Source organism: Microcoleus sp. K5-D4 (assembly GCF_036704575.1).
GTDB lineage: Bacteria > Cyanobacteriota > Cyanobacteriia > Cyanobacteriales > Microcoleaceae > Microcoleus.
This window is the reverse complement of record NZ_JAUBSD010000058.1, coordinates 1-44,226: the sequence shown is the minus strand read 5'-3', so window position 1 is coordinate 44,226 and position 44,226 is coordinate 1. Positions and strand designations below refer to the sequence as shown.

At 45.0% G+C, this 44,226-nt stretch carries 36 protein-coding genes and 1 tRNA gene; 17 read left to right on the top strand and 20 right to left on the bottom strand.

The window, feature by feature from the left end; all coding sequences use genetic code 11:
- Positions 1-258: 258 nt before the first annotated feature.
- Positions 259-531 carry a hypothetical protein gene (locus QUA77_RS18385; protein ID WP_333451633.1) on the bottom strand — a complete coding sequence of 91 codons (273 nt, stop codon included), beginning with the start codon at positions 529-531 and terminating at the stop codon, positions 259-261.
- Positions 532-748: 217 nt separating this feature from the next.
- Here QUA77_RS18385 and QUA77_RS18380 point away from each other — a divergent pair, with 217 nt between their 5' ends.
- The 3 genes from QUA77_RS18380 (at position 749) to QUA77_RS18370 (ending at position 4,285) form a co-directional block, all read left to right on the top strand.
- On the top strand, positions 749-3,499 hold the full coding sequence (locus tag QUA77_RS18380) for a DUF3854 domain-containing protein (RefSeq protein WP_333451631.1): 2,751 nt from the start codon (positions 749-751) through the stop codon (positions 3,497-3,499).
- A gap of 139 nt (positions 3,500-3,638) precedes the next feature.
- The gene (locus QUA77_RS18375) at positions 3,639-3,968 is read left to right on the top strand and encodes a hypothetical protein (protein WP_333451629.1); all 330 of its coding nucleotides are present in this window, start codon (positions 3,639-3,641) and stop codon (positions 3,966-3,968) included.
- Positions 3,969-4,000: 32 nt separating this feature from the next.
- Positions 4,001-4,285, top strand: coding sequence for a flagellar alpha dynein (locus QUA77_RS18370; RefSeq protein WP_333451628.1), 285 nt, complete (start codon positions 4,001-4,003; stop codon positions 4,283-4,285).
- A 66-nt stretch (positions 4,286-4,351) separates the two neighbouring features.
- Here QUA77_RS18370 and QUA77_RS18365 read toward each other — a convergent pair.
- Positions 4,352-4,424 (bottom strand) — tRNA-Arg (locus QUA77_RS18365).
- A 367-nt stretch (positions 4,425-4,791) separates the two neighbouring features.
- Between QUA77_RS18365 and QUA77_RS18360 the strand changes: the two genes are divergently transcribed.
- From QUA77_RS18360 to QUA77_RS18345, 4 genes are all read left to right on the top strand, one after another.
- The gene (locus QUA77_RS18360; protein WP_333451626.1) at positions 4,792-7,659 is read left to right on the top strand and encodes an ATP-binding protein; all 2,868 of its coding nucleotides are present in this window, start codon (positions 4,792-4,794) and stop codon (positions 7,657-7,659) included.
- On the top strand, positions 7,652-9,088 hold the full coding sequence (locus QUA77_RS18355) for a response regulator (RefSeq protein ID WP_333451624.1): 1,437 nt from the start codon (positions 7,652-7,654) through the stop codon (positions 9,086-9,088). The genes QUA77_RS18360 and QUA77_RS18355 overlap by 8 nt, the downstream gene beginning before the upstream one ends.
- A 127-nt stretch (positions 9,089-9,215) precedes the next feature.
- Positions 9,216-9,611 carry a response regulator gene (locus QUA77_RS18350; protein WP_333034683.1) on the top strand — a complete coding sequence of 132 codons (396 nt, stop codon included), beginning with the start codon at positions 9,216-9,218 and terminating at the stop codon, positions 9,609-9,611.
- Positions 9,608-12,214: a PAS domain S-box protein gene (locus QUA77_RS18345; RefSeq protein WP_333451622.1), complete on the top strand. Its 2,607-nt coding sequence runs from the start codon at positions 9,608-9,610 to the stop codon at positions 12,212-12,214. The genes QUA77_RS18350 and QUA77_RS18345 overlap by 4 nt, the downstream gene beginning before the upstream one ends.
- 104 nt (positions 12,215-12,318) lie before the next feature.
- On the opposite strand, the gene QUA77_RS18340 is transcribed toward QUA77_RS18345, so the two are convergent.
- The 6 genes from QUA77_RS18340 to tkt form a co-directional block, all read right to left on the bottom strand.
- On the bottom strand, positions 12,319-13,407 hold the full coding sequence (locus QUA77_RS18340) for a response regulator (RefSeq protein WP_333034685.1): 1,089 nt from the start codon (positions 13,405-13,407) through the stop codon (positions 12,319-12,321).
- A gap of 124 nt (positions 13,408-13,531) precedes the next feature.
- Positions 13,532-15,034: an ATP-binding protein gene (locus tag QUA77_RS18335; protein WP_333034687.1), complete on the bottom strand. Its 1,503-nt coding sequence runs from the start codon at positions 15,032-15,034 to the stop codon at positions 13,532-13,534.
- A gap of 91 nt (positions 15,035-15,125) precedes the next feature.
- The gene (locus QUA77_RS18330) at positions 15,126-15,278 is read right to left on the bottom strand and encodes a hypothetical protein (RefSeq protein ID WP_333034688.1); all 153 of its coding nucleotides are present in this window, start codon (positions 15,276-15,278) and stop codon (positions 15,126-15,128) included.
- A gap of 306 nt (positions 15,279-15,584) precedes the next feature.
- The gene (locus QUA77_RS18325; protein WP_333034689.1) at positions 15,585-16,031 is read right to left on the bottom strand and encodes a response regulator; all 447 of its coding nucleotides are present in this window, start codon (positions 16,029-16,031) and stop codon (positions 15,585-15,587) included.
- 48 nt (positions 16,032-16,079) lie between these two features.
- Positions 16,080-18,878: a PAS domain S-box protein gene (locus QUA77_RS18320; RefSeq protein ID WP_333451619.1), complete on the bottom strand. Its 2,799-nt coding sequence runs from the start codon at positions 18,876-18,878 to the stop codon at positions 16,080-16,082.
- A 488-nt stretch (positions 18,879-19,366) separates the two neighbouring features.
- On the bottom strand, positions 19,367-21,382 hold the full coding sequence (tkt, locus tag QUA77_RS18315; RefSeq protein WP_333034692.1) for a transketolase: 2,016 nt from the start codon (positions 21,380-21,382) through the stop codon (positions 19,367-19,369).
- A 34-nt stretch (positions 21,383-21,416) separates the two neighbouring features.
- Between tkt and QUA77_RS18310 the strand changes: the two genes are divergently transcribed.
- Complete coding sequence (locus QUA77_RS18310) at positions 21,417-21,554, top strand: hypothetical protein (RefSeq protein ID WP_333110366.1); 138 nt, start codon at positions 21,417-21,419, stop codon at positions 21,552-21,554.
- Positions 21,555-21,863: 309 nt separating this feature from the next.
- Complete coding sequence (gene lysS / locus QUA77_RS18305; RefSeq protein WP_333034696.1) at positions 21,864-23,417, top strand: lysine--tRNA ligase; 1,554 nt, start codon at positions 21,864-21,866, stop codon at positions 23,415-23,417.
- Between the two features lie 112 nt (positions 23,418-23,529).
- On the opposite strand, the gene QUA77_RS18300 is transcribed toward lysS, so the two are convergent.
- The 5 genes from QUA77_RS18300 to QUA77_RS18280 all read right to left on the bottom strand — a co-directional run bounded on the left by QUA77_RS18300 (position 23,530) and on the right by QUA77_RS18280 (position 28,245).
- Positions 23,530-24,129 (bottom strand): TerD family protein, encoded by a 600-nt coding sequence (locus QUA77_RS18300; protein WP_333034698.1) that lies wholly within the window; start codon positions 24,127-24,129, stop codon positions 23,530-23,532.
- Positions 24,130-24,210: 81 nt separating this feature from the next.
- Complete coding sequence (locus QUA77_RS18295) at positions 24,211-25,665, bottom strand: TerD family protein (protein ID WP_333034701.1); 1,455 nt, start codon at positions 25,663-25,665, stop codon at positions 24,211-24,213.
- Positions 25,666-25,761: 96 nt separating this feature from the next.
- The gene (locus QUA77_RS18290) at positions 25,762-26,334 is read right to left on the bottom strand and encodes a TerD family protein (protein WP_333034702.1); all 573 of its coding nucleotides are present in this window, start codon (positions 26,332-26,334) and stop codon (positions 25,762-25,764) included.
- Between the two features lie 54 nt (positions 26,335-26,388).
- Positions 26,389-26,922, bottom strand: coding sequence for a peptide deformylase (gene def / locus QUA77_RS18285; protein ID WP_333062798.1), 534 nt, complete (start codon positions 26,920-26,922; stop codon positions 26,389-26,391).
- Positions 26,923-26,997: 75 nt separating this feature from the next.
- Positions 26,998-28,245 carry an HhoA/HhoB/HtrA family serine endopeptidase gene (locus QUA77_RS18280; RefSeq protein ID WP_333034705.1) on the bottom strand — a complete coding sequence of 416 codons (1,248 nt, stop codon included), beginning with the start codon at positions 28,243-28,245 and terminating at the stop codon, positions 26,998-27,000.
- Between the two features lie 206 nt (positions 28,246-28,451).
- Here QUA77_RS18280 and dnaA point away from each other — a divergent pair, with 206 nt between their 5' ends.
- The gene (gene dnaA, locus QUA77_RS18275; RefSeq protein WP_333062794.1) at positions 28,452-29,825 is read left to right on the top strand and encodes a chromosomal replication initiator protein DnaA; all 1,374 of its coding nucleotides are present in this window, start codon (positions 28,452-28,454) and stop codon (positions 29,823-29,825) included.
- 65 nt (positions 29,826-29,890) lie between these two features.
- On the opposite strand, the gene QUA77_RS18270 is transcribed toward dnaA, so the two are convergent.
- From QUA77_RS18270 to QUA77_RS18255, 4 genes are all read right to left on the bottom strand, one after another.
- Entirely contained in the window at positions 29,891-30,178 is a 288-nt protein-coding gene (locus tag QUA77_RS18270) for a hypothetical protein (RefSeq protein WP_333034708.1), read from the bottom strand.
- Between the two features lie 77 nt (positions 30,179-30,255).
- Positions 30,256-30,663: a biopolymer transporter ExbD gene (locus QUA77_RS18265; RefSeq protein ID WP_333451616.1), complete on the bottom strand. Its 408-nt coding sequence runs from the start codon at positions 30,661-30,663 to the stop codon at positions 30,256-30,258.
- Complete coding sequence (locus QUA77_RS18260) at positions 30,641-31,309, bottom strand: MotA/TolQ/ExbB proton channel family protein (protein ID WP_333451615.1); 669 nt, start codon at positions 31,307-31,309, stop codon at positions 30,641-30,643. Before QUA77_RS18260 ends, QUA77_RS18265 begins: the two co-directional genes overlap by 23 nt.
- Before the next feature lie 395 nt (positions 31,310-31,704).
- Positions 31,705-31,860: a hypothetical protein gene (locus QUA77_RS18255; protein ID WP_333451613.1), complete on the bottom strand. Its 156-nt coding sequence runs from the start codon at positions 31,858-31,860 to the stop codon at positions 31,705-31,707.
- Positions 31,861-32,221: 361 nt separating this feature from the next.
- Between QUA77_RS18255 and dnaN the strand changes: the two genes are divergently transcribed.
- Positions 32,222-33,361: a DNA polymerase III subunit beta gene (gene dnaN, locus QUA77_RS18250; RefSeq protein WP_333034715.1), complete on the top strand. Its 1,140-nt coding sequence runs from the start codon at positions 32,222-32,224 to the stop codon at positions 33,359-33,361.
- A gap of 216 nt (positions 33,362-33,577) precedes the next feature.
- Here the strand turns inward: dnaN and QUA77_RS18245 are convergent, their stop codons facing one another.
- Both QUA77_RS18245 and QUA77_RS18240 read right to left on the bottom strand, forming a co-directional pair.
- The gene (locus QUA77_RS18245; protein ID WP_333451611.1) at positions 33,578-35,017 is read right to left on the bottom strand and encodes a HAMP domain-containing sensor histidine kinase; all 1,440 of its coding nucleotides are present in this window, start codon (positions 35,015-35,017) and stop codon (positions 33,578-33,580) included.
- Between the two features lie 477 nt (positions 35,018-35,494).
- Positions 35,495-35,632, bottom strand: coding sequence for a hypothetical protein (locus QUA77_RS18240; protein ID WP_333451609.1), 138 nt, complete (start codon positions 35,630-35,632; stop codon positions 35,495-35,497).
- 371 nt (positions 35,633-36,003) lie between these two features.
- On the opposite strand from QUA77_RS18240, the gene QUA77_RS18235 reads away from it, so the two are divergent.
- From QUA77_RS18235 to QUA77_RS18215, 6 genes are all read left to right on the top strand, one after another.
- Positions 36,004-37,083, top strand: a complete 1,080-nt coding sequence (locus QUA77_RS18235) for a permease (RefSeq protein WP_333451608.1) — start codon at positions 36,004-36,006, stop codon at positions 37,081-37,083.
- A gap of 153 nt (positions 37,084-37,236) precedes the next feature.
- Positions 37,237-38,025, top strand: coding sequence for a TIGR03943 family putative permease subunit (locus QUA77_RS18230; RefSeq protein ID WP_333034719.1), 789 nt, complete (start codon positions 37,237-37,239; stop codon positions 38,023-38,025).
- Between the two features lie 182 nt (positions 38,026-38,207).
- Positions 38,208-39,584: an oligosaccharide flippase family protein gene (locus tag QUA77_RS18225; protein WP_333034722.1), complete on the top strand. Its 1,377-nt coding sequence runs from the start codon at positions 38,208-38,210 to the stop codon at positions 39,582-39,584.
- Positions 39,585-40,184: 600 nt separating this feature from the next.
- The gene (locus QUA77_RS29370; RefSeq protein WP_445302087.1) at positions 40,185-40,472 is read left to right on the top strand and encodes a transposase family protein; all 288 of its coding nucleotides are present in this window, start codon (positions 40,185-40,187) and stop codon (positions 40,470-40,472) included.
- 374 nt (positions 40,473-40,846) lie between these two features.
- Positions 40,847-42,412: a hypothetical protein gene (locus QUA77_RS18220; RefSeq protein ID WP_333451605.1), complete on the top strand. Its 1,566-nt coding sequence runs from the start codon at positions 40,847-40,849 to the stop codon at positions 42,410-42,412.
- Between the two features lie 263 nt (positions 42,413-42,675).
- Positions 42,676-43,242 (top strand): hypothetical protein, encoded by a 567-nt coding sequence (locus QUA77_RS18215; RefSeq protein WP_333034726.1) that lies wholly within the window; start codon positions 42,676-42,678, stop codon positions 43,240-43,242.
- Between the two features lie 212 nt (positions 43,243-43,454).
- Here the strand turns inward: QUA77_RS18215 and tnpC are convergent.
- Positions 43,455-44,226 (bottom strand): IS66 family transposase (gene tnpC / locus QUA77_RS18210; RefSeq protein ID WP_333451603.1); only part of this gene is annotated, 772 nt, incomplete at its 5' end.

Below are 44,226 nucleotides of genomic sequence, written 5' to 3'. Positions count from 1 at the left end.
TTATCATTATTACCAATTATATTTATTCACAAAGAGGTATTGACAAAATCTACTCCTGTCTAACTTGTTACCAATGGGGGCTGGCAGATTTTTCGAGACAACAAATTCATTTACCGCGACGGGCAATTTATCGCGCTAATAGATGGGGGGCATTGTCCGAAGGAATTTGACGCACATCAATCAGCCCAAGATTACATCAACAACATTTTGAGGTATCGGGAATGATAAAGGCGATCGCCCTGGGCAATTCTTTTCTGCTTACGGCGATTGCTTCCAGCCTCCTGTGCTGGCTGGCAAAGAGCGTGGACTTGTGCAAACCTGTACGGGGTTGATGCGTATACCGACTGCTTGTCTGCTGCACATCAACAGTGTGGCTTTGGCGAACCCTATAGGGTTGTCGGTCATCTTCACTCCATCTTTCGAGCCTGCCAAACAGCTATCTCTCGCCCCCTTGTTATAATCAGTGCAAGCGTTCCTCCCAAATGGAATCCACGGTTTGTGACTAACGGGGGGAGTAAGAGGGGCGCTCATGGCAAGGGATGGAGAGAGAAGTCACTGATAGCCCACGTCTCCCGGCCTCAAATACTTTCACCTATTCTCCAGTGGCAATCAAGGATAGGCGACTCAAGCCAGTCGCCTATATCATCCAATGGCTTAAACTCATACACACAGCAAAAAACCGCTCCCTTTTAAGTTTGGCGACCTAGAAGAACGGCTTTGCTGACTTACCCAAAAGGCAAATACAATCATGTCTCATGATCATAACCCGACTAACGGGCAATTTTCAAGCATTTCTAAATCTCTTCTGAGCAAGCATCTCGCCGAATGGCGCGAAGGTTCATGCGTAAACGAAGCGATCGCCTCCCTCAACATCGAATCGCTAACCGCCAAAGAACTCAACGAGCGCATCCGTCCAAAAGAACCTATCAAGACGGGGGGCTGGTGGTGTCGCGGCGTCCTTTGGCAAACTGGTGAACGGGCCGGCAACTGGTACGGACAAGGCAAGCCAGACAAGCCACATCAGCCAGAAGGTTCCAAACCGCGCAAGTACCTCACAGGTAGCGGCATGGAACCCGACGCCATATTCCTTGCCATGCCTGATAAGGATTATTGGGCAAAGGTTCACGCTGACAAATCGATTCCCCGTCACTGGACTGAGGGAACCAAGAAAGCTGGGGCTGGGTTGAGTATTGGGCTTGCAACCATTGCCCTAACAGGCGTATGGAACTGGGGCAAAGATGGGGAACTAGCACCCTTTGTGAAGGAGTGGGCAGAACTCGGAACCGTCCACTACATAGACTTTGACTCCGACTATGCGGCTAACCCATCTTGCCGTGCAGCCATTTTGAAGTTTGGCCGCTTGTTGGTTGAGTGTGGCTGCGAGGTACACATCACTGTTTGGGATACCCAGTTTAAAGGAATGGATGATTTCATCAAAGCTAAGGGCGGTGACACCTTCAAAGAGGCTGTAGCGAGCGCACAAACCCTAGACAAGTGGGAGAAACATCTTAAGAAAGGCGATCGCAAAATTGAGGCTTCAACCTCTAATAATTCTTCTACTTCTCACCCGCGCACGCGAGAACAAGTAGTATGCCAGCAGTATGACAGTAGTGCAGACGACCACATCCCAGACACTGCACCGACTCCAGAACAAAACTATGTACTGAAAGCTGTCGATGCGCTGTACTCAGGCACGCCTTGGGCATCCATAGCAGGACAGCTTTTTGAGTTCACCGGAACTCATTACGAGCTGCGACCGGAAGCTACCGAAAAGCGTCGCATTCTTGATTGGCTGAGCACTTACTCTGAATTTGTGAAGGGGAAATACCGCTGCAACCGTGCCAACTCTGCCAGTGTTAATGAGGTCTACACTTATATCCTTTTACGCGAGGCTGTAGACCCCAACATCATCAACCCTGATGGGTTGAACACTACTAAAGGGGTCGTAAAAATCAACCCTGATGGCTCTCACTCACTTGTGCCACATGACCCTAAGCAGGTCTATACCTACGTTGGTTGCAAGTATGACTCTGACATTGACGCGACGGATTGCGATCGCCTTTTGGAATGTTTGGAGCCGTCACAACGTGAGGTATTCCTGAGAACTGCTGCTGCTGCGTTGAACTTGAGGCTTGTGCGCTCGAAGTTGACGGGGCGGGGCGTTAAAGGCTTGCTGTGCTACGGCGAGGGTTCCAACGGCAAGGATACGCTGCGAGCTGTGTTGGCCGCTGTGTTTGGGCGGGGGATGACTGGCAAGTCGCTGTCAGACTTCAAGTCTTACGATAATGGCCGCAAGTTCTCGCTGGCTGGAATTGAAGGAAGCATCTGTAATTGGGCTTCTGAAAATACCGCAAAAGTAGGCTTAGACGACCTTCAGAGCCTTAAGCAGTTTATTACCGGAGACATCCTTGATATTGAGCGCAAGGGCAAGGACGGCTATGAATACAAGCCTGCGGCCATCTTTTTTGCCAACTGCAACAAACTACCGTCTATCACCGGGGGAACGGCTGCAATTGATGACCGCTACGGCATTTTGAGTTTCAAGAAAACTTACAAGCTTAACGCTGACCCGTCTCAGGGTGAATTGGAAGCTGACCCACGTTTCAAGGATGATGAGAACTTCATCCTTGAACGGATTGCACCGGCGATGCTCAACAAGATGTTGGAGCGGTTGCCACTGCTGCTGAAAGAGGGGATTGACTACAAAGCAACCCGTGAGGCGATGCGGGAAGCTCAGGAAGAAAGCCGACACCTTTGGCAGTTTGCGCGCGAGGTTGGTTTGGAGGTTCAGTCTGGCGGTCGCGTCTGGGTTAAAGATTTGTGGGAGCAATTGCAAGCTTGGTATGAGGATGCAGGGATTCTAGAGAGAGAGACTAGCGGCATCAAAGAGAAGCTGATTTGGAATGAACTTCCTAGCAAGTATGACGCTCCTGTAAAAGCTATAAACCAGTTGGGGTCAAGGTTTAGCGAGATTTTCCCTAAGCTTCAAGTATGTCGCTATTGCGAACGAGATGACATGGAGCGGAGGAACCAAAGATATCTGCTTGGAATTGGATTTGTGCAAACTTCCGCAAAAACTGTGGAGCCATTGGAGCCAGTAGACAGAGTAAGGGATACTGTGGAGCCAACTGCGGAGCCAAAAAATACTGGCTCCGCAGTTGGCTACCCAAAAACCCTTATACAGAGCGCTGGCTCCAATGGCTCCGCAATTTCCTCACCTTATGCGGAACTTTGCAATTTACTCTCTCAACTCACTGCTGATGAGCGGCAAAAAATAGCAGATTTACTCACTGGCATTCCTTGTTCTGACCCTATCAAAGCTTTCAGAGTCGGAGACAAGGTGGCTGGCAACAAGCCAGAGGACTCTAGCTACAACTGGCACGGTCGCATCGTTGAGATTACCACGAGCATCAGTTGCAAGGTTGACTGGCAAGAGCGCGAGGGCAAGAAGGGCGGACGGGTAATCTCAATGCTCTTCTGTAACCTGCGGAAAATTTAGCCGCTGCCTGACAATTGACGGCTCAATCTCATCCCCCTTAACTGGGGGATTTTTGTGTCTACAATCCCTGTAGACAATTTGTTGACAGTGTAGACAATCATCGGTTAGTGTAGACAAATACTGTATACAGGTGTCTACAATGAGTCAAAGTCAAGTCGTATCGTTCAGAGCTTCCGGTCACTTCCTCAACTGGATAGAAGCTCAAAGACTAGAGGGTGAGTCGGTAAGTCAAGCTGCACAACGCATTCTCAAGGAAGCCTCAGGCACGTCTACATCGCTGTCTACAGTGTCTACAACTAGCGGCGATATTGTGTCTACACCGTCTACAGATTTGTCTACACGAAGCAATGATAGCGTCGTGTCTACAGACATTGTAGACATTGTAGACAAGGCTGTAAGTTCAAGTCTTGACCCCGTGATGGAGCGTATGGCCGCCATTGAGGAACGGCTGGGAAAATTGAGTGCCTGAGTGACGGCAACGATGAATCACTCAGGCAGGAATTGAAAGCGGCCAACAAGCAACTTACAGAATGGGACGCAGAACTGAATCAGTTACACGAGCGCAACGGCGATTTAGGACTGAAGGTGCAGATGCTGGAGCAAGAACTCAAGGAAGCGCGGCGCGATCGGGAAGCAAATAAAAACTCAGCTCCGACCGTCGCAGAATTTCCAGAGCCAGCCGACTTACTCAACCAGTTAAAAGCGCGGCGCAAAAAGTCCGGCGCAAACTTGGCAGATATGGAGGTGGTTTTGGAGATACTGGGAACCGACAGGAGCGAAATTTGAGCGGAAAGTAGGACGATCTGTAATATGATTAACCTGAAACCCTTACTCCGCAAAAGACATAGAAAATGAGCACGGAGGGATTTGAACCCCCGACCCTCAGGACCGGAACCTGATGCTCTATCCACTGAGCTACGTGCCCTCGACTGTTTACAGTATAACACGTCTTGCGGAAAATGGCGAGTGCCGATCGCAAATTTCCTGGCCTGCCTCCAAACCGCTTGACCCATGCGGGTTAAACTCGCCCGCGCGATGATCAAATATCAGGCTGTTCTCGAAGCCAGAGACTGCAACTTTTACCTAAATGGTAACAATAATACGACAAGGGGTAAAATAATAGACTTTAATCGAGCAAACATTAGGTTCACATTCGATCGGGGTCGAGCATCTACCACAGCTAAAATAACCCGCATCAATTCGCCCTAGCTAATCGGCAGTAAATGATGCTGCAGTTAAGACAGGTTGTGCAAATACGGTTCTAGACTAAGTTCACCAAACCTCTCAATCTTATGGTTTCTAAAATTTTAGACAAATTACCGCTGCGAACTGTTCTCATAGTTCCATTTGTACTGCAAATCGTGGGAGCCGTGGGACTCGTAGGATATCTGTCTTTTAGAAACGGACAAAAAGCAGTTAATAACCTTGCCAGTCAGTTAATGAGCGAGGTCACTTTGCGTGTCGAGCAAAACCTGCAAGTTTACCTGACAACTCCCCATCAAATCAATCAAACCAAGCTGGATGCTGTCAAACTCGGGTTGTTAAATATGGAAAACTTATCAGCTTGGGAGAAATATCTTTGGCGGCAAGTACAATTATATCCCTATATCAATTTTACCTCGGTTGGCAACAATAGGGGAGATTATAGATCCGGTGAACAACTGTCTAACGGCTCCCGAACGATGAATGTGATAGAAAAATCTACTGGGTTAAATTTTAATTCTTACAATACGAACGCTCTCGGCGATCGCACTACAGTTACCACCCTTGTCAAAAACTATGATAATCGGCAACATCCTGCGTACCAAAAAGCCGTAAAAGTCGGCAAAGCTACTTGGAGCTCGGTTTTTGTTTCGTTGCTAGAACCGACATTACTGATCAGCGCTATCCAACCCGTATACAGCGACAAAAATCAGCTAGAAGGAGTTTTATTTACTGCCTTGCGTCTCGACCATCTTGGGAGATTTCTCAACAATCTCAAAGTTGGCAAATCAGGTCAAACATTTATTATAGATCGCCAGGGTACTTTATTAGCAACTTCCACAACCGAAAAACCGTTTCGCACTAAAGGTAATGACAGACAATTGTTTAAAGTAGAAGAAAGCAGCAACCCTTTCACTCAAGCGACAGCTAAATATTTGAATGCAAAATTTAAAAAATTAGACCAAATTAAAAAATCAGAGTTATTGAGCTTTGAAATAGATGACAAGCGACAATTTTTAAAAGTCTTGCCGTTCCAAGACGGCAAAAGTTTAGACTGGGTAATTGTGGTAGTTGTTCCCGAAGCAGATTTCACCAAAGAAATCGATGCCAATACCCGCACAGCGGTTTTGCTTTGTTTCGCAGCTTTAGGAGTAGCTGTGGTGATTGGCATTCTGACTTCTCAGTGGGTGACAAATCCTATTTTGAGCTTAAATACAGCAGCAAAAAATATTGCTAAAGGTGAATGGGATCAAACAGTAGAAAGCGAACGCTCAGACGAATTGGGGGAATTAGCCAAGTCATTTAACAGCATGGCTCAACAACTGCAACAATCTTTTGAAACTTTAGAACAGCGAGTGCAAGAGCGGACGGCCGAATTGGCGGTAGCTAAAGACAAAGCGGAAGTAGCGAACCAAGCTAAAAGTACCTTTCTTGCTAATATGAGCCACGAATTGCGATCGCCTCTCAATGCAATTATCGGCTTTTCCCAACTGATGACTCGCAGCCAAACTCTATCTCCAGAGCATCAAGAAAATATTAGCATAATTAGGCTCAGCGGAGAACACCTCCTTACCCTGATTAATAACGTGCTGGATTTATCTAAAATTGAATCAGGTCGCACCACCCTCAATCCCCATAAAATAGACCTCTATCGCCTGCTCAATGACTTGGAAGATATGTTTCAACTCAAAGCAGATGACAAGCACTTGCAGTTATTTTTTGACCGCAGTCCCGATGTCCCACAATACATAGAAGCTGACGAGTTAAAGTTGAGGCAAATCTTAATTAATCTGCTCAATAACTCTCTTAAATTTACCGAAGATGGCGGTGTATCTGTCAGAGTTAGCAAGCATCTGTTAGGCATAAATCAGCAGGACAAAGGGGGGAAAGTTGATAATCCTGAAAGATCAAAGAATACAGAAATTACCCCAAGTAATGGTCTTAAGATATCTCAAGTTAGTCAGTCGGAAAATCAGATTTTTGTTCCCCAAAATGACGAGGCAGCTTCTACCTCTTCCTTCTTCCTTCATTTTGAAGTCGAGGATACTGGTTCTGGTATTGCTACCAATGAATTAGACGATATTTTTGAACCTTTCGTGCAAACCAAGACAGGCAAAGATTCGCAAGAAGGTACTGGCTTAGGATTGCCCATCAGTCGCAAATTTGTGGAATTAATGGGCGGCGAAATGAGCGTCTGTTCTGCTGTTGGTAAGGGAACTAATTTTAAGTTTGACATTCAAGTTATTGCGGTCGATGCGGCTGATATTGAAAGCGCCAAACCGACGCGCAATGTTATTGCCCTGGCACCCAACCAACACACCTATCGAATTTTGATAGTAGACGACAAACCGCTAAATCGCCAATTGTTGATTAAAATCCTCCATCCTCTGGGTTTTGAACTAAAAGAAGCTAATAACGGCCAAGAAGCTATTGAGATTTGGGATAGTTGGGAACCGCATCTAATGTGGATGGACATGAGAATGCCTGTGATGGACGGCTACGAAGCTACGAAATACATTAAAAGCACTATTAAAGGTCAAGCTACTGCGATTATTGCGCTGACAGCGAGCGTTTTGGAGGAAGAACGGGCAGTTATTTTATCGGCGGGTTGCGATGCTTTTATGCGAAAACCTTTCCGGGAAGCCGATATTTTTGATTCTATGCACAAACATATCGGAGTGCGCTATATTTATGAAGATCCGGGTCAAACTAATTTATCGGCAATCAAAGAGAGCGATCGCGCTATGAGTGCGGCTGATTTCGTAAAATTGCCGGATTCACTGGTAGCTGATTTAAAGCTAGCAATACTAAATGCAGATATGGATTTAATTGATACTTTGATAGAGCAAATTCGATTAAAGGATGCAGTAACGGCAAGTGCGATCGCAACTTGTATAGAAAATTTTGAGTACGACAAAGTTTTAAAGTTAATATCTCAAACACTATCACATGAATAACGACCTTCCTAGGACCGATCGCGGTAATATTTTAGTAGTTGACGACACCCCAGCTAATTTGCGACTGCTAGCCGGAATTTTGAATGGCAAGGGCTATAAAGTCCGCCCCGTACCTAGCGGCGAGTTAGCGCTTTCGGCGGCCAAAGGTATGCCTCCCGATTTAATTTTGCTGGATATTATGATGCCCGAAATGAATGGGTATGAAGTTTGCCAAAAGATCAAAGCTGATGAACGAACTTGCGACATCCCCGTAATTTTTATTAGTGCCATTAATGACGTACTTGATAAGGTCAAAGCCTTTGCGGTGGGCGGGGTAGATTATATTACTAAGCCCTTTCAGGTGGAAGAGGTTCTCGTGAGGGTAGAAACCCATTTAGCAATATGCCAGTTGCGAAAAAAACTCCAACAGAAAAACAATGAACTTACAGTTACTTTAGACCAACTGCAAGCTACTCAGAATCAATTAGTGCAATCGGAAAAAATGGCAGCATTAGGGCAACTGATTGCGGGTATTGCTCACGAAATTAATACGCCGTTGGGGGCGATTCGATCGTCTATTGGAAATATTACCAGCTTTTTGGATAACAATCTCGAAAGTTTGCCAGTTTTTTTTAAACAACTGTCAGCAGAGCGGCAGCAAGATTTCTTGCGTTTGATGTACATTTCAAGTCAACAAAATTACTCTTTATCTACTAGAGAAAAACGGGTATTGAAAAAAGGCGTGAAGCAGCAACTCGAGTCGGAAGGCATTGACAATTCTGACAGCCTTGCTAGCATTTTAGTCAATATCGGATTGCAAGGAAATCTGCAAGAATTCTTGTCGTTGCTCAAAGATCCTGACAGCGAAAATATTATAAAAACAGCCTACGACTTTGCTAGCATTCACAGAAGCGCTCGAACGATTGCTACCGCTACTGATCGCGCTGCAAAAGTGGTCTTTGCTCTGAAAAATTATGCGCGTTACGATGTAAATGGGGAAAAAATACAAGTGAATATTACGGCTGGAATTGAAACGGTATTAACTCTTTATCAAAACCAAATCAAGCCGGGTGTGGAAGTTGTCAGAAACTATCAAGATAAATTGCCTGTGGTACTGTGTTATCCAGACGAACTTAATCAAGTTTGGACAAATTTAATTCACAATGCCTTACAAGCGATGGACAATCAAGGAACTTTAACAATTGACGCGGTACAGCAAGATACCAGCGTCCTGGTAAAAATTACTGACAGCGGTAAGGGGATTCAACCGGAGATTATTCCGAAAATTTTTGAGCCGTTTTTTACTACTAAACCTGCGGGAGAAGGCAGCGGGTTGGGATTGGATATTGTCAAAAAAATAATTGAAAAACATCAGGGTAAAATTGAGGTCGAGTCGGCACCCGGTAATACAGCATTTACAGTTTCTTTGCCGATTAATTTAACTGAGTAGGTAAAGCGTTGCAGACTGAAGTCGGGGGCTAAAAATTTGCAGTCTACCCGCGCGGAATGTAGAATTTGGAAAATGGTGTGCTTACCCATCGGGCTTCACCCTGCCAAACTAAAGAAGGAAACTAGCGATGTGTAAATCAGCAATTTTGTGTGTGGACGATGAAGTAGCGGTGTTGGAAAGTCTGGAAATTGAACTGCAACAGGCTTTTAACGGTAAATATCTTTGGGAATTTGCTGAAAGTGCTGCCGAAGCCCTAGAGATTATTGAAGAGCTATCTGAAGCAGAGGTTAAGATTCTAGTGATTGTCTCTGATTGGTTGATGCCCGGAATGAAAGGAGATGAGTTGCTGATTAAAATTCATCAAAAATATCCGCAAATTGTGACAGTGCTGCTGACGGGACAAGCAGACAAAGAAGCCATCGAACGAACACAAACTCAAGCAAATCTTCATGCTTTCATAGAAAAACCTTGGCAAAATCAAGAACTAATTGAAGCGATTAAGTCTGGTCTAGAAAATTTATGAAAAAACCAGTCATTATTTGTGTCGATGATGAGCAGACTATACTCGATAGTCTGGAAATAGACCTGCTAAAAGCCTTTGAAGATAAATATTTAATTGAAACGGCTCAAAGCGGCGAAGAAGCTTTAGAGTTGCTGTCAGAACTTTTAGCAGAACAGTATGAAGTTCCTGTAGTTATTTCCGATCATATCATGCCTAATATGAAAGGAGACGAACTATTAAGGAGCGTTCATCCTATCTCGCCGAACACTCTCAAGATTATGTTGACGGGGCAGGCAGATTTGGATGCGGTAGCTAATGCTATTAACTATGCTAAATTGTACCGATACATACCTAAACCTTGGCAATGTGATGACTTAAAATTAACTGTTACTGAGGCAATATACCGATATTTTCAAGATAAACAATTAGCTGAAAAACAAAGACAACTTCAGGAAATGAATCAGGAGTTGGCTCAATTAAATCGCAAGCAGGCAATGCTGATTGCCCAACTCCACGAAAACGAAAGTCGGTTGACGCAATACCTGGAAGCTATGCCATTGGGTGTGTGTGTACTTGATGCAAATGGGCAATCTTTCTACGCTAATCAGAAGGCGCGGGATGTATTTGGCAAAGGGGCTGTGCCGCATATTAATTCAGAGCCAAAAGCAGCCATTTATCAATTCTATAAAGCCGGAACTAATCAAAGATGCCCCGTCGAAGAATTGCCAATTATGCGGGCGCTTCGGGGTGAAAATGTGCGGACTGAGGGTGTAGAAATTCGTACAGCTAATAAGATTATTCCTGTAGAAAGTTGGGCAACTCCAATTTATGATTCTACAGGCGAAATTTCCTATGCCATTATTGCTTTTAGTGACATAACTGAACGCAAGGAAGCTGAAGCGGCGCTAATTCAAGCTGAAGAGAAGTATCGCGGGATATTTGAAAATGCTCTAGAAGGTATTTTTCAGACGACGCCGGACGGACAGTTTATCAGTGCGAATCCTGCTCTGGCGGAAATTTACGGCTACGATTCCGCGTCAGAATTAATAGAAAGTATTAATGATATTCAGCAGCAATTGTACGTGGAACCGAACCGCCGTCAAGAGTTTCTGGCGCTGATGAAACAGCACGGTACTCTGTGTGAGTTTGAGTCTCAGGTTTACTGTCGAGATGGCAGAATTATCTGGGTTTCTGAGTATGCGCGCACAGTTTATGATGCTAACGGTGAAGTGCTTTACTATCAGGGTTTTGCTAAGGATATTAGTTTGCAAAGACAGGTGGAAGTGGAACGAATCCGGTTTACTAATGATTTAGAAAAAGCTTTGGCAGCCGAAGAAAAGTTAAATGAGGCACTGTCAGAAAACGAAAGCCGATTGACTCAATTCCTGGAAGCGATGCCTGTGGGAATATTTGTTGTGGATGGTAATGGTAAACCTTTTTACATGAATTCTTGGGGCGAAAGGATACTAGCCCAAGGTTTAATTTTTGATGGGGATACTAACCAATTTCCTGAAGCTTATCATTTTTACGACGCTGGAACTAATCAATTGTACCCGAGGGATAGCCAACCGATTGTTCGGGCGTTGCGGGGAGAATTTGTGCGTATGGACGATCTAGAAATTCGTGGGTCGGATCGGATTGTGCCGATCGAGGTTTGGGCGAGTCCAATCTACGACGAACGGAAAAACATAGTTTACGCGATCGCCGCTTTTCAAGATATCACGGAACGTCTAGAGGTAGAAACCGAGCGCCGCCAATTCACAGACGATTTGGAAAAAGCTTTAGCAGCGGAAGAAAAATTAACAGATGCTTACGGGCGGTTTGTACCGCACGAATTTCTCCACTTTCTGGGATATGAAAGTATTCTGGAAGTGAAATTAGGCGATCAGGTGCAGAAAGAAATGTCCGTGCTGTTTTCAGATATTCGCGATTTCACTTCTCTTTCTGAAACGATGAATCCCGAAGAAAATTTTCAATTTATTAATGCTTATTTGTCGCGGATGGAACCGGCAATTACTGGGAATTTGGGTTTTATTGATAAATACATTGGCGATGCGATTATGGCGCTGTTTGATGGCAGTGCGGACGATGCTGTGAAAGCTGGAATTGCTATGCTACAACAGCTTAACGAGTATAATATTAGTCGCAATCGACCCGATCGCCCGCCGCTGCAAATTGGCATTGGCATCAATACGGGTTCTTTGATGTTAGGCACGGTGGGGGGCCAAAGTCGGATGGACAGCACGGTGATCAGCGATGCGGTAAACTTAGCCTCCCGCGTGGAAAGTTTGACGAAAGAGTATGGAGTTTCGATGTTAATTACTCACAATACTTTTATACACTTGAACGATATTTATGATTTGAGGTTGATCGATCGCGTATCAGTTAAAGGCAAATCGCGAACTGTAACAGTTTATGAAGTATTTGCGGCCGATCCGCCAGAGTTACGACAGAAAAAGTTAGAGACAAAGACAATCTTTGAGCAAGCTTTGGTACTCTACAATAGTGACAAGTGTGGCGAAGCTATAAGATTGTTTTCGGCCTGTTTGGAAATCAATCCTAATGATAAGGTAGCTCAAATTTATATGCAGCGGTGTCTGAAAGGAGCGATCGCTCCTGCATAATACCATTTGAGAGTGGAGATTTGAGAATTGGGAATGACTTATGCCATAAGGGTTGGGATTTTGCCTACAGTTGTATTCTTTTTGGAAACTGGTATAATCATTGTTTAGACAGGCAGAGAAACGCAAACTATTGTTTCTTGCTGCGGTACACTTTCTATTTTAAATTCTCCTCCGTGCAATTCTACAAGGCGTTGAACAATAGCCAGACCTAATCCCAAACCTGCTTGTTGATAAAGTTTGCGATCGAACTGCCTGTAAGCTTCTAGCTGTGCAATCTGATCGGTAGTCATGCCGCGGCCTTGGTCTTTGACAGACAGAATAAAAGTCTTATCTTTCACTAAAGTGCTTAATAAAACTGGCGTTCCTTCTAAAGAAAATTTGAAGGCATTGTCCAACAGTTCTTCAACAATTTTTGCGAGTCTGACAGAATCAATAGCTACCGACGAATCTTGCAAGTTTAATTGTAAATCGTCGGTTCTATTCGCGTGTTTTGCTTGCTGCCGCGCTTTTTGACTCAGCAAAGATTTTACACAGCTAAATTCGCTGTTTCGCATCTCCTTCAGCAGTTCGGGATTTGTGGCTGCTATCTCCAGTTCTGCATACAGCAAAAAGTTCTGAATCAGTCGATACAAGCGATGACCGGAAGTTTGAATTTGACCGATCATCTCTAAGATATCTGATTCCTCTAATACCTTATATTCTGACAGAATCAGCTCAGAAAAACCCAGAATTGCATTCAAAGGAGTCCGCAACTCGTGGGGCAGCGACATACTAATATTAGTGCGTAATTCGTCTAGCGTCTTTTGAGATTGTCGGCTAATTGTTTTTTGTTTTTCAAGTCTAATAGCAATGGCATTTAGCAGTTCTTGCGGCGTACACGGCTTAGTAATGTAATCGTCAGCTCCCAGTTCCATGCCCGTGCGAACGTCAACTTTATCGGCTTTGGCTGTGAGGAAAATAAACGGAATTGTGGCAGTCAAGGGTTCGGAGCGCAAAGCTTTGATAACGCCGTGACCGTCTACTTCCGGCATCATCATGTCGCACAAAATTAAATCCGGGATTTGTTCGATCGCCAATTTGATGCCGACTTTGCCGTTAATCGCTCCTATTCCTTCAAAATTCTCGGCTTCTAGCAACTCTAAAATATTCTCTCTAATCGCTTCTTCGTCTTCTATTACCAAAATCTTAACCACGGTGATAGCTCCTTTTAGTCAGTAGTTTGTTGGAAAATTCTGGGTTCCTAAACTTAATAAGTTTGTTTGTTTGGCGCTTAATTAATCGTTAAATAGCGGATATGTATAGTTGATAATTCAGTTGTTATTGACTCGGAGGGCAAATTAGAGGCAAGGTAATAGTGAAAGTTGTGCCTTTTCCTTCTTGACTGTCGATCGCAAGTTGGCCGCCGTGAAGTTCCACAGCCCTCTTCACAATTGCTAAACCGAGACCTGTTCCCGAAATAGTGCCGACATTTGGAGCTCGGTAAAAAGTTTCTAATATCCGCTCTCGATCGGCTTGGGGAATACCGATGCCCTGGTCTTGAACTTGGAAAACAGCTTCTTTGTTTTGACAGTTGAGGTGCAAGGAAACTGTACTGCCGGCGGGGGAATATTTGATGGCATTTGAGAGGACATTTCCCAAGATTTGCTGCAGCAGTTTTTCATCCATTTGAGCCTCGCAGTTGTCGCCTTCATATTGAAAGGCGATCGGGTGTTGGTTGCTGTCGTTGAGCTGCTGCTCTTCTACCAGTTGACGGCAAAATTTTTCAAGGTTTAAGGAAACCGGTTGAAACTGCAAGGTATTGGCTTCGATTTTGCCAATTACGAGGATATCTTCTAATAACTCTGTCATGCGTTTAATTGCTAATTGAATCCGCACAAAATGAGTAGATTTTTTATCTTGGGGCCACTGAGAACTGTAATCTTGCAGCAATCCAGCGGAAAATTGGATGGTTGTCAAAGGTGTGCGAAACTCGTGGGAAACCATTGTGACAAATTTAGCTCGCAGTTGTGAAAGTTCCTTTTCTCGTGCGAGGGCTTTGAGAATTTCCGCTTCTGCTCGTTTGCGATCGCTAATGTCACGGGCTTCCGCAATCAGCAGCAAAACTTGTCCTGTTTCATTTTTAACAGGTTTCAGTGAGAAATCAACTGTCATAATTTGGCCACTTTTGCCTAACAAGTCGATTTCGCTGCGGAAAAACTCGCCGCGACTTGCTTGGCCGATCGCGCATTGCAATTGTTCGGAAACCTGTGGCGACTGGGCCCAAATCGCCATATCCCAAATCGGGCGGCCCACAATACCCTCCGATCGCAATCCGGCAAAATCGAGGGCTGTCTCGTTCACTTCCAGCACAATTCCTTCGGGAGTCAGCAGCTTGGTTAGCTGAAACGATGAGTCAAAAATCGCCCGAAAGCGGCGCTCGCTTTCCCGCAGCATTTGAAATGTTTGAGAACGTTCGATCGCATAGCGGATCGTCCGCACTAATAATTGAGTAGTAATTTGACCTTTAACAATATAGTCTTGAGCTCCCAAGCGAACTGATTCTAGGGCGATCGCCTCATCGTCCAAGCCTGTCATTACCACCATTGGCACATCAGGAGCAACTTCTCGCAGGCGAGTTAGCGTTTCCAAACCGCGGCTGTCGGGCAAAGAAAGGTCGAGCAAAACTACATCAAAGGGTTGTTTGCACAGTTGTGCGATCGCCTCATGGAGGAACTCAACAGACACCAGTTCCCACTCGACGCCCACAGATACTTCTAACAGTTCTGCAAGCAAATCAGCATCAGCCGGATTGTCTTCTACTAACAGAATTTTAATCCACATAGCTTAGACGTTTTTGACTGTAAAAATTTTACTCTACCCATCTTAGGTTAAACTTTTTGGCTTTCCCTTGCCATTTTCAACTTGAAAATTATTATTTGGGAACTGTCACCACAACCAGCCACCAATCCTTAATCCATCTCACCAGCTTAGCGACTTGACTAAAATCCATAAGCTTAGCGATGTAGCACCGGGCTGACAGGGCATAAAACTTGACCATCTCTTCATCGGCTGCTGAGGTTGTCATAATTACCACCGGAATCATTTTTAACTTGAGGACTGAGTTAATTTATATCAATATGTACAACCATTTTTTTTAGGCAAAATCAAGTTAAGCAGAATTAAATTAGACCGAGAAGGTGAACCGAAAAGCCTGCTTTATTCAATAAATTTATTGCTTATAGCATATTTTATACTATTTGCCAAGTGTTAAAAAGTGGCTTGTCGCCAGCTTTTATAAAGTTTATTCAGCATCGCTGAGCGTATCATCCACCAGCCGAATTTCCATAGGTTGAAAACTTTTATAGCGTGCATAAGCAAAGCATCTGTTCGTTTAATTTAGAGGAAGTTTGACGACTGCCAGCCAGAATTCCTCAATTAACCTGACTACTTTAGTAAATTCTACGAAGTCTACTGGTTTTGTTATGTAACAGTTGGCGTGGAGGGAGTATGACTTAAAAATATCTTCTGGAGCTGCTGAAGTGCTGAGAATCACTACAGGAATTAATTTTAACTTTGGATCAGTTTTAATTTCTTCTAGCACTTCTATACCGCTTTTTTTCGGTAGATGCAAATCGAGCAAAATCAAATCGGGACGAGGTACCCTGAGATAGGGTTCTTTTTGGCGCAAAAACTTGATTGCTTCGACTCCATCCTCCACAAAATGCAAGTTATTCAATATTTTACCCTGACTGAGGACTTCTATTGCCAAATCGGCATCGCTGGGAGAATCCTCAATCAGCAGAATCTCTATAGGTCTAACAGTGCTTCGATCGCTCATAACCGGCGTATCCTTTAAAGTATAAAAACAAAATTGAACTTTGAGGCTTCAGATACTAATTATAGGAATAGTGAAGTAAAAATTCGCTCCTTTTCCCTCCTGAGATTCCACCCATATCCGACCGCCGTGGCGTTCAACAATGCGCTTGCACATCGCCAAACCTATACCAGTACCGGAATATTGGCGGCGGGAGTGCAGGCGCGCAAAAATGATAAAAATGCGATCGGCATACTGCGGATCGATGCCAATGCCGTTATCGCGGACACTGAACACCCATTCGCTCTCTTGCCTGCAGGCAGCGATATGAATCAACGGGATATCTTGGCGACAAAATTTGATGCTGTTGGCGAGCAAATTTTGGAATAATTGCACCAGTTGAAATTCATCCGCCATCACGGTTGGCATCGCGTCGCAGGTGATTACAGCTTTTGTTTCCGCGATCGCAATTTGCAAATTGCACATAGCTTGCTTAACCACAGCGTTGCAGTCCGCCTGCTCAAACTCCTGACCCCTCGTTCCCAGGCGCGAATACGCCAACAAATCGTTAATTAACTGCTGCATTCTGGTGGCGCCATCGACAATATAATGAATATACTTATCTGCGCGATCGTCCAAATTTCCTTGATAGCGCTGGGCAAGCAATTGAGTGTAACTGGTAACGGCTCGGAGCGGTTCTTGCAAATCGTGGGAAGCCACATAAGCAAATTGTTCTAATTCCTCGTTGGAACGCTTCAAATCTTCTGTAAGTTGCAGCATTTGGTGCTCTGCTTCTTTGCGGCCTGTAATGTTGTAAACCAAGGCGCAACAAGACAGCAAATTCCCCTGGGAGTCCATGACGGGACTGGTAGACATATCAGTCCAAATATCTTTGCCGTCCTTGGTTTTGAATTTAAATTCGTGTTGTTCACCAATACCTTGCTTGCGCCGCTCGATATTTTCAATAGCTTGTGGTTTGTCCCGTTCGTCCATGAAATCAAAAAGCGACCGCCCGAACATTTCTAATTCACTATAACCTAGCATTCGCGCCATTGCGTGGTTTACGTAAGTCGTGAGGCTATTTCTGTCAATTACCCAAATACCTTCTTCTGCTAATTCAACTATTTGCCTGTACTTGAATTCGCTTTCTAGCAAAGCAGTTTCAGTTAGTTTCCGCTCAGTAATATCTTTCATAAAACAGTGGTGACCGTTAAATATCCCTTGTGCGTCGCAAGCTTTTACCATCGTTAATTGCTTATAAAAAAACGAGCGATTTTTTCGGACTCCTCTAGCTTCAACTTCTACTTTGCCAGAAATTAGCATTTCCTGATAAGCTGAGAGCATCATCTCAACATCGCCCGGATGTACGGTGCTCTGCCATTCCATGCCAAGCATTTGTTCCGGTTCGTAACCGCATTTATGAGCGTAAGCTCGGTTAACCTTCACGTAGCGCCCCTCAATATCCAGTCGCGAAATGCCTTCCACCGCATTTTGCATGGCACTGGTTAGGTCACGCAGCTCTTTTTCAGCTTGTTTGCGATCGCTAATATCCTGACCGATACCCAAAAAACCGTTAATATTTCCGCTACTATCAAATAAGGCAGTCACCGAAAGCAGTACCGGAAACCGCGAACCATCTTTGCGAATGTAAGTCCATTCATTTTCGTCCGCGATTTCCCGGCACGGCAAGGCAAATAATACTTGAATTCCCGGCTCTATTTTCACTCCCAATTCTTGAGAAAGAACTTCAGCTCTTTGAGCGACCTCCAGAGGATCGTGAATTATTGCTAGCGTTACTTTCCCGACTACTTCTTCTAGCGAATAACCTAAGAGTTCCTCTGCCGCCCGATTAAATGTTTTAATTGTACCGTCGGGATCTGTAGAAATAATTGTGTAGTTAGCGCTATTAAGAATTGCATTTTGCAGTTGCGTCAATTCCAACAAAGTGAGTGCAATTTTTTCGCGGTAAGCTATTTCTTTTTGCAATTGGTGGTTAGAAATTTCGATTTGAGCAGTGCGCTCAGCAACTCGATGCTCCAGAGTTTCATTGAGCCGTCGATTTTCCTCTTCTATCTGCTTGCGTTCTGTAATATCAGTAATAGTACACACATAACTTTTAACCTCCCCATTTTCTCCGATTTTACCGACAGATTGACCGAATACCCAACTGATTTGAGTGTGATGAATGCCTTGAAAGCGGTACTCAGATTTAAACGGCAATTTCTCCTGCGCGGCGCTATACCATTCAGAAAAAACCCGATCGCGGTCGTCTGGGTGAATGCCTTGCAACCACCCTTTGCCCAAAGCTTCATCACAGGTTATTCCCGAAATTTGACACCAGCGCTCGTTGACATACAAGCAATCTCCTCCAGCATCTGCATAAAATATTCCTACCGGCGAAGCTTCAGTTAAAGTTTGATAGCGAGCTTCCGTTTCTCGGCGTTCAATTATTTCTTTTTGCAGTATTAAATCGATCATCCCTAATTGAGTTGGACTCAGCAGAGTTAATGCTTGGGGAACGAAAGGAATTAATGCAAAAGCGGTGTAACCAGAAATCGCGGCGGTAATAATTTTTAGAATGCCAGAAGCCCAATAAACAGGATGCCAGAGCGTCCAAACTTCCATTATATGAGTAGAGCCACAGGAGATAATAAAGGCTGCACACAGCCAAAAGATATTGCGAAAGGGTAAGTCTTTTCGCTGAACGATAAAATAAATTAGGGATAGCGGTATTGAATAGTAGGCCAGGGCAATTATAGAGTCTGACACTATGTGGAGCGCGACTAGCTCTCGCTGCCAAAGGTAACAGTAGCCTTGAGGAATATAATTCCAGGTGAATAACAACTGATTTAAAAAATTCCAAATCATCATAAATGGAATGGGTAATCGAGAATTAGTAATTGGTAAGCGGGAATTGGTAATTGGTGATTTAACCCAATGACTTATAACCTATCTCAAATTTTTGAAAGATACAGTCTTGAACGCACCGGGGGCTAAAAACCCGGTTTCTGGTTAGATGCCTCGTTGCCAAACCGAATATTGTCGTAGAAACTGGTTTTTCTTCCGTAACTCTTAATATAGCAATTCTTAATGATTCGCGAGTTCTAGCGAGCTCTAGGTTGGGTAGAACGAAGTGAAACCCAATATTCCTATTTTAGATTTTAGATTTTAGCTTTTCCTTCCTTCTTTCTTATCTTCTAGATAACTAAAGCCTTCTCTCCTAGATAACTAAAGCCTTCTTCCATCTATCTGTTACATCTGTTACATCCGAAGAAAGCTAATCCGTTGCCGAACTTCCTTCGGCTATAAAAAATGGGGCGAGCTCGAAGCCCGCCCCACCAAAATTTATGCTGCTGCTATTAACCCAACAGCGCCTGAGCCTTAGCTACCACATTATCAACGGTGTAGCCAAACTTTTCTAAAGCAACGGGGCCCGGTGCAGAAGCGCCGAATCTGTCAATACTGAGGCTATCGCCTTCAGAACCCAAATAACGTCCCCAGCCGAAGCTAGAACCTGCTTCAACTGCCAACCGCTTAGTAACAGCTTTCGGCAGTACAGATTCACGGTAAGCGGCATCTTGTAAGTCAAACAATTCCCAGCAAGGCATCGAAACTACGCGCACTTTATTACCTGCGGCGCGCAATTTTTCAGCCGCATCAACGCAGAGGTAGGTTTCGCCACCGGTGCCGATTAAAATGATGTCAGGAGTGCCGCCGTCGTCGGACAAAATGTAAGCGCCTTTGGCTGTTCCTTCGATCGAGCTTCCAGCCAAGTTAGGCAAGTTTTGGCGCGACAAAGCCATTAAAGTTGGGCGGGTGCGGCTTTCAACTGCCACTTTGTAAGCGCCGGATGTTTCATTACCATCCGCAGGGCGCATTACCAACAAATCGGGAATTACTCGCAGAGAAGCGATGGTTTCCACGGGTTGGTGAGTGGGGCCGTCTTCGCCCAAGGCTACGGAGTCGTGAGTCATTACATAAATAACTCCAGCTTCCGAGAGTGCAGAGAGGCGAATTGCTCCCCGCATATAGTCAGCAAATACCAAGAAAGTAGCGCAGTAAGGAATTAAACCGCCGTGCAGAAGCATACCGTTGGCGATCGCACCCATGCCGTGTTCCCGCACACCAAAGCGCAGGTTACGTCCTTCGTACTGACCTTTTTGGAAGTCTTTTTCACCCTTGAGCAAAGTCATGTTAGAAGATGCCAAGTCAGCGGAACCGCCGATCAGTTCAGGTAACACACTTGCCAAAGCATTCAAACATTTTCCAGAATGATTCCGAGTCGAATCGGCCTTATCTTCTGCCTTGTATGTCGGCAAAACTTTATCCCAACCTTCAGGAAGTTTACCGGCAACTGTGCGCTCATATTCTGCTGCTTCTGCAGGATATGCTGCTTTATAAGCATCAAAAGCTTTCTGCCATTCTTGCTCAGATTGAGCGCCACGTTCGACTGCTTTGCGGAAGTGTGACAAAGCATCATCAGGAATCTCAAACGGTGCGTGTTCCCACTTCAAGAAATCGCGAGTTGCTTGCACTTCATCGCTACCCAAAGCAGCGCCGTGAGCACTGTAAGAATTGCGCTTGTTGGGAGAACCGTAACCAATGATGGTACGGACTTTAATCATGGACGGTTTGTCCGTGACTTTTTTGGCTTCTTCAATAGCTTTGTGAACTGCTTCTAGGTTAGTATCTTCGTCTAGAGCGGTATTGTCTACTGTAATAACGTGCCAATTGTAAGCTTCAAAACGCTTGCCGACATCTTCAGTAAAGGCCAAGCTTGTGTCGCCTTCAATAGAAATGTGATTGTCATCGTACAAGGCAATTAATTTGCCGAGTCCGAGGTGTCCGGCCAAAGAACAAGCTTCGCCAGAAACGCCTTCCATGTGGCAGCCGTCACCCATGATGACATAGGTGTAGTGGTCAACAATTTTGTGGTCGGGCTTGTTAAACTTAGCAGCGAGGTGAGCTTCTGCCATTGCTAAACCGACGGCATTAGCAATTCCTTGTCCCAGGGGGCCGGTGGTAACTTCTACGCCTTCGGTGACGAAGTTTTCGGGGTGTCCGGGGGTTTTGGATTCCCACTGACGAAATTGCTTGATGTCGTCGAGGGTGACGCTATCGTAGCCGGTCAAGTACATGAGGGCGTACTGTAGCATACAGCCGTGGCCGGCGGAGAGGACGAAGCGATCGCGATTAAACCACTTGGGGTTTTTGGGGTTGAACCGCATGAACCGATCCCACAGCACAAAAGCCATAGGGGCAGCGCCCATCGGCAGTCCCGGGTGTCCTGATTTTGCTTTTTCTACCGCATCGATGGCCAAAAAGCGGATAGAGTTGATGCAGAGTTCTTCGAGTGATTGGGTTGCAACAGCCATAATTCTGGTTTTTATACGTTAAGAGAGAGTGTGTGTGGTCGATTCTGACAGAGGTGCGATGAGCCGAGTTCGATCGCTCGCGTTTCTGCTGTTCAGTTTCTGTGGAACTGCCGTGAGGCTGCACTACATATCATCTCACCTGTTGCGATCGACAGACAACTTAATTTTTTAATGTTTCGGTCGCTTTGTGCAGTCAATCGTAAATTCTTATCGGAGATATTTCTGGGGCGAGTGCGACTCTGTGCGATCGGGCTACGAGAGGGTGTAACTTATTATTTGGCAAATTGGCTCTCAAAACCCCCCTGTTATGATAGAGTTTGGTGTTTCTGACATCTTGCAGCTTTGTCACGAACAGGCAAGATGCCTGTTCCACAAAGAGTGAATTTTCTTGTGGGGCGTTGCTCAAAGCAACGCCCGATCGCACGATCGCCAGAATAGTGCAAGATGTCAGATATTTGTAATTTTAATCAGGCAATAACTAATGACTCTCAGTGAAGCCGAAGTCCGCAGTCAAAAAGTAGACGAACTGCGATCGCAAGGCATAGAACCTTATCCCAGTGAATCCTACGCGCGATCGCACACAGCCCAACAAGTTCGCGAAATATTTAGTCAGCCGGGAAAAGAACTCGCAAACGGAGAAAGTGACCCCGAAGAAATTCCCCTGCGATTAGCCGGCCGCATCACTTCCAAGCGAGACAGCGGCAAAATTGGTTTCATCGATTTAAAAGACGCCACAGACAAAATTCAACTCAAAATCGAGAAAGCAATCGTCACCGGCGAAGTCGGTTTGAGCTTTGAACAAATTAAAAAATTGCTCGATGTCGGCGATTTTGTCGGCGTCGAAGGTATCGGCTGCCGCACCCCCAGGGGAGAACTTTCTATTTTAGTGAGGGAATTAAAGCTTTTATCAAAAGCTACCATTCAATTTCCCGATTCTTATTATGGAATTAACGACCCCGAAGTTTGCCGCCGTCACCGCGAAATGGATTTGGCAAGCAACCAAGATGCGCTCAACCGTTTTATGCTTCGCAGCCGCATCGTTCAAAGCATCCGTTCCTATCTGTGGCAAGCCAATTTTTACGAAATAGAAACACCAACACTGCAAGCTATTTATGGCGGTGCTGCTGCTAAGCCCTTCATCACTCACCATAATGCTTTGGAAGTGGATTTATATTTGCGAGTGGCTCCCGAATTATTCTTAAAAAGAGCAATTTGCGGCGGTTTCGAGCGAGTATTTGAACTAGGGAAAGCATTTAGAAATGAGGGAATTGACAGCACCCACAATCCAGAGTTTACCTCTTTAGAGGTTTACCAAGCTTATGCCGATGTTTTCGACATTTTAACAGTTGTCGAAGACGTGATATGTTTCGCAGCGACGGCGGTATTTGGGGATGTCAAGGAAATTGAAAATCAGGGGGAAACGATTAGTTTAGAACGCAAGTTCGACTACAGCGAAAAATATCCGGGTTTCAGCGGCAAACACTGGCAAGTGAAAACGATGGTAGAAGCTGTCAGAGACGAGTTTGGGCTGGATTTTGACAGTTTGGACTTGGAAAGTGCGATCGAATCTGCAAGCAAACTCGAACTGCACCTGTCTAAGTTAGAACAACAGAGTTTAGGCTACGTGCTGTATGCAGTTTTTGACAAATTAGTTGTTCCCAAACTAATTCAACCTACCTTCATCATCGACTATCCTGTCGAAGTCAGTCCCTTAGCAAAAGGACATCGCAGCAAGCCGGGATTTGTAGAACGTTTCGAGCTATTTATCAACGGTACAGAATACTCGAACGGCTTCTCAGAATTGAACGATCCGAAAGAGCAAAGAAAGCGGTTTGAGGAACAGTTAGCACAGAAAAATGCGGGCGATGATGAAGCGCATCCAATGGATGAAGATTTTATTCAAGCGCTATCTTTGGGGATGCCTAACTGTGCCGGAATGGGCATCGGCGTAGACAGATTGGTGATGCTTTTAACTAATACTCAAAGCATCCGCGATGCGGTGATGTTCCCGACAATGCGGCCGGTCAAAGATTGATTGGAGTAGCTTTTTTAACCGCAGATTTCGGCGGATTAACACAGATAAACGCCGATGAAATTACATCGGCGTTTATCTGCGTTTATCTGCGGTTAAAAAAACATTTTTTATATCATCGCATAAACGAACCGACAACACCGTTCATATCTTCAGCCAAAGGATTTCCCAAAGCCTTAAACTTCCACTCGCCGCCTTCTCGATAAACTTCTCCCATCAACATATTTAATTTTCCTTCATAAGATGGGTCATTAGACAAGCGATAGCGAGCGATTTCTTTCCCGGCGGCATCTACAGCTCTCACAAAAGCATTTTCTACCAGGCCGAAATGCTGTTTTCTCTCTTTTCCATCGTAAATATTTACGCCCAAAATAATTTTGTGATATTCGGCTGGCAAAGAGTTCAATTTCACCAATATTTGTTCGTCGTCTCCGTCTCCAGCCCCCGTGAGATTGTCGCCTGAGTGAACAACTGTTTTGTCCTTTGACTCCAAATGAGAGTAATAAATTACATCCTCTTTGTAGTTCTTTATTTTGCCATTTTCTCCCAGCAGCAGAGCGTAGGAATCTAAGTCAAAATTTGCACCGCTGCTGCGGCCGAAAAGACCTTGTTTAGATTTCGCTACATCCCAGCCCAAAGCCATTGTTAGTCTGGACAAGTCGTATTCGCTTTTGCTGAGAACGATCGATTGTCCTTTTGTCAAGTTGATAGCCATAGTTTTGTGATTCTGTAAGGTTTATTTTGAAGTTGAATGATTGCCCTAAGCTAGCATTTTGTTGGCCGGCAAAAGCTGTTTCTAGGGTAAGAGATTTTTGATTCGTGCTGATTTTACCCAATGTGGATATTCTGCTGTCAACAAATCGTATAATTCCTCATCGGCAATATGTTCCGGGTCTTCTAAACTGAAGAAATCGGCGTTGTCTAGGTAGCCATGGCCCATTTGGTCAAGCTGCTCTAAAAAGCTAAAATCGCTCGCTACGGCTCTTGCTAACCACCCTCGAACTCCCTTACTTTTGACATCTTTCTGCGACTTGCCGATCGCCATAAACTGCCAAAATATCGGTTCGTGGGACGACCATTGTAGCTGCTGCTTGCTTTCCGACTCGTCCGCAGTTTCTCCATCCGTTACAAACATGACGTAGACAGGTCGATCTGCTTTAATAGCTGCGTAGCGCCTGCTACCGCGAGCGTCAGGAAAATAGAAGTTTCTAATTTCCTTCATCACTTTACCGTAGTAAGTACCTGGTTCTAAAGGATACTGTTGCAGTATATGGTGGATGAAATTTGAGAAATTGTCGATCGACATTTCACCGGGATTGTGGGGGTTGACCCCAAACAGAAATATGTCGATCGATCCGTTGTCATCAAACCGACATCCCAAAGCCAAAATCTTCTCTGCCAAACGCTGAATTTTTCCTGAACTGTACAGCGAAGACATGGAACCAGAAATATCGAGGCAAAGCGCTACTTGAGCATTGTGATTTGTTAAATTTGCTTTCTTGAGCGAGATATCTGCTTTCTTCGCGAGATTGAAAATGTGCGGCGCTTTCTCCTCAAGCTTTTTGTCTAATGCTATAGCTTTCTGACTTTTGTGGCTATCTTCAATAACTGGTAATTTAGGCAGTTCTACTGTACGTTGTGCTGGCTTTTCTTGCTGTTGAATCTCTGAATGATACTTGTCAACAAAACTCTGCAACCCTGCTTTATATCCTTGTCCTACGGCCTGAAATCTCCAAGCTGCATCTTTTTTATACAACCGTCCGAACTCGACTGCTGTTTCTTCAGAAAAACCTTCTGTTAAATCATACCGGGCTAGTTCGCTGTCGGTTTCGCGATCGTACAATCGGATAAAAGCATTACTGATTTGGCTGAAATTTTGATGTTTAGCGTGTCCGTCGTGAATCGTGACCACAAAAACCATTTCCTCAACAGCAGCCGTTACCTTTTCTAAGTCTACATAAATTGTCTCGTCATCGCCTTGAGTTTGACCAGTTTGATTATCTCCCGAATGGGCGATCGCTCCGTCCGGCGACTGCGAGTTATTGTAAAATACAAAGTATCTTTCATCGGGAATTTTGCCATCAGAACCTAATGCAAAAACCGAGGCATCGATATCGCAGCTTTGCTGGTTTGAGTCCGAGAAATTTAGTTCAGTTGCTATTTCCCAACCCAGCGCGATCGCAACTTTTGTTAAACTTGGAGATGTTTTAGAAAGATTAAATCTTTCGCCTTTCTTTAATTGAATTCCCATCTGGTTTATCACCTCATGAGTCTGGCTTAAAATCGAGGGAAACATTCCTACTTCCGAATTTTCCCTCGATTTATTTAGCTAGTAGCGATCGCCCTTTTATCCGGCATACTTGTCTACAAAGCTTTGCAAGCCGGAATTGTAGCCTTGTCCTACAGCTTGGAACCTCCACTCACCGTCTTTCTTGTAAAGCCTGCCAAACTCTACCGCTGTCTCCCTAGAAAAATCCTCGTCCAAATCGTACTTAGTTACCTCTGTGTTAGTAGTAGTGTCGTAAATCCTAATAAAAGCATTCCGCACTTGACCAAAGTTTTGCCTTCTCGATTCTGCTTCGTGGATAGTCACCACAAACACAATTTCTTGCACTGCCGGATCGACTTTGGTTAAATCGACTGTAACGGTTTCATCATCGCCAAATCCTTCTCCGGTTCGGCTATCTCCCAGATGTATTACAGAAGTGTCCGGCGACTCCTTGTTGTTGTAGAAAACAAAGTATTTTTCGCCGGGAATTTTGCCAGTAGCCCCCAACATAAACACGGAAGCATCTAAGTCAAATGCTGCTCCGGTATCTGTAGCATTGATATCCCATCCCAAACCAATCCCGGCATTTTTTAGCCCCGGTGCTTCTTTAGAGAGATTGATTCTCCCGCCTTTTTCCAAATTGATAGACATTCGCCCTCCTATTCACAACATCACTGGCGTTACTACTAGCAATTATATCAAGTGTTATAGTAAGTTGACAATTTGCTTTTGGTACTCGTCCTCTGTGATTAGTTCGTGGGTATTTTCCACTCTGTCTAAAAACACGATTCCATCTAAATGGTCGTGTTCGTGTTGAAAAATTCGGGCCACAAAGTCTGTCAATTCTTGTCGGTGGAGTTTGCCGTCTCTACTGGTGTATTCTATCTCGATCGCCCTACTTCTGGGCACCAATCCCCGAATCCCCGGAATGCTCAAACAGCCTTCCCAGTCTTTGACTGTCTCTGTTGATGCAGCCACAATCCGGGGATTAATCATCGCTGTGGGCTCCATGTTGGGTGCTTGGGGATAGCGCAGGTTGGGGCGCGATGCGACGATGAACAGGCGATCGGACTGAGCCGCTTGAGGGGCGGCAATCCCCACTCCGTTTGCCTGCTGTACGGTAAATATTAAGCTGTCAATCAACTGTTGGATGCGATCGTCCTTAATATTCTCGACAACTTGCGACTGGCGGCGCAGTACGGGATTTCCTAATTGAGAAATTTGCAAGATTTCTGCCATATTAATTAGTCATTGGTAATTGGTAATTGGTAATAACCATCAACTGTCAACTGTCAACTGTCAACCGTCAACAGATTATCCAACTTTTTGAACCGGCAAACTCCCCGGTTTAACAGTCAAATTAACTATTTGCCCGTTACGGTTAATTTCCATTTGCAACAGCCCGCCCACCTTAGCATTTTGCACGAACTCCTGAACAGCTTCCGACTGAATAATCGGCTGATTATTAATTTTTTGAATCACATCTCCAGCCCGCAAACCGGCTGCTGCTGCGGGAGAATTAGGAACAACGCTAACAATAGCCACACCCCGATCGACTGCAACTCGCAGGCTGCTGTTAGCGTTGCTGTTAATTTGCTCCTTAACCTCTGGATTCAGCGTCGCCATTTCAATTCCCAAATAAGCGTGTTCGACTTTCCCCGTCGAAATCAGTTCCTTCGCCACCTGTTGCGCCGCCTGAATGGGAATCGCAAACCCCAATCCTTGAGCACCTTGAATAATCGCCGTATTCATGCCAATAACTTGGCCCGAAGCATTCAGCAGCGGGCCGCCGGAATTCCCCGGATTAATTGCAGCGTCTGTTTGAATAAAACCGATCCGCTTGTCGGGTACGCCCACATCTGAGCTCGATCGCCCCGTAGCGCTAATAATTCCCGCAGTTACGGAATTGTCCAAACCCAAAGGATTGCCAATGGCGATCGCCCATTCCCCAGGCAACAGCTTATCCGAATTGCCGATCGCCACTACAGGCACATTATTCGCCTCAATCTTCACCACAGCCACATCCGTCACCTTATCAGCCCCCAACACCTGCCCCTGAAAGCTGCGGCCGTCCTTGAGAGTTACATTTACCGTATCGGCTCCCTCTACAACGTGAGCGTTAGTGAGAATCAGGCCGTCGGCACCGATGACAAAACCCGAACCAGTACCCCGTTCGATCCCGCCCCGGCCCCCCGAATTCGGTTCTCTGCCAAAAAAATCTTCCGGCGACAGCCCTCTATTTCCCGGTTTCACCCGGCGCGAAGCATCGATCCGAACCACTGCCGGGCCAACTTTTGCCACCGCAGCCACAATAAAATTCACATTAGCCGCGTCGCCTGACAAGGAAACCGGCGGCAAGACTTTGCTAACTCGATCCTTTTCCTTTGTATTAGGAGGCAGTTGCAATTTCGGTTCCAGCGCCCTTTGTCCCGAATCGCCAGAATTTCCACGAAATTGAGAAACCGTCAGACGATCGCCCAACATGGCGGCCCCGGCTCCCGTTACCAGCAGCAATATGTAAATTGCCGGTTGCTTCCAAAATTTGCCAGTAGAACTCTTCATGGCCATGTTTTAAGGCTTTCCTGCCAAATCTAAATATTTGCTGAACAGCTCCCCGATACCTGGTTTGGGCTGCAGAGCCGCCAAATTTTTGGGCGATGGCGTCCCGCCCCGCAAGCTACGGCAGACTCCCTTAAACTTTAACATCTGAGGACTAAACTCTCTAGAGTAGAATTAATATCTTGAATGCCGATCGGCAGAGGTGAGCAGTGGACATTCCCCTCGAAAGTCTGTGGAATCAGATACTTGAACGTCTCCAGGTACAACTGAGCAGACCTAGCTTTGAGACGTGGATCAAAACTGCCCGCGCCGAACAACTCGAAAATAACTGTTTGATCGTCAGCGCCCCCAACCCCTTTGCTCGCAATTGGTTGCAAAAATATTACAGAGAAATCCTTGCCGATGCAGTGTACGAAATTCTCGGCTATCCCGTAGACATTTACTTGACAATTGCTGGGGGCAACGAAACAGGTGGCAGCAGTGACTCAGCCATGATTTGGCCTTCCCCCATCGCCGCCGATGTCCCCGAAAGCCACTCGCTTCACCCCCCCAAACCCGCCAATTTAAACCCGAAATACCTATTTTCCCGCTTTGTCGTCGGTTCCAACAACCGCATGGCTCACGCGGCCTCCCTCGCGGTAGCCGAGTCGCCGGGCCGAGAATTCAATCCCCTATTTTTGTGCGGAGGCGTCGGTTTGGGCAAAACTCATTTGATGCAGGCGATCGGTCATTATCGCTTGGAAATTGACCCCAACGCCAAGATCTTTTACGTTTCTACTGAGAAATTTACTAACGATTTAATCGCGGCAATTAGGAAAGACAGTATGCAAACTTTCCGCGATCATTATCGAGCAGCCGATGTTTTATTAATAGATGACATCCAATTTATTGAAGGCAAAGAATACACTCAAGAAGAATTTTTCCACACTTTTAATACTTTGCACGAAGCCGGAAATCAAGTAGTTTTAGCTTCCGATCGCCCGCCGCAGCAAATCCCTCGCCTGCAAGAGCGTTTGTGTTCCAGATTTTCCATGGGATTAATTGCCGACATTCAATTGCCCGACTTGGAAACTAGGATGGCAATTTTGCAAAAAAAAGCCGAGTATGAAAATATGCGTCTGCCGCGAGATGTCATTGAATACATTGCTTCTAGTTACACTTCCAACGTTAGGGAATTGGAAGGTGCTTTGATTCGGGCGGTAGCATATCTTTCAATTACCGGTTTGCCGATGACCGTGGAGAATATCACCCCGGTTTTGAACCAGCAAACTGAAAGCTTAGAGGCGACGCCAGATGCAGTAATTGCAGTTGTGGCTGAAGAGTTTGATGTTTCTGTGGAAGATTTGAAAGGCATTTCTCGCAGGCGAGAAATTAGTCTTGCCCGTCAAGTAGGGATGTATTTAATTAGGCAGCATACTGGTTTGAGTTTGCCAAAGGTGGGCGAAGTGTTCGGCGGCAAAGATCACACGACTGTGCTTTACAGTTGCGACAAAATTGCTCAGTTGCGGAACACTGACCCGAATTTGGCTCAAACTTTGCGTCAGTTGAGCGATCGGATTAATGTTGTCAGCCGTAAAACTTAATTTGAAGTCAGTTGTCTGTTGACAGTTGTCAGTTGTCATCACCCAACACCGTCAACAGTTACCAGTCAACAGCCAACAGTCAACAATTCCCATTCCCAATTCCCAATGCCCCATAATAGACAATCTTGCCTGTGGAAAAACCTGTGGAAAAGTCCCCCTCCGTTTGTGGAAAACTTTACTCGATAGCCCGAAATAGTTTTTCCACAAAAATGGGCGGGCGATCGACCGCACCAGCTTTCCCACCAGTTTTCCACAGGTAATATCAATTCCGGCTGCGCCGGAATGATATCAAATCCTTGCTTCAAAAGTCGGGCGTAAAGTCGAATCCCGAGGCCAACAAATAATTCGCGCAATTTTCATTTTTTTGACCCTCCTTCTACAGTCAACAGTCAAGAGTCAACAATGATAAGGAGTGCAACCGGAATCGATATCATTGGGGTCTGCGAGTCGCAATGGCTAGTTTAACTCCTTTAACCTGTCGCACCCGATCCATAACGGCTACAGCCAAGCCAAAATCAACGCTTTCGTCAGAGTTGATCACGGCAATCAGGTCTTGACGAGTAGCAGCTAAGGCGCTCAGTTGTGCGGGCAAAGCCTCTACGGTTGTGGGCTGACGATCGAGACTGACTTGTCCTTTTGAATCAATCGTGATGGTGACTCGGTTCGTTACCTGTGTCGGCTGGCTCGCAGTCGCTTTGGGCAAATTCACAGGCAGTCCTTCAGGGCTGCTTAAGAACAAGCTAGAGAGAATGAAAAATGTGAGCAGCGAGAACACCACATCAATCAGCGGCACAATATTAATTTGTGGAGGAATTTCAGGGTCTTTGGGTAAGTTCATATTCTTTTTGTGCAGTTCGATAATGACGACGATAGAGCAGTTCTAGCTGCCCTGCATATTCTTCAATTCGGCCAACTTCGCGCTGATATAAGCCCCGGTAAATGCTGGAAAATGTCAGAGTGATAATGCCCACTAGTAATCCGGCAGAAGTGGCAATCAAGTCTTCGCTAATGCCTGCGGTCAAACCCGATTTATTTGTCGCTGCAAGGTTGCCAATATTAATCGAGGCAAATGTGGTCATTAGCCCAAATACTGTGCCTTGAAGACCGAGCAATGGTGCTAGCGCAACGATCGTGTCAAAAATATGATTGAACCGCTTCAGTAGCGGAATTTCGATTTTTCCCTCGGTTTCTAGCGCTAGAATAAATTCTTCAGGTGTCGCCTCTTCAAGCTGCAACGTGCTGAGGAAAATGCGGGCGATCGGTAAGTCAACATTCTGCTTGAGCTTATCGATCACACTTACCATGTTATTGAGTTGATAGAGCCGCAAAACATCATGAGCAACTTGCTTTTGTCGTCTGTAAATTCTGATCCAGAATATGGCGCGTTCGCTCGCCAGCGTTACCGATAGAATTGAACAAAGCAGCAGCGGCCACATGACAAGACCGCCTGCCAAAAATTGTTCACGTATTGCTGAAAAATTCATCCACTTCTCCTAATTGACCGCTGGCAGTACCAGCAATTTTGCTCGACAGCACTGATGATAATTTATCTCAATAAAAAATCCAATACCAAAGGCAGATGAATTTGAGTCTTCCAAGGCAATACGAGGAAATAGGCATCATCTTGAATCAACGCCAGCCGATCTAGACGGGGTGACAAGCAGGTTGAAAGCTAGGCTGGGTAAAGGTTTTGAGTTGAGTGATCAGGCGAAAGGCTCTTCGCTGGCGTAACTCAAGAAAAGAGAGTGGCGATCGTAGAGAATCAGGTTCAAGCATCTCTCGGACGATATTATGAGTCAATAAGCCTGTCAATAATCCGCTATCTTTTTTGAGTTTCAGGGGCTTTAATGCTTTTATCATCAAGGTTCCAGAGGCATTGTCACCCTGTCAACAGCCGATCGCCAAACCAAGTGAGACTGGAACCTGCCCGCACATGGGCTGGGCGATCGCTCATAGGATCTGCGCCCTTGCTGTAACGAAGCGGTACGCTCTTAAGCACTGTAGCGTGCAGCGTAGGATCTCGCTGTACAGTCAACAGTCAACAGTCAACAATGATTCCGGCGCAACCGGAATCGATATAATTCTTAGCTACAAGTCACGCCCAGCAAACAATTAACTTTTTTTCCACAGTTTCCACAGGGCGATCGACACAAAAATAATTCAATAAATTAAAAAATTATAGCGATCCCTGCACACCCAACACAGATAATTTGCGACGCGCGCTGACTTCAGAAACCCGGTTTATACGAAGATTTCTCGTTTTTACAGACAAAATTTTGCCTAGAAACCCGGTTTCTAGCCCCATGCTTAAGCCCTACACACAGAAAAACTGACCCGCCGGCTTTCTGTGATACGATTTGTTTCTGTTTCAAATCCGGTTAATTAACCTTCCTACCATGAAATTGGTTTGCACCCAAAGTGACCTCAACGCCAACCTCTCGTTGGTAAGTCGGGCCGTTCCCTCCCGCCCGACACATCCGGTACTCGCCAACGTGCTCTTAGTAGCGGATGAGGAAAATCAGCGGGTTAGCTTGACAGCTTTCGATCTCAGTTTGGGCATTCGTACCAGCTTCGCAGCAGAAGTAACAGGCGGCGGCAGTTTTACCATACCCGCTAAATTACTCAACGATATTGTTTCGAGACTCCCAGATGGAGAGATTACTTTAGAAGACGAAGCGGGGGACACCGTAGCATATCTCACTTGCAGTTCTGGCAGCTACCAAGTTAGAGGCATGGGCCCGGAAGAATTCCCAGAATTGCCCGCCATCGAAGGCGGAACAATCCTCAAATTGCCACCGGAAGCCTTGATAGAAGGACTCAAAGGAACTTTATTTGCTACTAGCCCCGACGAGGCAAAACAGGTACTTGCAGGCGTGCATTTAAAGGTATTGCAAGATTGCCTGGAATTTGCAGCTACAGACGGCCACAGATTGGCAGTAGTTCAAACTGCAAATGAAAAAGCTGAAGGCGAAGAAACCCAAGAAGAATTTGAGGTGACAGTCCCCGCTAAAGCATTACGGGAAGTAGAAAGAATGCTGGTGATGCGGCAGTGGACTGAACCTGTCACCCTGCATTTTGAACACGGTCAAGTAGTGTTTGAGTGGGCAGACCAGCGGCTGACAACCCGCACCTTGGAAGGGCAATATCCCGCATATCGGCAGTTGATTCCGCCCTCATTTGAGCGGCAAATTACCTTAGAAAGGCGATCGTTCTTAGCAGCAGTAGAAAGAATTGCAGTGTTTGCAGACCAAAAAAACAATATTCTCAAATGCAGCATCGACGAGGAGAATCAGGAAATTACTTTGTCTGTGGATGCTAAAGATGTCGGATGCGGCAAAGAGTCAATGCCCGCACAGATTTCGGGAGATAGCATAGATATTGCTTTCAACGTGAAATATCTGATTGATATTTTAAAAACGGCTCAATCCCCAGAAATTCAACTGCAATTAAACGGTGCTTTAGCCCCCGTAATTTTCCAGCCTTTGGGTGGAGTCAATGCTACATTCTTGGTGATGCCAGTTCAGCTAAGAGCTTAAAAAGAGTCAGTAGTCATTAGTCAACAGTCACCGATGCTGCAACCGGAATTGATCTAATTCATCTGCGTTAATCGGTGTTGATCTGCCCTCATCTGCGGTTAAAAAAATATAATTTCTCAGACCGCAGATGACAAGGGATTGACCTGATTCACGCAGATAAAGAGAAGAGAGATAGGAATAATTCCGATGCTAATAGCTTTGATATGACTTATTGCTTCAAATCAATGGCAACAAAATTTCAAATTCAGTACCTGTACCGGGCGTAGAATGCAAATTCAACTTGCCTTTATGCTTTTCCGTAACAATTTGATGGGTAATTGCCAATCCCAAACCGGTACCTTTGCCTGCGGGTTTAGTAGTAAAAAACGTCTCAAAAATCCGCCGCTGAATTTCTGGCGGAATTCCGGGCCCGTTATCGGCTATTCTGATGGCTATCCAAGCGTTATTTTGATTTTTTTCGCCTGCTTCTGGGCTGAAACCGGCGTTGTGGGTGGCGCAGGATAGCTGTTTTGAATTTTGTCGATCGCCCCTAACATAATTTTGAATTAATTCCGAATTAACGCAGTCTCCGTCAGAACTATCTATTACCTCAGTTTCAATAGTAATCGCAGGCATAAAATCTTTTTCTGCTTTTACCTCTTCCAAAGCGTCGATCGCATTGCTGATGATATTCATAAATACCTGGCTCAACTGACCAGAGTAACACTTGACCAAAGGCAAATCTCCATAGTTTTTAACTACTTTAAACCCGTACTTCAGACGATTTTTCATAATTAGCAGCGTACTGTCAATACATTCATGGATGTTAGCTTGTTTCAAGTGGGTTTCGTCCATGTGAGAAAAGGTGTGCAGGCTGGTGACGAGTTCGGTCAGCCTCTGTGATGAAACTTTCATACTTTTGAGAATTTCCACCCAATCTTCTTGCAAAAAATCAAATTCTATGTGTTTTTTGAGTTGGTCAATTTTTTCGTTTTCACCGACAATGTGTTCGTAAGCAGACAGCAAGTCCATGATGTCTGTCAAATAGTTGGACAAAAAGCCTAGATTTCCGCTGATGCAGGTGACGGGATTTCTAATTTCGTGGGCGACTCCAGCTACCATCTGCCCCAAACTGGCTAGTTTTTCGGTTTGAATTAGTTGAGATTGAGTTTGCTGCCTCAGCAATTTTGTTGCTAGTTCATGAATGTTGGATTGGGCTACTAACAGTTCGTGCACGTCTAGCAAACTATAAGTTTGAGGCGAAACTTTAACCACAATCGGTTCGTAAAGCAGTTCTTTCGATCGCAACAGCGACTTCCTGGCTGCATCCACGATTAAAGTATTGCTGGGAAAAATTAAACTCTCAGTTTCGGCAAAGCGGTACAAAGCCCTCACAGGTCGCTTTAAAAATAATTCTCGCCCAAAAGGACGGCTGATAAATTCTAAAAATCTCCGCCGGGAAATCATACCGGCAAATTCACCTTGATGAGTGACAATGACTCCTGGTAACAGTGGATTAGCTTCTAACATCTGAGAAATTCGGATTCCCCAATCCGTAGCTTCTACCTGAAAATCGTAAAGCGACAATTGTTGGAGAGTAGAGTCTAAACAAAGTTCTCCTAGGTCAGCCTCGGAGATGGGTTGGACGGGTCTTTCTACGCAGGAGGTATTCAACATAAATTTATCAGCACGCTTTTTTGGGTTCTATTTGCCAGCAGACATTCAGCTACCAAAGGTCAACAGGTGAGTTGTTGAGTGTTTTGACCGGCATCCCCCTGGCACACTGCATTTTAAATTACACAAAAAACTGACTGTAGCAATGAAAATTTTACCACTTAAAGTATTAGGCAAGATTTAGTATCACCGAGATAAATGCGCCCTGGTAATTATACCTGACTTTATTTTATACTGACTTGAGCGGTATTAGCGCTTGGTTCAACTATTTAACTATTCATTAACCTTAAGTGATGCTCTTAACCTTTTGTTAATAAATTATTAGCCTGAGAAATATAATCGATTGATAATAGAAGAAAATCGGGATTGCCCGATCGCCAACACGATGCACCCGTCAGCAGACAAGTTAAAAGCCCAAATTGGAGCGATCTCGTCCCTGAGTTTTAGCTCGCTAAGGGCGATGGCGGGACGCCTTGCAAGCTAAGGCATTTGAGGCGATTTCATCCCATCTCCCCGATCCGGTACTCGCAACCCCCCGTAACGCTCAGCCAGCGACACACCTGCCAGTGCGTCCCCTATAGGTTTGTAGTGAAAACTAAAGTCATCGCTACAAACCATTTTTTTAGCGATCGTTATATAAAACAGTTAGCCTCGCCGGCAATCTGCAAAATCTGCCTTAGCAGTTGTTCTACAATCAACCATTGTTAACCCAAAGATCCATCAAATCGGCGACGGTTTGCCTAGTCAATTATTGATTGGCTGTACGAGGCGGATATCAATAAAAATTAAGTCAAATTCAAACAAGTTTAACCAGTCCAAATCATTCAAAGCATCAGCATTGATTATTAAATTATAAGCTCTACAAATTCTAGCAAAAAAAAGCAAAATAAATTTAACTGGATCTTAACTTAGTGCTATGCTTTGGTATGATCTACAAGGAGTTCAACCAAAGACGTATAGCTAAATAGCAATCTACCAGTAGGTGATCGATGCAACCCGGTCTAACGAATCAGTTAAACAATGCTTTTACCCTTTTTCTCAGCTTGTTAGTAGAAGCAATACCTTTTCTGCTGCTCGGAGTTTTATTTTCAGGTTTGCTGCTGGGGTTTGTAGACGAACGCAAACTCGTATCGCGCATCCCGCGAAACCCGCTGCTGGCGGCTTTGATGGGCAGTTTGATCGGCTTTTTGTTTCCCGTGTGCGAGTGCGGTAACGTGCCCGTAGCCCGCAGGTTACTGATGCAGGGAGTGCCCGCACCAGCCGCGATCGGCTTTTTGCTTGCGGCCCCCACCATCAACCCCGTGGTAATTTGGGCTACTTGGACGGCATTTCGCGATCAGCCAGAAATTGTAGTTTTGCGGGTGGTATTTTCTCTGTCTATAGCCACAATTATCGGCTGGGTGTTCAGCGCCCAAAAAGACTTGCGGCCTCTGCTGCAACCCTCTGTAGCCCGCGCGATTCCCCTGCCAAAACCAGAGTTTTCCGAAAAAGAACTCGTCCAAGCTAACACTCCGCTGCTGTTGCAGTCGGGAACATTTATGCTCGGTCAGCCGGGGGGGGTGGTGCCGATCGAATCTTTGCTACAAGACGACTGGAAGCCATTAAAAGCAGGCAAAACAGAAAAAACATCGAAACGTTCCTCAATGTTTCACCGCGTTTCTAAAGAGCGTCTGCGCCTGCTTTTAGATACTATGGTACAGGAGTTGCGCGAATTGGGAGGAGTGTTGGTAATCGGAAGTGCGATCGCAGCCATCATTCAAGTTGGCGCCCCCCGCGAACTAATTCTCAACCTCGGCCAAGGCCCCGTTTCCTCGATTATAGCCATGCTGCTATTAGCGGCAGTCGTATCGATTTGTTCTACAGTAGATGCCTTTTTTGCCCTATCTTTTGCCTCCACATTTACCAGCGGTTCGCTGTTAGCATTTCTCGTTTTCGGCCCGATGATTGACCTCAAAGGTATCGGTTTAATGCTGTCAATTTTTAAAGGTAGAGCCGTAGTTTACTTAATTGTCTTGGCAGCTCAGTTAACCTTTTTAATGACCCTCGCTGTTAACTTGCATTTAGGTTAATAAGTTCGCTAAAACTGACAACTAATACCATTTTTGATTTGCGATTTTCTTCAATTACCTTGCTCCCCGACACGGAAGTCACGAATATACAGATAGGTGTTTTTTCTTTGCCATCTTCCCTATTCCTTCTTCCTTCCCAATCACTCTTAAAAAATGAATTTAAAAAAAATTAGCCCCTTGCTGGACGCCCTAGCTATCTTAGGCTGGGGAATATTGCTCCTCAAATATTGGATCACCGGCCAATTAAGCATTCTCATTCACCCCAATTACTTTGGCTTGACTCTAGCAGGAGGAATCGCCTTATTGGTTATTGGCGGTTTAAAAACTTGGGAACTCTTAAAACTCGATCGCACCACAAAGCAATCGCGGACATCAACAGCAAATAACTCTCTCAGAATCACAGAAGTTGAACACGTTACTTTGTTTCCCCCCAGTATCGGCAGCACCTTAATGTTGGGGGTCGCATTAATAGGTTTACTAACAACGCCACGCACATTTACCAGCCAGACAGCATTAGAACGAGGCCTCACCGAATCCCTGCCCATCACCAGACTGCAACCCCAAGAATTTCGCAATACTACAAAACCCGAACAGCGATCGCTCGTCGAATGGGTGCGGCTGTTAAATTTCAACCCCGAACCGGATACATACAGAGGTCAAAAAGTCAAAGTTCAAGGATTTGTAATTCACCCCCCCAACATAGCAGAACAATATATGTGGATCGGGCGTTTTATCATTACTTGCTGCGCGGCAGACGCCTATCCGATAGGGTTACCAGTAAAATTACCTATCGGTCAAAGTCGCGCCACCTTTGCGCCAGACATTTGGCTAGAAATAGAAGGAGAAACGATCGTAGAAGAACTGCAAGGCAAGCGCAAATTAATCATTCAAGCATCCTCCCTCAAACCAATTCCCCAGCCCAAAAACCCGTATGATTATTGATGTGGAGTAAGTATGAGATTAAATTGTACTTTTATTGCAAGATGGACACTCCAGGCCCTTCCTCCGTATACAAATTAAGATACTGTACAGTCAGCTATAAAAGTGGCAACACCATCCTCTAGGAGTTGCCAAAAACAAATTCAGCAACTACACTCGTCATTAAGTAAATAAATTCTGAGTATATGTCATCAGGAAAAAAATTAGCTATCAAAGGTGCAGCCTGGACGATCGTCAGCTATGGAAGCAGTCAAATTATCCGATTTGGCAGCAACTTAATTTTGACGCGCCTGCTTTTGCCAGAACTATTTGGTCTGGTAGGTCTAGCCTACGTTTTCATCATAGGGATCAACTTATTTTCAGACATAGGTCTAGGCCCAAGCATCATCCAGAATAAGCGCGGGGAAGATCCTCTATTTCTCAACACCGCGTGGACAATGCAAGTCATTCGCAGCTTTTTCGTTTGGATTTGTTTGATTATAATTACCCAGCCTGTTGCGAGTTTTTATGGAGAGCCCCGTCTCCTGTGGTTGATTCCACTAATAGGTATAAATTCTTTAATAGGAGGCTTTAAATCCACTGCCACAGCCAGCCTAGAACGCCAAATGGCAGTGAAGGAAGTAGTAATTTTTGAGTTGGGTCAACAGATTGTTTCTACAACAGTGATGATTGTCTGGGCCTGGTTCGATCCCAGCATCTGGGCGATCGTTGCAGGCGGCTTTACTGGAGCTTTAATAGAGGTAGTATGGAGCCATTTTTTGATTCCCGGCAAGTCAAACCGCTTTGCTTGGGATAAAGAAGCAGCTAAAGAAATATTTTCTTATGGCAAATGGATATTTTTGTCTACGGCTTTGTTTTTCTTGTGTTCTCAAGCCGATAGACTCATCCTTGGGAAAATCTTTACTTTAACAATGTTGGGTATTTATGGCATAGCTTTTACTCTCGGCGATATGCCGCGCCAAATAATTATCGCCATTAGCAGCAGGGTGATTTTTCCCTCGATTTCTATGCTGGCAGAGTTACCCCGGGAGGAGTTGCGTGCGAAGATACTTAAGAACCGCAAGCTAATTCTAATACCATTAGCCGTAGGTTTAGCAATTTTTGTGAGCTTCGGAGATCAGTTAATTTTAATACTTTATCCGAAAGAGTATGTGGCGGCATCTTGGATGATGCCAATCTTGGCTTTAGGTATCTGGCACACCACCCTGCACAATATGATGGGTTCTTGTCTGCTAGCCGTAGGAAAGTCTCAGTACCAAGCTATGGGCAATCTGCTGACTTTTGTGAATCTATGTATAAGTATACCGCTGGCATACCACTTAAAAGGTAATTTAGGTGCCGTGATTGCTATAGCTCTCGGCGACCTTCCTACCTATGCAGTAATTAGCTACGGTTTGTGGAAAGAAGGACTAACTTGTTTTTTGCAGGATATTCAATTAACAGGGCTGTTTGTAGGGGTGCTGCTCATTATAATTTGGGGTAGAGTGGCTTTTGGTTTGGAGCTGCCGATAGATAAAATATCACCGATGGATTTAATCCCAATTAATCAACTGTTTCAGTAAACAAAAAGGAGTATCCGCTCAATAATCCGGGGTAAATCGCTCAACGATTCACCTCAAATGACGCAAAATCGTTTTTGAGTGGGTAGTCCGCCCCGAATTAGTGAGCGGATACAAAAAGGAGATTGTATGTTATGCTATCGTAAAATATAATCAGCAAAGTAGGGCTATTTATTTTTTTACAAATAGGGCTATTGCGAGAAATATCTCGCGTTGCCACGAGGCCTACTAAAATGATATTTTACCATAAAAGAAGTCGCATCATAAATTTATTCAAAGAAAACGAACAGCCGGAAAAAAAACGCCAAAAAGTTTGCTGGGCTGTAGCAGACATTACATCAGTTAAATAATCTAAAAATACAGAAAAATCCACAGCAGAAATAGAGAGACTCAGGTACACAATTAAGGTAAACGCATCTTAACTGGAACCCAAAATATGCTACAGTTAAATCGGACTAATTTTCTATGTAGTTTGTGGTAGCTTATTGGTGCTAGCAATGGCAAGAGGTTTTAGTAAAACTTTAACTTCGCAACAAAAACAAATAGATTCATTGCCTAAGCGTGAATATTGTAACTGCCAGTTTTTAAGAAAATTTTGTCACCTTGAACGACTTAAAAATAGAAAAAAGTAAAGAAGATTTGCTCCAATATATTATCGCGAGTAGGATTCTAGCTATCATCAGCGGTGCAGACGGATGGGTGACAATAGAAGCCTATGGTAACGCCAAATATGAATGGTTAAAAAGCTTTCTAAAATTAGCGAATAGTATACCATCTCATGACAGGTTTAGTCGAGTATTTTCTCGAATTGAACCGCCAATATTCCGGAGAGTTTTTATATGGCCCAAGGGCTTATGTTCGGTTGACTTCGCAGCCCCTGTGGATCATTAAATCAATGTCAGCTCCACCCGTGACTTACATTTAATTCGACTTCTTTATGCTCCTGGCCCCGCGTAAGCTTGTAGTCTCGTTCCAAAAACTGTCCGGAGTATTGAAAAATCTAAAATCTAAAACAGTCCTGGACGCAACTGGCACAATGGTAGTGCGATCGACGGTCGTCAATACCTCTCTCGATCGAGCAATTTTAAGCCATTATGCACTGTACAAGCTAAAATTTAAAATCTAAAATCAGTATACTTCGTTGCAGCCCTTTCGCCTGGTAAAAAAAAACGGGTTTCTGGGGGCCTGGAGTGCATCTAGGACTGTAAAATTTAAGAGGGAAAATTTGGTAGTTAATTTTCAGCAGAAATAGGAGAGAAAGATTTGTGAGTATTTTTAACAAAAAAATTAATCCTTCACCCTTCGCTATTCTGCCATTCAAACAGCCGATCGACCGCACGGCCATCTTCCTCATGCTAGTGCTGAGCGTCTTAATCGGACTGCTGCTGCTGAGCGGCGATCGCACAGCACCCAGAGTGCGAGAATTTACCTGGGAAAACAAACAAATCGGCGCTGAAGATACCGGCTTTATCCTCACCTTCTTTCGGCCGATGAACCAGTCCACCGTCGAGGAAAACTTAAAGCTAGAACCCCCCCTCCCCGGTAAATTTAGTTGGGCTGGAAGACGCATGGCTTACACCCTCAAAGATCCAGCACCCTACGGCGTTACCTACACAGTCAAACTCGCCGGAGCAACCGACAAGTATTTCGGAGAAAACAATCAAAAAAAAGGAACGCCAATGCAACCGTTTAGCAGTTCCTTTAGCAGCCGCGATCGAGCTTTTGCTTACATCGGTGTCCAAGGCGAAACTGAAAGCAGATTAATGCTAGTCAATCTCACCAGCAGCGACTCGAAACCGATACCGCTGACTCCCAAAGATTTAGTCGTTACCGATTTTAAACCGTATCCTGACAGCGATCGCATTTTATTCTCCGCCACAGATCGATCGATCGCCCGTACTCGCGGCACTCTAAATCAAGAACTATTCACAGTCACCACTGGCCTCAACCCCCAATCGGGCTCAGGAACTAAACAAAAATACCCAGCCGGTAGAATCGACAAAATCTTAGACTCCAAAGATTACCAAAACCTCAAATTCGACCTCTCAGCCGACGGAAAAATCATAGTTGTCCAGCGCGTCAACCGCAGCAATCCCGGCGATTTCAGTCCTTGGATTGTGGAAGAAAAAGTGCCGCCCCGACCGTTGGAAAATGAACAAGGCGGAGATTTTATGATTCGCCCCGATAGCAAATCGATGGTAATATCTCAAAAACAAGGATTAGCGATCGTCCCCCTCAAACCGGAAGCAGACCCAGTAGAATTTTTGCCAAAATACGAACAAGTATTGGGTATGGCCCGCGACAACTCCGCCGCCGCCTATGTTAAATACAACAGCGACTTTACTCGATCGCTTTTCATCTTAGATAACCAAGGTGTAGAACAAGAAATATTGCGTATTCCCGGCAGCATTATGGCCGTTTATTTCGACCCCCGCAAAAACCAAGACAACCAAGTTCAGCGTCTTTACTGTTTGTTAGCCCAACGCCTCAAAACAGAAAGCTACAAAGAACAGCCTTTCATCGCCACCATCGACCTCAAAAAAGAGGGTACTCGTTTGGTAGGAACCATCAAACCGCTGCTGATTTTGCCCAACCAATTAGATACCCAAATCAGTTTATCTCCCGACGGGCTGGCATTAATTTTCGACCAATCAGTCACAGCAGCAACTCCCTCAGTAGCAGACAGTCCCCGCAACGATAGTGGACAGTCGATCGCCACCAGCCGCCTCTGGCTGCTACCCTTAGTAGAAATATCGGCAGACGGTTCTCCCGCAAAACTACAGCCAGAAGAACTTCCCTTTGCCGGCTATCACCCCCGGTGGCTCCCCTAAATCTATTTTAGATTTTAGATTTTAGATTGACCGATATTGGTAAATATCAATAGGTTAAGGTGCGCCCATAAACACTAAGCGTTGAAATCTGCGCGGTGCACAGCCTACTTTTACTAAATTGATTTGAAATTTGAAATTTGAGATTTTTGATTTGAAATTGAGTTGATACTAAGCCATACTGGTAAATATTACAAACTTTTGAAACGAACTCAGCAGCCTGCAATTTCACATCTCAAACCTCAAACCTAAAATCTAAAATTCTCATGACTCCCGAAGAAATTAGCAATACCCTTAAAGACTTATTTGGTGACAGTGTTGAGATGCCTGCTGCCACTTCTTGGCAAGTAGAAACGCCCAATTTTCGCCTGTTAGTCCTCCTTTCTGAAGACGGGAGTTGGCTGCGGATTTTGCTGCCGATCGCCGATGCCCAGGAAGCTCAACCATTTCTTGATAAACTGCTAGAAGCTAACTTTGACACCACCCTTGAAACTCGCTACGCCTTACATCAAAACGTTTTGTGGGGAGTATTTCAGCACAGTTGTGCCACACTCGCGGCCGCAGATTTCTCGGCCGCCGTCGCCCGAGTGCTGGCTTTGCAAGAGCGAGGTTTGTCCGACTTTTTCGGCGGTTTAATAGAAAGCCGCATCCGTCAAATCATCAAAGCTGCCAAGATGCAGGGACAGTCTGTGGAAACTACCCTTCAGACTTTAGACCGTTTCTACGCAGAGGGATTGATGGGTGAAATGGAACTAGGGCGAGAGTCTCGCGAAAACACTCTCGCGGCTTGGCGGTATCAGCTAGAACGCCTTTGGCCGGAGGTGGAACCCTAAGACGATTGGAGATTGCAGATTGCAAAAAACTTATGACTATCTAGGTTCGGAAGTTGCCTAAAGTTGCATTTCTTTTGACTGGTATAGGAACTGCGGCTGACGGTTAGGATGTTCTTAATTCCACAAACCCTTGCGGAACATTGCTTCTTCCTTCTCTCCTAGATAACTAAAGCCTTCCATTCGTTACATTCGGTTACATCCGAAGTAAGGATTCAGGTCTGTGATTGAGGAATAAGAGAAGGCATAAAAAAGTTACAAGAATGGGCAGATATAGCATCACGGAAAAAAGCCATTGCGCTTTTACCCTGAAACCGACAAGTCTGAATCACAGATAACAAATCAGCAGTTTGTTGAAACCGAGACATTGACCGGGAACCCCCAGATACCTTACGTTTAGTCACGGCTAATCGCAAAGAACGTTCTGCCAAATTATTATCAGGGGGAATTTCCGGATGGTCTAAAAAGTACCACCACTGTTGCGCTTTATCACGCAACGAGCGCAATAACAATCCGGCAGCATGACCCACATGACCTTGCCAAGTATTTAACAATTTTTCCAGCTTGGTCTTAAAGTCCCTCGCCCAAGTCTGATAATCAATCTCTTGGGGGTGTTCCCGCCATTTTTGATGTTGTCGAAATGCCTCATCAATTAATTCCAAAAATGCCTCTGCGACGACAGCATTGTTACCGTGGCCGATTTGCAGAACTTTCTTAAAATGTCGCCGTAAATGGGCTAAACATTTCTGCTGCGCTCCCACGATCACACCGTTATATACGCTAAAATCATCGGAACTCAACACACCAGCAAATTCATGCCCCAGCATCGTCTCTAATTCGGCTCTACTCCGAGTATCCGCAGCATGAAACAGGCAAAAATCTTGACCCGTAGCTGTCCACAACCATTCTTTGACTCCCTTGACACACCACGGAGTTTCATCGACATGGACGTTAGCTTGTAATGGTGCCCATTGCCATAAGGCTTCA

What these genes read in the sequence shown, in the direction of transcription:
- QUA77_RS18225 (WP_333034722.1), top strand. Translation starts at nt 38,208, where the DNA reads ATGTCATCAGGAAAAAAATTAGCTATCAAAGGTGCAGCCTGGACGATC.
- QUA77_RS18245 (WP_333451611.1), bottom strand. Translation starts at nt 35,017, where the DNA reads ATGTTGAATACCTCCTGCGTAGAAAGACCCGTCCAACCCATCTCCGAG.
- QUA77_RS18375 (WP_333451629.1), top strand. Translation starts at nt 3,639, where the DNA reads ATGAGTCAAAGTCAAGTCGTATCGTTCAGAGCTTCCGGTCACTTCCTC.
- QUA77_RS18350 (WP_333034683.1), top strand. Translation starts at nt 9,216, where the DNA reads ATGTGTAAATCAGCAATTTTGTGTGTGGACGATGAAGTAGCGGTGTTG.
- QUA77_RS18230 (WP_333034719.1), top strand. Translation starts at nt 37,237, where the DNA reads ATGAATTTAAAAAAAATTAGCCCCTTGCTGGACGCCCTAGCTATCTTA.
- QUA77_RS18300 (WP_333034698.1), bottom strand. Translation starts at nt 24,129, where the DNA reads ATGGCTATCAACTTGACAAAAGGACAATCGATCGTTCTCAGCAAAAGC.
- QUA77_RS18265 (WP_333451616.1), bottom strand. Translation starts at nt 30,663, where the DNA reads ATGAACTTACCCAAAGACCCTGAAATTCCTCCACAAATTAATATTGTG.
- QUA77_RS18360 (WP_333451626.1), top strand. Translation starts at nt 4,792, where the DNA reads ATGGTTTCTAAAATTTTAGACAAATTACCGCTGCGAACTGTTCTCATA.
- QUA77_RS18385 (WP_333451633.1), bottom strand. Translation starts at nt 531, where the DNA reads ATGAGCGCCCCTCTTACTCCCCCCGTTAGTCACAAACCGTGGATTCCA.
- QUA77_RS18235 (WP_333451608.1), top strand. Translation starts at nt 36,004, where the DNA reads ATGCAACCCGGTCTAACGAATCAGTTAAACAATGCTTTTACCCTTTTT.
- QUA77_RS18240 (WP_333451609.1), bottom strand. Translation starts at nt 35,632, where the DNA reads ATGGTTTGTAGCGATGACTTTAGTTTTCACTACAAACCTATAGGGGAC.
- QUA77_RS18320 (WP_333451619.1), bottom strand. Translation starts at nt 18,878, where the DNA reads ATGATGATTTGGAATTTTTTAAATCAGTTGTTATTCACCTGGAATTAT.
- QUA77_RS18330 (WP_333034688.1), bottom strand. Translation starts at nt 15,278, where the DNA reads ATGACAACCTCAGCAGCCGATGAAGAGATGGTCAAGTTTTATGCCCTG.
- QUA77_RS18280 (WP_333034705.1), bottom strand. Translation starts at nt 28,245, where the DNA reads ATGAAGAGTTCTACTGGCAAATTTTGGAAGCAACCGGCAATTTACATA.
- dnaN (WP_333034715.1), top strand. Translation starts at nt 32,222, where the DNA reads ATGAAATTGGTTTGCACCCAAAGTGACCTCAACGCCAACCTCTCGTTG.
- QUA77_RS18380 (WP_333451631.1), top strand. Translation starts at nt 749, where the DNA reads ATGTCTCATGATCATAACCCGACTAACGGGCAATTTTCAAGCATTTCT.
- QUA77_RS18335 (WP_333034687.1), bottom strand. Translation starts at nt 15,034, where the DNA reads ATGTGGATTAAAATTCTGTTAGTAGAAGACAATCCGGCTGATGCTGAT.
- QUA77_RS18290 (WP_333034702.1), bottom strand. Translation starts at nt 26,334, where the DNA reads ATGTCTATCAATTTGGAAAAAGGCGGGAGAATCAATCTCTCTAAAGAA.
- QUA77_RS18295 (WP_333034701.1), bottom strand. Translation starts at nt 25,665, where the DNA reads ATGGGAATTCAATTAAAGAAAGGCGAAAGATTTAATCTTTCTAAAACA.
- lysS (WP_333034696.1), top strand. Translation starts at nt 21,864, where the DNA reads ATGACTCTCAGTGAAGCCGAAGTCCGCAGTCAAAAAGTAGACGAACTG.
- QUA77_RS18260 (WP_333451615.1), bottom strand. Translation starts at nt 31,309, where the DNA reads ATGAATTTTTCAGCAATACGTGAACAATTTTTGGCAGGCGGTCTTGTC.
- def (WP_333062798.1), bottom strand. Translation starts at nt 26,922, where the DNA reads ATGGCAGAAATCTTGCAAATTTCTCAATTAGGAAATCCCGTACTGCGC.
- QUA77_RS18215 (WP_333034726.1), top strand. Translation starts at nt 42,676, where the DNA reads ATGACTCCCGAAGAAATTAGCAATACCCTTAAAGACTTATTTGGTGAC.
- QUA77_RS18345 (WP_333451622.1), top strand. Translation starts at nt 9,608, where the DNA reads ATGAAAAAACCAGTCATTATTTGTGTCGATGATGAGCAGACTATACTC.
- QUA77_RS18355 (WP_333451624.1), top strand. Translation starts at nt 7,652, where the DNA reads ATGAATAACGACCTTCCTAGGACCGATCGCGGTAATATTTTAGTAGTT.
- QUA77_RS18325 (WP_333034689.1), bottom strand. Translation starts at nt 16,031, where the DNA reads ATGAGCGATCGAAGCACTGTTAGACCTATAGAGATTCTGCTGATTGAG.
- tkt (WP_333034692.1), bottom strand. Translation starts at nt 21,382, where the DNA reads ATGGCTGTTGCAACCCAATCACTCGAAGAACTCTGCATCAACTCTATC.